This is a genomic window from Ruminococcus sp. MCC718 (assembly GCF_018783905.1).
GTDB lineage: Bacteria > Bacillota > Clostridia > Lachnospirales > Lachnospiraceae > Hominisplanchenecus > Hominisplanchenecus faecis.
In genome coordinates this window covers 1-56,880 of the sequence record NZ_WQNP01000068.1, presented here as the reverse complement: position 1 = coordinate 56,880, position 56,880 = coordinate 1, and the positions used below count along the sequence as shown (strand labels likewise).

General features: G+C 44.9%; 40 protein-coding genes and 2 pseudogenes. 3 read left to right on the top strand and 39 right to left on the bottom strand.

Annotated features, from left to right (window positions below; all coding sequences use genetic code 11):
* The 8 genes and pseudogenes from GPK60_RS07775 to GPK60_RS07740 all read right to left on the bottom strand — a co-directional run.
* Nucleotides 1-146 (bottom strand): helix-turn-helix domain-containing protein (locus GPK60_RS07775; protein WP_215659218.1); only part of this gene is annotated, 146 nt, incomplete at its 3' end.
* An 18-nt stretch (nucleotides 147-164) separates the two neighbouring features.
* Nucleotides 165-479: pseudogene (locus GPK60_RS07770) on the bottom strand (transposase).
* Between the two features lie 295 nt (nucleotides 480-774).
* Nucleotides 775-3,021 (bottom strand): ATP-binding protein, encoded by a 2,247-nt coding sequence (locus GPK60_RS07765; RefSeq protein WP_346727735.1) that lies wholly within the window; start codon nucleotides 3,019-3,021, stop codon nucleotides 775-777.
* Between the two features lie 58 nt (nucleotides 3,022-3,079).
* Nucleotides 3,080-4,852, bottom strand: coding sequence for an extracellular solute-binding protein (locus tag GPK60_RS07760; protein ID WP_215659213.1), 1,773 nt, complete (start codon nucleotides 4,850-4,852; stop codon nucleotides 3,080-3,082).
* Between the two features lie 76 nt (nucleotides 4,853-4,928).
* Nucleotides 4,929-7,904, bottom strand: coding sequence for a response regulator (locus GPK60_RS07755; RefSeq protein ID WP_215659212.1), 2,976 nt, complete (start codon nucleotides 7,902-7,904; stop codon nucleotides 4,929-4,931).
* Between the two features lie 5 nt (nucleotides 7,905-7,909).
* Nucleotides 7,910-9,760: an ABC transporter substrate-binding protein gene (locus GPK60_RS07750; RefSeq protein WP_215659211.1), complete on the bottom strand. Its 1,851-nt coding sequence runs from the start codon at nucleotides 9,758-9,760 to the stop codon at nucleotides 7,910-7,912.
* A gap of 29 nt (nucleotides 9,761-9,789) precedes the next feature.
* A complete protein-coding gene (locus tag GPK60_RS07745; RefSeq protein WP_173866633.1) occupies nucleotides 9,790-11,952 on the bottom strand; it encodes an ATP-binding protein in 2,163 nt (720 codons plus the stop codon).
* A complete protein-coding gene (locus GPK60_RS07740; protein WP_173866632.1) occupies nucleotides 11,936-12,751 on the bottom strand; it encodes an ABC transporter substrate-binding protein in 816 nt (271 codons plus the stop codon). The genes GPK60_RS07745 and GPK60_RS07740 overlap by 17 nt, the downstream gene beginning before the upstream one ends.
* A gap of 257 nt (nucleotides 12,752-13,008) precedes the next feature.
* Between GPK60_RS07740 and GPK60_RS07735 the strand changes: the two genes are divergently transcribed.
* Nucleotides 13,009-13,629, top strand: a complete 621-nt coding sequence (locus tag GPK60_RS07735) for a DUF3786 domain-containing protein (RefSeq protein WP_252191330.1) — start codon at nucleotides 13,009-13,011, stop codon at nucleotides 13,627-13,629.
* 175 nt (nucleotides 13,630-13,804) lie between these two features.
* Here the strand turns inward: GPK60_RS07735 and GPK60_RS07730 are convergent, their stop codons facing one another.
* From GPK60_RS07730 to GPK60_RS07685, 10 genes are all read right to left on the bottom strand, one after another.
* Nucleotides 13,805-14,536 carry a response regulator transcription factor gene (locus GPK60_RS07730; RefSeq protein ID WP_147631000.1) on the bottom strand — a complete coding sequence of 244 codons (732 nt, stop codon included), beginning with the start codon at nucleotides 14,534-14,536 and terminating at the stop codon, nucleotides 13,805-13,807.
* Nucleotides 14,502-16,292, bottom strand: a complete 1,791-nt coding sequence (locus tag GPK60_RS07725) for an ATP-binding protein (RefSeq protein WP_252191329.1) — start codon at nucleotides 16,290-16,292, stop codon at nucleotides 14,502-14,504. Before GPK60_RS07725 ends, GPK60_RS07730 begins: the two co-directional genes overlap by 35 nt.
* Nucleotides 16,293-16,311: 19 nt before the next feature.
* Nucleotides 16,312-16,959 carry a TrkA family potassium uptake protein gene (locus GPK60_RS07720; RefSeq protein ID WP_215659214.1) on the bottom strand — a complete coding sequence of 216 codons (648 nt, stop codon included), beginning with the start codon at nucleotides 16,957-16,959 and terminating at the stop codon, nucleotides 16,312-16,314.
* 108 nt (nucleotides 16,960-17,067) lie between these two features.
* Nucleotides 17,068-18,405 carry a TrkH family potassium uptake protein gene (locus tag GPK60_RS07715; RefSeq protein ID WP_215659210.1) on the bottom strand — a complete coding sequence of 446 codons (1,338 nt, stop codon included), beginning with the start codon at nucleotides 18,403-18,405 and terminating at the stop codon, nucleotides 17,068-17,070.
* A 143-nt stretch (nucleotides 18,406-18,548) separates the two neighbouring features.
* Nucleotides 18,549-19,379, bottom strand: coding sequence for a TPM domain-containing protein (locus GPK60_RS07710; protein WP_215659209.1), 831 nt, complete (start codon nucleotides 19,377-19,379; stop codon nucleotides 18,549-18,551).
* 12 nt (nucleotides 19,380-19,391) lie between these two features.
* Complete coding sequence (locus GPK60_RS07705; protein WP_215659208.1) at nucleotides 19,392-20,462, bottom strand: hypothetical protein; 1,071 nt, start codon at nucleotides 20,460-20,462, stop codon at nucleotides 19,392-19,394.
* Between the two features lie 12 nt (nucleotides 20,463-20,474).
* Entirely contained in the window at nucleotides 20,475-21,827 is a 1,353-nt protein-coding gene (locus GPK60_RS07700; protein ID WP_173898180.1) for an SPFH domain-containing protein, read from the bottom strand.
* 47 nt (nucleotides 21,828-21,874) lie between these two features.
* Nucleotides 21,875-27,166: an NPCBM/NEW2 domain-containing protein gene (locus GPK60_RS07695; RefSeq protein ID WP_215659207.1), complete on the bottom strand. Its 5,292-nt coding sequence runs from the start codon at nucleotides 27,164-27,166 to the stop codon at nucleotides 21,875-21,877.
* A 400-nt stretch (nucleotides 27,167-27,566) separates the two neighbouring features.
* Nucleotides 27,567-28,580, bottom strand: a complete 1,014-nt coding sequence (locus tag GPK60_RS07690; protein WP_022118292.1) for a DnaJ C-terminal domain-containing protein — start codon at nucleotides 28,578-28,580, stop codon at nucleotides 27,567-27,569.
* Nucleotides 28,581-28,991: 411 nt separating this feature from the next.
* Nucleotides 28,992-29,654, bottom strand: a complete 663-nt coding sequence (locus GPK60_RS07685; RefSeq protein WP_215659206.1) for a GDSL-type esterase/lipase family protein — start codon at nucleotides 29,652-29,654, stop codon at nucleotides 28,992-28,994.
* A gap of 345 nt (nucleotides 29,655-29,999) precedes the next feature.
* Here GPK60_RS07685 and GPK60_RS07680 point away from each other — a divergent pair, with 345 nt between their 5' ends.
* Nucleotides 30,000-31,379, top strand: coding sequence for an aldehyde dehydrogenase (locus GPK60_RS07680; RefSeq protein ID WP_215659205.1), 1,380 nt, complete (start codon nucleotides 30,000-30,002; stop codon nucleotides 31,377-31,379).
* Between the two features lie 147 nt (nucleotides 31,380-31,526).
* On the opposite strand, the gene tnpB is transcribed toward GPK60_RS07680, so the two are convergent.
* From tnpB to GPK60_RS07600, 16 genes and pseudogenes are all read right to left on the bottom strand, one after another.
* Nucleotides 31,527-32,624 (bottom strand): IS200/IS605 family element RNA-guided endonuclease TnpB, encoded by a 1,098-nt coding sequence (gene tnpB / locus GPK60_RS07675; protein WP_215659204.1) that lies wholly within the window; start codon nucleotides 32,622-32,624, stop codon nucleotides 31,527-31,529.
* Nucleotides 32,624-33,045, bottom strand: a pseudogene (gene tnpA, locus GPK60_RS07670) (IS200/IS605 family transposase). Before tnpA ends, tnpB begins: the two are co-directional and overlap by 1 nt.
* 134 nt (nucleotides 33,046-33,179) lie before the next feature.
* Nucleotides 33,180-33,407, bottom strand: a complete 228-nt coding sequence (locus GPK60_RS07665; protein ID WP_022118934.1) for a phosphopantetheine-binding protein — start codon at nucleotides 33,405-33,407, stop codon at nucleotides 33,180-33,182.
* A gap of 53 nt (nucleotides 33,408-33,460) precedes the next feature.
* Nucleotides 33,461-35,032, bottom strand: coding sequence for a class I adenylate-forming enzyme family protein (locus tag GPK60_RS07660; protein WP_215659203.1), 1,572 nt, complete (start codon nucleotides 35,030-35,032; stop codon nucleotides 33,461-33,463).
* A gap of 115 nt (nucleotides 35,033-35,147) precedes the next feature.
* A complete protein-coding gene (locus tag GPK60_RS07655; protein ID WP_215659202.1) occupies nucleotides 35,148-36,242 on the bottom strand; it encodes a hypothetical protein in 1,095 nt (364 codons plus the stop codon).
* A gap of 15 nt (nucleotides 36,243-36,257) precedes the next feature.
* Nucleotides 36,258-37,850 carry an MBOAT family O-acyltransferase gene (locus GPK60_RS07650; protein ID WP_215659201.1) on the bottom strand — a complete coding sequence of 531 codons (1,593 nt, stop codon included), beginning with the start codon at nucleotides 37,848-37,850 and terminating at the stop codon, nucleotides 36,258-36,260.
* A gap of 13 nt (nucleotides 37,851-37,863) precedes the next feature.
* Nucleotides 37,864-38,658, bottom strand: coding sequence for an ABC transporter ATP-binding protein (locus GPK60_RS07645; RefSeq protein ID WP_252191328.1), 795 nt, complete (start codon nucleotides 38,656-38,658; stop codon nucleotides 37,864-37,866).
* The gene (locus GPK60_RS07640; protein WP_252191327.1) at nucleotides 38,640-39,407 is read right to left on the bottom strand and encodes an ABC transporter permease subunit; all 768 of its coding nucleotides are present in this window, start codon (nucleotides 39,405-39,407) and stop codon (nucleotides 38,640-38,642) included. The genes GPK60_RS07645 and GPK60_RS07640 overlap by 19 nt, the downstream gene beginning before the upstream one ends.
* A 35-nt stretch (nucleotides 39,408-39,442) precedes the next feature.
* Nucleotides 39,443-40,426, bottom strand: a complete 984-nt coding sequence (locus GPK60_RS07635) for an ABC transporter substrate-binding protein (protein WP_215659200.1) — start codon at nucleotides 40,424-40,426, stop codon at nucleotides 39,443-39,445.
* 215 nt (nucleotides 40,427-40,641) lie between these two features.
* Nucleotides 40,642-42,738 carry an MMPL family transporter gene (locus GPK60_RS07630; RefSeq protein WP_215659199.1) on the bottom strand — a complete coding sequence of 699 codons (2,097 nt, stop codon included), beginning with the start codon at nucleotides 42,736-42,738 and terminating at the stop codon, nucleotides 40,642-40,644.
* 73 nt (nucleotides 42,739-42,811) lie between these two features.
* Nucleotides 42,812-43,234, bottom strand: a complete 423-nt coding sequence (locus GPK60_RS07625) for a hypothetical protein (RefSeq protein WP_022118926.1) — start codon at nucleotides 43,232-43,234, stop codon at nucleotides 42,812-42,814.
* Nucleotides 43,235-43,339: 105 nt separating this feature from the next.
* Nucleotides 43,340-43,894, bottom strand: a complete 555-nt coding sequence (locus GPK60_RS07620) for a TetR/AcrR family transcriptional regulator (RefSeq protein ID WP_022118925.1) — start codon at nucleotides 43,892-43,894, stop codon at nucleotides 43,340-43,342.
* A 198-nt stretch (nucleotides 43,895-44,092) separates the two neighbouring features.
* On the bottom strand, nucleotides 44,093-45,508 hold the full coding sequence (locus GPK60_RS07615) for a cell wall hydrolase (RefSeq protein ID WP_215659198.1): 1,416 nt from the start codon (nucleotides 45,506-45,508) through the stop codon (nucleotides 44,093-44,095).
* 210 nt (nucleotides 45,509-45,718) lie between these two features.
* Nucleotides 45,719-46,441 carry a CvpA family protein gene (locus GPK60_RS07610; RefSeq protein WP_215659197.1) on the bottom strand — a complete coding sequence of 241 codons (723 nt, stop codon included), beginning with the start codon at nucleotides 46,439-46,441 and terminating at the stop codon, nucleotides 45,719-45,721.
* Nucleotides 46,442-46,454: 13 nt separating this feature from the next.
* Entirely contained in the window at nucleotides 46,455-47,726 is a 1,272-nt protein-coding gene (locus tag GPK60_RS07605; protein WP_022118922.1) for a DUF5711 family protein, read from the bottom strand.
* Nucleotides 47,727-47,866: 140 nt separating this feature from the next.
* Entirely contained in the window at nucleotides 47,867-49,174 is a 1,308-nt protein-coding gene (locus GPK60_RS07600) for a LysM domain-containing protein (protein ID WP_173866681.1), read from the bottom strand.
* A gap of 250 nt (nucleotides 49,175-49,424) precedes the next feature.
* Between GPK60_RS07600 and yyaC the strand changes: the two genes are divergently transcribed.
* Entirely contained in the window at nucleotides 49,425-50,018 is a 594-nt protein-coding gene (gene yyaC / locus GPK60_RS07595; protein WP_215659196.1) for a spore protease YyaC, read from the top strand.
* A 36-nt stretch (nucleotides 50,019-50,054) separates the two neighbouring features.
* On the opposite strand, the gene recR is transcribed toward yyaC, so the two are convergent.
* The 5 genes from recR to GPK60_RS07570 form a co-directional block, all read right to left on the bottom strand.
* A complete protein-coding gene (recR, locus tag GPK60_RS07590; protein ID WP_215659195.1) occupies nucleotides 50,055-50,651 on the bottom strand; it encodes a recombination mediator RecR in 597 nt (198 codons plus the stop codon).
* On the bottom strand, nucleotides 50,651-51,007 hold the full coding sequence (locus GPK60_RS07585) for a YbaB/EbfC family nucleoid-associated protein (RefSeq protein ID WP_022118918.1): 357 nt from the start codon (nucleotides 51,005-51,007) through the stop codon (nucleotides 50,651-50,653). Before GPK60_RS07585 ends, recR begins: the two co-directional genes overlap by 1 nt.
* Nucleotides 51,008-51,175: 168 nt before the next feature.
* Complete coding sequence (gene dnaX, locus GPK60_RS07580) at nucleotides 51,176-52,825, bottom strand: DNA polymerase III subunit gamma/tau (RefSeq protein ID WP_215659194.1); 1,650 nt, start codon at nucleotides 52,823-52,825, stop codon at nucleotides 51,176-51,178.
* A gap of 98 nt (nucleotides 52,826-52,923) precedes the next feature.
* The gene (locus GPK60_RS07575; protein ID WP_173866678.1) at nucleotides 52,924-53,997 is read right to left on the bottom strand and encodes an ATP-dependent 6-phosphofructokinase; all 1,074 of its coding nucleotides are present in this window, start codon (nucleotides 53,995-53,997) and stop codon (nucleotides 52,924-52,926) included.
* Nucleotides 53,998-54,211: 214 nt separating this feature from the next.
* Nucleotides 54,212-56,761 (bottom strand): FAD-dependent oxidoreductase, encoded by a 2,550-nt coding sequence (locus tag GPK60_RS07570; RefSeq protein WP_215659193.1) that lies wholly within the window; start codon nucleotides 56,759-56,761, stop codon nucleotides 54,212-54,214.
* Nucleotides 56,762-56,880: the final 119 nt, after the last annotated feature.

Below are 56,880 nucleotides of genomic sequence, written 5' to 3'. Positions count from 1 at the left end.
CTAACTGATTTTTTCTCTTTCTCATATACTTCTTTCCGGTATGCCAGTGTCTGATTATATACAAAACGGCAACAGCCAAACGTTTTTGCGATCTGTATTTTCTGCTCATTATTTGGATATATTCTATATTTATATGCCTTTAACATTCACTGTCACCTTCTTTCTCAACCTTGATTTTCTATATATCTTTTCAGCATTTCTTCCGATACATTTCCTACACTACATGCAAAATATCCATCTGTCCAAAAGGTATGTTCTTTCCAAAATTGTTTTCGTAAATATTGGGGATAACTTTTTCATTCTGTCTCTATCATGTAATGAATATGGTCTTTATCTGTTTCCATATATCTGATAATAACACTGTGCCTTTGACATATCTCATATGAAAACTGCTTTATATCATCTGATATCTGTCTCGAAACCAGTAATTTCTTCCTATATTTACAGACAAAAATAATGTGATATTGTAATAAGTAGATGCCAGGGTCAAAAGCCTGAAACCACGATGTGCTTGCACAAAAGTGGTTTTATGGCTTAATGACCCGCCCCGATATGAGCATAAAAGTGGAGCGTAAGCTTCACGATATGCGAATATTGGGTAGAATTGTGGAAGTACGAAGTACGGAACAATTCGTATGGCATCTTTTGACCCCAACATCATAAGTATTTATGTCTGTTTTTAGATTTCCAGGTTCCCATGCCATGAGTATACTATAATTTCTGATTTTTGGCTACCTTAACCCACCGTCTAAAGCCAGTGGGATTGCGGTAGCCTTATTTCAATTTATTACTGTTCCATGACCTGCGTTTCGGTACACCCCCCCCGGATTTTATGCTTCTTACCGTCTTTTCCAGCGTCTTCATATCAACCGGTTTTGAAATATGGGCATTCATTCCGGCTGCCAGCGAATGCTGGATATCTTCTGAGAATGCATTGGCTGTCATGGCAATGATCGGAATCTTCTTTGCCAGTTCATGGGAACTGCTACGGATCGCTTTTGCTGCCTCATAACCATTCATAACAGGCATCTGCACATCCATCAGGATCATGTCATAGTCACCCGGGACAGACTGTTCAAATGCCTCCAGGATTTTTTCGCCATTTTCACAGATGGTACACTCTGCACCCTCAATCTTTAACAGTTCCATCAGAATTTCCGCATTCAGCTCATTATCCTCTGCACACAGGAAATGCATTCCCTGCAAAATATTGTCATCCGGCTCATCTGTTTCTGCCTGTGATGACAAAGAAACAGATCTGTCCCCGGCAATTTTCAGATCAATAAGAACCTCAAAACAGCTTCCCTGTCCCGGTTCACTCTCCACATCAATGGTGCCTCCCATGGCTTCAACCAGATTTCTGGTAATAGCCATTCCAAGCCCGGTCCCCTGTATCTTACTTGTCAGAGAATTTTCGGCACGGGTAAACGGATCAAAGATGGTATCTTTGAAATCGGCCGACATTCCCATACCATTATCGCTGACTAAAAAGCGGTACTTTGCATAAACAGATGAATTTGATCCACATTCCTCTGCCAGAAGCAGGATTTCTCCACCTTCCTGTGTATATTTTATTGCATTGGACAACAGGTTGCTGAAAATCTGCATCAGATGAACCCGATCCCCATTCACCCACTCATGCCGGATGTTTTCTTTTGTAATTGTAAAAGTCTGCTTTTTTTCAGATATCTGAGAATGAAATATCGTGTCGAGTTCCTGTATAAAATCCAGAAGAGAAAAATCAGAATACTTGAAAACCGTTTTTCCGGCTTCAATCTTGCTCATGTCTAGAACATCATTGATAATCCCTAACAGATGCTGTGAGGAAGTGTCGATTTTATCCGCATACTCTATTACCTTGCCTTTATTGCCGGCGTCATATCGGATTAATGACGTAATACCAATGATCGCATTCATCGGAGTACGGATATCGTGGGACATATTGGCAAGGAAACTGCTCTTTGACCTGCTCGCTTCCTGTGCCACCTGAAAAGCTTCCTCTGCCGCCTGTTTTGCCTGCCGCAGCTTTGTATTCACTGTTTCCAGCTTCGCATTATTTTCCTGTTCCACACGGATCGCTTCCTGCTGGTTTCTGTGCATAACAAAGGAAATCCCCAGTATAACGCAGGCTGCTACGATAACCGTAAAGATAACGATAAATATCGTGACAAAATTGACAAGTTTTAAGGTATTCGCAGCAACATATTCTGCCGGAACCAGAAAGATCAGGGTCCATTCGGCATTTTCCATTCTTTTTAACCCGTAAAAATATTCTGTTCCATCCAGAACTGCATTCGAATAACTACATCCTTTTTCTTCCAGTTCCGCCTTTGTTTTGTCAAAAGAAGAATTGTGAAGATACTTCATGTTCTGCAAAACAGAAAATACATTATGCCCCTTGATCAGTTCCACCTGATTGCTGTTGAACAGTTTAAATCCATTGTCATCCAGCACATACACACTGTTGTTCCCATCATATGCATCGCAGTTAAAATAAGGATTCAGCTGTTCCATATCCTGGGCAATTCCAAAATAACGGATTGTCGTTTTCTTTTCTCCATTCTGAAGCTCTATTGGCTCTGGCAGATGATTCAGAAATACCATCTCTGACTGGTTATCCGTCATGGAATCAAAAACAAAACTGATCCGTTCGGGATTGTCTTCAAAATAATCCAGCTCACGGAAAAGTCCTCTGTTTCCGGATTCTGTATAATATCCGCCTTCTGAATCCACTGCCATCAACGTGATCTTATGATCTGCATATGCTGATAATTCATATTTCTTTTCCATATATCTGCAGAGTTCGTCTGTAGTCTGTATGTTTGCATTTCTCAGATAATTACATTCTTCCGTCACCCGGTCCCAGTGGGAATCGATCACATCTTCCAGATTTTGAAACATCTGACGGGTAATTTCTTCCATCTGGTTTAACCGTTCCTCATAGATAATATCCTGGATATAAGTATAATACAGGAAGAAGAATGCAAAAAGCATCGCTATACCAGTTATACAACACCCCAATATTAAATTCCGGTAATTATTTCTCTTCTGCATTCTTCTCCCTCGATTATTTCCATTATTATTTCCATTCAGCGTCCGCTTCACTTAAAGTCTCAAATTGTCCAAAAAACTCTTTTGCCGCATCCATACCTACAATTCCGCTGTCTGTCACTTCCGCTTCTGATGCCAGTTTTTCACTGATTCCAGAAATTGCAACCTGATAAGTCTTCTCATCTTCCAGCTCCATCGGACTTACCAGTACATAAGGATAATTGTTTCCTGTACCGACTGCATCGTATCCTTCTTTATATAAATCCTGAATCTGTTTTCCTGTTAATCGGACCGTCTGGATTGTCTGTGACCAGCCTGTCGGAAGAATGGTACAGATGTCATAGTCTGTAATATTCTTTGCATACAGTTTTCCGCTCACGCCACCATTGTTCTGGTTTGTGCCATTTCCACTGATCCATGTTCCAAGGGATATAAGCGCAATGTCACTTCCGGTCGCCTCGGCAAAACATCTGCCCACCAGCTTTGCACAGCTTTCCTGTGAGATTTCCTCTGTAGCTGTTGTGAACACTTCCGGCTGATTATTTACCACGCTGTCCTGATCCTCATCCAGCTGATCTGCCACATCCTTTATGGATGCCTTATCCTGCATAAATTCCAACATTTTAGTTCCGGTATTTACGATCGTATTTTCCCATCCAGAATAAATAAACGGTGTCGTATTCCCTGCATTGATAAAATCCGAAATATCTGCATAGTAGGTGTCATCCGCCTTTGCATCTTTGAAAGGAAGTAGTCCTGCTTTTAATGTGCTGTCCGGATACAGGGCACTGGTTCCTTCTACCGTAGACAGCACCCTCATAACTTTTAATGCATCTTCAAGTTTCTCTGGATGATTCTCCAGCTTTTTATTCAATCCGTAAAAACGGTTTACATTTACAATAAATACATTCTTGCTTCCATCTTCAGACAGGTATGGCATCAGACCAAATTTGTCCGTTCTATCTTCTGAGTCCATAATGCCATTCTGTGGTCCCAATAGAAACAATGTGTTTCCCTTTATAAAAGCTTCTCTTGTTTTACCATCATCTGTCGGATCACTGTTGCTGCTGTCAAACATACCGATGTCTTTCCATTTTTGGATATATTCCATGCTGTCCATCATGCCTTCCGTGTCACTGACATTTGCCTTTCCTGACAGGTAATCTTTCTGCCACTGCTTTCCAGACAAGGTACCAAGGAATCCCGCATCCGCAATATTACATATATACTGGAAGGCAGAACCCGGATACTGAATCTGTGCCATACATAACGTAACTCCTGCTTCTTTTGCTTTGCCTGCAAGTTCTTCAAGCTCTGTAAAAGATGTCGGCAGCTTCCAGCCATGTTGCTCAAGCAGTGTTTTATTGTAAGTGATTCCATAACAGTTGTACAAAGATGGAAGCATATAAAGTGCACCATCGTCGGATACCTCTTTCAGACGTGATTCCACATAATTATCTGTAAAATCGTATCCGGAGAGATCAATCATCTTATCACTGACATCCACCACATCCGGCTTATAAAAAGTCTGTGTGCAGATATCCGGAAGATCATCTGCCTCTAGCATATTCTGCAGATAGGTTGTTGTATTTGACCCACTATACGTGATTACTTCAAGATTAACCTCCGGATATGTTTTATGCACCTCTTCTATAAAGCTGTCCACCTCCAGATAAGGAGCCATAAACGTAATTGCTTCGTGTTTCTTTGATGTTTCATCTGTTTTCCCACATCCTGTAAGTCCTGTTGCTGCTATGCATGCCAAAATAAGACCTGCACTTTTTGCTTTTTTGATCTTCATATTTTTCTCCCGCTAAAATCATGATAGTTACGTTTATGAAAGAACCTTATCCCGCCAAACTTTTTATATTCGCTTTTTAAACGGTAGTTCTCTCTGCAAGATGACATTTCAGATTATTTTGCAATGCACAGATCAGTTCCTCAATCACGATTGGTTTGGATAAGAAGCTGTCCATACCGCATTCCAGTGCTTTCTTTCTGTCCTCATCAAAAGCATTGGCTGTCATGGCAAGGATCGTAATTCCTGCCAGTGCCGGATCTGGCAGGGCACGGATCTGTCTGGTAGCCTCATATCCGTTCATTACCGGCATCTGCACATCCATCAGCACCAGATCATAATCCCCTGGCGTTGCATTTTTAACTTTTTCCACTGCTTCTGCTCCATTTTCTGCCGTATCAACTACAAAACCATATTCATTAAGGATCTCCACCATAATTTCACTGTTCAGTTCATTGTCTTCCACAAGCAGTACAGACCTGCCTCTGAAATCCAGATCTGCTGCCGGAAAAATCGAAGTCTCTATTTCAGCCTTCTTCTGACCGATGGCAGTCAGCAACGTCTCTCTGATGTCTGACATAAAGAGAGGTTTCGCACAGAATGCCGTTACCCCTGCTGCCCTGGCTTCTGTTTCGATATCTGACCAGTCATAGGCCGTCAGGATAATGATCGGCGTATCATCACCAAGACTGCGAATCTGACGTGTAACCTCAATGCCATTCATATCCGGCAGACGCCAGTCAATGATATAAGCATGGAATGCATCTCCAAGTTCCAGAGACTGCCGTGCACGCAGAACAGCCTCCTTACCGGAAAGTGTCCATTCTGAACGCATCCCAACCTTCACAAGCATCTTCGTCACACTGTCACAGGTGTTAAAATCATCATCGACAACCAATGCCTTCAGACCTTCCAGCTCTGCGATTTTCTCTGTGCGGCGGTGCTCAGGCTGAATTCTCAATGCCAGGCGGACAATAAATTCGGTGCCTTTGCCCTGTTCTGTCTGAACTTCAATCGTTCCTCCCATCATATCCACAATGTTCTTAGTAATGGCCATACCAAGGCCTGTCCCCTGAGTCCTGCTGACGGTGGAAGTCCGCTCCCGTTCAAAAGGAGAAAAAATCTTCTGTACAAATTTCGGACTCATGCCGATTCCACTGTCTTTTACACGGATCTCATACAGACCACTGTCTTTTGTTTTTCCCGGGAACTGTTTCAGCCGAACGGAAACGGTTCCGCCTGCAGGCGTAAATTTGACCGCATTGGACAAAAGATTCAGCAGTACCTGATTCAGACGCGTCTTATCGCAATAGACGTCCTCATTCGTCACATCCATAGCATCCATATAAAGCTCCTGCTGCTTCGCATGGATCTGTCCACTGATAATGGTTTTCAGATCATGGAGCATTTCTGACAGACTGACCGCCGTTTCTTCCAGATGGATCTTTCCACTCTCGATACGGCTCATATCCAGTATATCATTGATCAGTGAAAGCAGATGATTGCTGGATGAAAGAATCTTGCCCAGATAATCCCTGACCTTTTTTTTATTATCAATATTGCTTACAGCCAGGGTCGTAAAACCAATGATTGCATTCATCGGAGTCCGGATATCGTGAGACATATTGGAAAGAAATGTACTCTTTGCCTTGTTGGCATTTTCCGCAGCATGGACCGCCTCATAGAGTGCCTGATTCATCTTTTTATCAGAGGTACGGTCAGACATAACCAGGATGTATTTCTTTTTCCCGTTTACCTCACTGCACATTGCAATATTATGAAACCATCGTTGTTCCCCTGTTTTCTGATGAACACATTCAAAATCCCCTTCCTTCTGTTCATCAACCTGGATCTTCTCCAGATAATTTTTCTTAGGATCTTCCGATTTTTGAGGATGCAGTTTCCCCAGAACACAAATATCTTTGCGGATCTGTTCTATGGTAATTCCCAGCAGCTTTTCCACATTCGGACTGACATAATCTGTCTTATATGTTTTCGCATCCAGCATCAGGAAAACATCATCCACATTCATGGAAAGCTTCTGAAACAGCTCTTCCCTGTACAGGATCTCCGTATCTTTTTTCTTGAGCCTTACTCTGCTTTTCCTTAGTATCAGCCAGATAAAAAGACCGGCAACACTCAACGCTACTATACCTACAAGCATCATGGTACTGCGCTGCAGAACATTCATGCTGGCATTAACAATCTCAGCCTTTACAAGTCCCAGAAATACCCAGTCCTGAATTTCTGATTTTTCATAGACCAGATAATAGTTCTTTCCATCCAGGTTTACCAGCATCGCATCGGTATCTCCTGCTTTAAACTTCCCTGAAAGTTCAAGGATCTCTTTTTCCGGGATATTGGAATGCTCTCTGAGAATGCCAAAGAAATTATATGCATTTCCCCATTCCTTAAAAGAATGATCCACGACAACACGGCCATCTGGATGAACAACATAGCTCTTTGCATTTCCATGAAAAGCAGAAATATCCAGTACATTTACAATGTCAGAATTTTCATAGGCAATCGCGATCGCATCGTATCCAAATCCCTGATAGTTTCCATGAGCCCTGGGACTGGCAAAAACAAGCATCTGGGATTTTCCTGGAACTACTGCATTCGTTACGATATCATTCCCGTTTTGGATCTCATCTTCAAAATTTTCCTGTAAATCAAGATATCCCGTTTCTCCGGTCAGCATTTTGTAGTTACCGTCCGTTGACAGAAAATAAAAATTTAAAAATCCGGCGTCTTTTTGTGCGTTCTCTATATAATCACGAATTTTATCTTCATCGGAAGTCTCCTGCAGATACGCCCCCCACATATGAAGATAGGTCAGATTCTTATCTGTCAGTTCCCTTAACATATTATCAGACTGGTGAAAAACCTCCGTCAGGTGGGAAACACTTTCTTCATAAACTGTTTTCGACACAAGCTTGAAATATCGAAAAACAGTCAAAACAATTCCCGCAAAAAGAAGAAGAAAGACCGCTGTCCTGAACCGTTTTTTCATGACACGTTTTTCTCTGTTTGTATTATGGTTTTTAGCTTTCATTCTTCTCACCTCAAAGTCAGGTAGTCTTCAGGCTCTGCAAGGACTGTATTCCCATCAGAAAGATTTTCAATCCAGGTGTCTTTCACAGAGAACTCCCCAACATCAAATGCCATATTTTTGCCTGTCGGATAAGCTTCCATGTGTTGTGGTGTCGCCAGACAGGTTACCATAAAAGTATCCGTATCACGGATTTCTTTTCCATCCTTTGCAACTTTACTCAATGTATAACCATCCTCTGTTTCCCTGATTTCCACAGAAATACCACTGAAGACTGGAAGCGATCCACGGTTAAACGTAAGGAAGCCTCCCGGATAGCCTTCTGTAAAATTTCTGACCGTCTCTTTCAGTTGTGCTCCGTCCATCTTGCAGCTGTAAGCCAAAAGACCATTTGGCATGATCATGTTTCCCGCCATTTTTTCTGTATACCCTGCTTTCAGCACATTTCCAGTAAAGCTGTTTCCTGCTGCGATCAGCACATCCGCCCCATAAATACCACGCAGAGTGTTTGCCATAACGGAATATGCCGCATTCCCTCCACTGCTGTGAAAGCGGTTGGAATAGGATTTCTGTGAATCCAGCACGATATCCTCCGAAGTGGATTTTTCCTCAAGAAGCTGAGAATTAAATGAGCGGTATGCCTGCCCTGCATCGTATTCTCCTGAGATCATCTTCGAAACTACGTCTTTGGAAACAGAGAAAAAGTCATTTGACGCAATTCGGATATACATATGGTTTTCTTCGATCACCGGTTTCACATCTTTTAGATATTCCGTAAGATGAAGATCCACATCCTGGCTGTAGCTTAACAGATCCTGTCCATCATAAATAATCCTGTTCTGTGCATCCTCGGAAAGCATTGTGTCCAGTACCTTCATCGCTTTCTGCCGACGTGTTTCATTCTGCGTCAGATCACGGTTCAGTGCCACCTGGAAATATGGTGTGGTCATCAGCCACTTTTCTCCATTCTCCTGAAAGAACGGCAGAAATGTTGTGTTAATCCCCTGATCCTGAAACATTTTTACACCGGAAGAGCTGCCAAAATACATGGCAAGCCTGCCGCTTTGATACATCTCAACCACAGAATCATAGTTCATATCCAGATCATCCAGACCCAGCCCTGTATCCTTTATGAACTGTTCCAGACGTTCAAAAGCCTCCGGCCAGACTGTACTGTCCAGATCTTCTTTCTCTGTATTATCCGGGTCACTGTAGGCGGTACGCCACTTACGTCCCGCCGCAGAAGACAGCTCTGACGCAGACAGCCCCTGCAGTGTTTCCATACACGTATAATCATAAGAATAGTCTGCACTAAACCCACGGATCCCCACCTTGTCAAATGCCTGGCAGGCAGAAACGAAGCTTTCATAATCGGTTGGAAGAGGGATATCGTACTTCTCAAAAAGGTCTTTGTTGACTACAAAACCATGTGCATCCGCACACACCGGAAGCCAGTTTACGCTTCCATCCTCATTCTTGAAATTGTTGAGATATGTATCATAGACAGCACCTGCCGCATTGGTTGTGGAAAGATCCATCAGACTGTCTTTCAGCGGACTTGCATCATGCAGTGAAAAACGACAGCAGGTTATAATATCCGGCAGTCCACCGTTTTCATTCAAAAATCTGTAGAAATCCAGATCATTATTCCCTACCACAAATTCAATATTAATATCCGGAAGCTGTTCCTGGATATATGGTGCATATTTTTCATACAGATTTGTACTCCATAAATACACCGTGATCGTTTCTTCATCTTCTTTTTCTGCACTCTTTTTGCTACAGCCTGACAGAAGTGACATGACTGCCATCATCACAAAAAGTACAGAAAATAATCGGTTCCATCTTTTCTTTTTCAATATAATTCCCTTTCTGAGATTGTTTTCCACTAATCCACTGATTCATAAATCACCTTTACCAATAATTCCGGATCCACAGGTTTTGCGATATGTTCATCCATTCCTGCTTCTTTTGCTTTCAGCCTGTCCTCCGTGAATGCATTTGCCGTCATTGCAATAATCGGTATTGTCTTTGCATCCTCCCGCTCCAGAGACCGGATCATCTTCGTGGCTTCATAACCATTCATGACCGGCATCATGATATCCATAAGGATGACATCAAATTCATCCGGTTCGCTCTTTCTGAATATCTCAACAGCTTCCCGTCCATTCCATGCTTTTGTCACGTCAGCTCCTTCATTCTGAAGCATAAATTTCGCAATTTCCATATTCAGCTCATTATCTTCTGCCAGAAGAATATGCAGTCCCTTTATAGAAACTTCTGGTTTTTCTTCCGTTTCAGCTCTGCCGCTCCTGCCTGTATCGATCCGGAACGGAACCCGGATCACAAATGTAGTCCCTGTGCCTTCTTCACTTTCAAAGGTAATAGTTCCTCCCATTTTTTCGATCAGCTTCTTTGTGATCGCCATTCCAAGTCCTGTTCCGGCATATTTTGTGCGGCTTCCTGTATGTTCCTGTGCAAATGGTTCAAAAATATGTTTCTGAAAGGTCTCTGTCATTCCGATTCCGGTATCCCGGCAGACAAATTCTATCGTTGTCCATTCCGACTGTTCTGATGGGATTTCACGGCAGCTGATATAGATCTGTCCGTTTGCCCTGTTATATTTCACCGCATTTGACAGGATATTCATCATCACCCGTTTCACATGCCCCGGGCTTCCGATAAGATTCCAGTGTGTGACTTCTTTTTTCTCCCATACAATCTGGATATTCTGTTCGGCAGCCATCTGATCGATCACAACAAATACTTCCCTTGAAATACGGATCAGATTGAATGGAATTTCTTCGAGCAGCACTTCATCCGACTCAAGCTTACTCATGTCCAGCACTTCATTTACCAGTTCCAGCAGCAGATGAGATGCTTCTTTAACCTTTGCCCTGCATTCCGTCTGTTTCTCCATATCATCTGCATAATGGTCTGCCATATTGACCATGCCGCAGATCCCATTGATCGGAGTCCGGATATCATGGCTCATCCGCTGGAGGAACTCGGTTTTTGCCTCGTTGGCAGCTTCTGCCTTTTTTGCGGCTGACAGAAGTTCTGCTTTATATTTTTCATCTTTTTCCTGTTCCAGCTTCTGGTGTGCCAGATTGGTCCTGTATGACCAGAACCAGAACATCGTGAATATCAGAAAATAAAGAAAAATGACACCGGTCACACTTAATGGAAGGTTATGGAATACTTCCGTATCCGGAAGATATGCATAAATATAATAATCCCGCTGCTTCAGCATGATTCCGTAACATCCGTTTCCTTCATTCTTCACATGAAAAATGTGTTGACTGTCTGTATGCTTTTTCATGGCCTGAACAACCTCGTTGTCGGCTGTATCTTCTCCCAGCAGACACTCATCGTTGCTGGCAACAACTTTCCCATTGTCTGCAACAATAATCGTTCCATCACTCTGGACACTGTAACCATTTAAAAGCCCCTGTATCGTCAGGGTATAGTTCCTGGCAAATTCAGGAGATGTGTAATAGTAGATCGCAACAATGCCTGGTGCATCTTTTCTGGCACAGGCCGCAATGTCGATATGTGCCCCGTCTTCCCTTTCAAACCGTTCCGAATACGTTCTTTCTTCATATCCGGTAAAATCCATGATAATGTCTTTTTGCAGATAGTCCGTGATCTCACCTGCCAGAGTCTCATCCTCACTGTATTCGCAGTCCGTCTTTCCTTCCTGATCCAGCACAATGATGCCATCCACCCAGAGAGTCTGCAGATTTTCTTTCAGAAACTCCCGGCTTAGCTGACCGCCGTTTTCTGTCTCCATGTTAATATTCGTGCTCATCTGTCTGGCACTTTCGATCGCACGGAGAAGACTTTTGGATTCCGAAGATTCATTATAGTGAGTGTAGGTTGAGCACTGCACTTTGACATAGTTTACGATCTCCACCATCCTTTTCTCTGCTTCCGCTTTTTCCGCATGGAAAAAATAAAACAACGAGACTGCAGCCACACAGATTCCAAGCAAAATCCCGACTATTTTTATCCCTTTTTCTTTTGTTCTTTCCTTAATATCCAAGATCATCCACCTCCAGGTACTTCTTTGGATCATCCAGATATTTTTCGATGATTTTCAGAGATGTGCCATCCTTGCGCATCTCTTCCAGGGTCTGGTTCATCTGCTCACAGATCCCCCGCTCATCCTCTTTTGCAAAAGCAACTCCTATCCCCACGATCATCAGAGGTTCTTCCAGGATACGGAAGTTTGTATCATAATCTTTCATATACTGGACGATGGATTCCTCATGTGCGGCAACTGCATCCACATATCCTTTTCCCAGAAACGTATAGATCAGTTCCCTGTGCCCGAGGCTGATCAGATTTCCCAGTTTTGGGATCCTCTCATCCGTCCGGTTCAGGAAGATGCCTTCCGGTTTGGTTGTAGACTGAACCGCCAGGTTCTTTCCCTCCAGGTCACTCAGTTTATAGATATCACTGTTCTCATTTACAGCAACCACCTGGCGGCTTGCTATGTACGGTCCTGCCCATCGGTAATCGTCAAGGCGTCCTTCCATGGAAAAACAGCCCATGATACAATCGATCTCCCCGCTCTCCACCAGCTCCTTTTTCTTCTCCCAGTTGATCTGGACAACGTCCACCTGATACCCCATTCTTTTAAAAGCTTCCGTAGCCAGTTCTACATCAATCCCTGTCGGGATTCCGTCTTCATTCAGATAATTGTATGGCGGATAATTGTCACTGCCCAGGGTGATGACCGGTTTTTCTGTTTCTTTTTTACTGATATCCTCATTTTTGCATCCTGCCAGGGTGGCTGCTAAAATTCCCACAAGCAGAATAGCTGCAATCACTCTTTTTCCTTTCATATTTCTTCTATACCTGCTCTGTTGTATTTTCAGATTTAAAAATCTTTTATATTTTACACTAGTATCTCCTGTTCATGCAAGAAAAACGTTATCTCCTCCCATGGAAAAAATCTGTTTTTGCTATAAGAAATCCATTTCTTTCTCTGTCTGTGGAAGAAACGGCCGGACCATGTTACAATGAATGATATGAGCAAGCTCATGTGGATTTAGACCTTTTGACCCTGGCATCATGATTTTCATTCGAAAAGGAGGAATTTATGATTTCAAACTATGAAAAGCAGGTGGATATCGGCAAAGCTCATTTCCTGAAATATGATCAGGAAGCCATCTCTGCCAAATTTCACCTGGATCTTGATAAAGATTATATTTATCTTACTTATCTGAATACGCCCTGCAAGATTGATCGCCCAAGCGGAACTGTTTTCGAAAAAACATCGGATGGTTTTGCAGAATGTCGCTCTTATGAAACAGTCATGACCATCTACGATATGCTCTGTCACGGTCAAGAAACGGAACTGCCCCCTCTTGGCGGCAAATGGACTCCAATCGCAAATTTTGCTGCTGCCGGTGCAAGCCCAAGTGCCGAAATTTTTTCACAGAAATATGCAGATTTCTTTTCCGGCAAAGTGGATGCCGTCAAAAAGGCATGTGTTTCCATCGGCGGGATTTTAAAGCCAGCTCTTGCCGGTGCTGATATCACTGCAGAAATCCCGGCATTTTCTTTCTTCCCGGTTCTGCTTCAGTTCTGGGAAAGCGACGAGGAATTCCCGCCGCAGATTAAAATCCTGTGGGATGATCAGACGATGCGTTATCTGAATTTTGAGACTACCTACTATCTGCAGGGCGATCTGCTGAAGCGTTTACAGGAAATTCTGTAGAATAGAAAAAGCGAATATTCGCAATCCACTTTGCTGCTTGATTTGGTTAAAAAAACAGTATGCCGGGATGATCTCCCTGCATACTGTTTTCTTTTCCATTGTACTTGCCATCTCCCACCTTAGAGGTCGGAGTCTTCTTGCTGGAAGAGGATAAAAGAGACTCCATCCTGATGTTTTAATATTCACCCTTTTTATTTTCTGATGATTCTTCAAATTTCATCATACGGTATCCGACGCCGACATGCGTCTGGATATACTGAAGAGACTGTGGGTTTTTTTCCAGTTTCCGCCTCAGTGTCGCCATAAATACCCGAAGCGAAGCAATGTCCTTTTCCCAGTTACTGCCCCATATATTTTCCATGATAAAGGTATGGGTCAGGACTCTTCCTGCGTTCTGTGCCAGCAGACACAGCAATTTATACTCGATCGGTGTCAGATGAAGCTCTTCTTCCCCAAGATACACACAGCCCGCCGCATAATCAATGCGAAGATCTCCGTTTACAAAAACTGCACTCTGATTCAGTGCGTCACTTTTCATCATCTGCAGTCTGCGTCTGGTCACACGAAGCCTTGCAAGCAATTCTTCTACTGAAAATGGTTTCGTCAGATAATCATCTGCTCCCGCATCGAGTGCTTCGATCTTGTCAACATCTTCGCTTCTGGCACTGATCACGATGATCGGCATCTGCGACCATGTCCGCACTCTTTTTATCACTTCAATTCCGTCTATGTCCGGAAGTCCAAGATCCAGCAGCATGATCTCCGGGTTGTGGCTCGCTGCTTCCAGGATCGCCACTTCTCCATTCTCCGCCGTCAGAAAATGATAATCATGTGCTTTCAAAGTTGTTGTGATCAGATTTTTCACCGAATTATCATCTTCCACAACCAGTATCCGTGGTTTGTTCATACAAATATACCTCCCCTGCCGGTAATGTAAACTGAAAAACTGCTCCATGTGGATGTGCATCTGAAACTTTGATTTCTCCTCCATGGACATTTACGATGGATTTGCAGAGTGCAAGTCCAAGTCCAAGACTTCTCCTGCTGTCTGCAATCTTATTCGTCCCGGTATAAAAAGTTTCAAAAATATGTTCTTTCATTTCATCGGAAATTCCAGGTCCGTCATCTGCAACTGAGATTATGGCATTTTTCCCTTCTCTTCCTGTCCTGATATCAATATGGGATCCCTTCTGCGTATATTTGATCGCATTATCCACCAGATTGATGACCATCTGCACGATCAGCCTGGAATCCATTCTGGCCAGAAGCAATTCGTCCTCATGCTCAACCGTGATCGTGTGTTCATCTTTTTTCCGGTCTACATGGCGAAGTGCCTCCTGGATCACATCATCCACCAGTTCTACTGATATGTTCAGATTCATCCGACCTTCCTCCAGTCTGGTCACGGACAGCATATTTTCAATCAGATTGATCAGCCACATAGAGTCATCATAAATATCCAGATACAGCTGCTTTTTCGTCTCTTTGTCAAAATAATCTGCATTGGAAAGCAGATTGCTCGCATTTCCGGAAATCGAGGTCAGCGGTGTCCGCAGATCATGTGAAATCGCCCGCAGAAGGTTTGAGCGAAGCTGTTCATTTTTTGCCAGAATTGCCGCTTTTTCTTTTTCAATGGTAATCTGTTCATTCTCCAGTGCCAGTGCACACTCGCCGATAATCGCCTGAAGGATACTTTTTTCAAAACTTTCCAGCTGCTTCTTTTCTATGCTGATCCCCAGTACTCCATAAACTGTTTCATTTACACCGACCGTCAGATAAAGGCATTCTGCACCCGGGAAATTCCCTGTGCCTGCACCTGCACGTTTCCGGTGTTTTAAAACCCATTCTGCCACATACTTTTCTTTTTTCAGCTTCTGCTGTTCTGACCACTCCCTGTCTTCCATCATAAACACTTTGCTTTTTTCCAGTTCATGATCTTTTACACTGTAAAAAATCACATTTCTTCCAAGGAGTTTCCGAAGCTGCTGTCCCGTTTTACTGATGATTTCTTCCCTTCCTCTGGCACACTGCAGAATCTGGTTTGTATCAAACAAAATCTTTGTGCGGAAAGCCACCATTTCTGACTGTTTTGCCTGATTTTTTAACTTCAGTGCCAGCGTTCCGGTCAAAAATGCAATACCGAACATGATCAGAAAGGTAACCGGATATCCCTCTCCGTAAGCATGAAATGTATACCGCGGTGTCGTAAACAGAAAATTAAAAATAAGTACACTCAGCACGGCGGCGATCATACTGTAGGTCCTGTGATTTGTAAGCACTGCGATCAGCTGTACTGCAAACACAAACACTGTCATGATATTGGCATTTGCAAAACCCAGACTGTTGAAAAAATATCCCATCACACTGGCTGCCAGTAAGATCAGAATACTGGTATACAGATCACGGAAGTTCTGTATTTTCTTTTCTCTCTGAAATGCAGCGAGCAGTTTTTCCAGGCGGCCGTTCCGTTCTGCGGAAACAGAAGAGGAAAGGCAGTCATCCATCACCTGTTCTGCACTTTCCTCTTTTTCTTCCGGTACCGCATCCTCCTCCAGCCAGAGATTCTGTCTGTTTGCATCACAAAATGCATCAAATTTTTTCAGCATTTCATACATAAATATAAAAATGCCTCCCACTGCCGGCAATAAAAGAAATTCTTTCATATTACCATCTTCTTTCGTTTCAGATATGGAACTGTTTCTGGATGTTTTTAATATTTCCCAGTACCAGCATGGTCTGGTCATCTCCAAGCAGAGTTTCCGACGCAATATTCATATCCAGCACGCCGTTGCACCGCAGTGCCATGATATTTACATTATATTTCTTTCGGATGTCCAGTTCTCCAACCGTTTTTCCGATCCAGGCATCCGGAATGGAAATTTCAAAAATGCCATGTTCTTCATCTAGCTCCACATAATCAAAAATGTGATCTGCACTGTAACGGATCGCCGTCCAGGATGCCAGCTGTTTCTCCGGATATACAACCTCATCTGCTCCGTTTCTTAAAAGGAACTTCGCATGTACATCTCTTGCTGCTCTGGAGACTACCATCTTTGCTCCCAGCTCTTTTAACAGAGACGTTGTTTCCAGAGAACTCTGGAAATTATCTCCGATCGCCACAATGCAGACATCGAAATTGCACACGCCGAGTGAACGGATAAAATCCTCATTGGTCGCATCCCCGATCTGTGCGTTACGCACATACGGCAGAACTGCCTCTACTCTGCTCTCATTGTTGTCTACTGCCATAACCTGATGATTCAGTTCATCCAGTTTTATCGCAATATGCCTTCCAAATCTTCCAAGCCCGATCAGTAAGATTGATTTCATGTCTTCTTTTCCTCCATCTATAGCTTTTTTCATTTTTCATCTTGATCGCATCATAAATATCCTGCTTTTTCCTGCAAATCAAGCACACTCTGTATCTGGTGGATACTCCTATCCTACGTTAATCTTTTCCTGCGGATATTTATACTCCGTCCGCTTCCCGGAAACGGTCGCAAAGATCAGCGTCAGTCCCCCGACTCTTCCAAAGAACATCAGACAGATCAGTACCAGTCTCGAAGCCAGACAAAGTGTCGGCGTCAGTCCAAGAGAAAGTCCTACCGTTCCGATTGCCGATCCGGTCTCAAAAAATGCCGTCACAAGCGGTACTTTTTCCAGATAGCTGATGAACATCGCACTTCCTGTAAACAGCATCATATATAAAACAAAAATTGTAGCGGCATTTCGCTGCGTCTCTTCTGCAATTCTTCTGTTATAAAGATGTGCCTGCTCATTCTTTCGAAATACGGAAATCGCCATGGCAAACAGAACCGCTGCGGTTGTTGTTTTCATCCCGCCTGCTGTAGATCCCGGAGATCCTCCAATCACCATCAGAAGCACCATTCCCATCTTTCCGGAATCTGTCATTTTATCGAGATCAGCAGTATTAAATCCAGCTGTTCTTGTTGTCACAGACTGGAAAAAAGAACTCCAGATCCGTTCTCCCAGCGGCATATGCTGAAATTCCAAAAAAAAGAACATGATCGCCGGAACCAGGATCAGAAAGGCACTGACTGCAAGAACTACTTTGCTCTGCAGCCGGTATTTTTTAATATGCCATTTATTCTCCTTGATATCCAGCCAGGTAAAAAATCCAATACCGCCAACCACGATCAGTGTCATGATCACAAGATTCACAACCGGGTTTGCCGCAAAAGAAGTCAGGGATGAAAATTTTCCTGTTACTCCCATCAGATCAAATCCGGCATTGCAGAATGCAGATATCGCATGAAATACAGCGTACCAGATTCCTTTGCCAAGTCCAAATTCTCTGTAAAAAACCGGAAACAGAAGAACTGCCCCGATCAGTTCGATCAAAAACGAGGTTTTTAAGATAAAAGTAGTCATCCTCACAATCCCGCCCATTTTCGGAGCTGCGATTGCTTCCTGCATGGTACTTCTCTGCATCAGTCCGATCTTCCTGCCGGCGATCGTTGCGATCGATACTGCCACAGTCACAACGCCGAGACCGCCAATCTGGATCAGCAGCAAAATAATAACCTGACCAAATTCAGACCAGTAAGTTGCTGTATCCTGCACAACCAGCCCTGTTACACAGACTGCTGATGTTGCAGTAAATAACGTATCAGAAAAGGAACTCCATCTTCCGCTTCTGGATGCCCACGGAAGCATCAGCAGCAAACTCCCTGCCAGGATCACTCCCATAAATCCTAGTATAATGATCTGAAACGATGTCATATGCCGGTGTCCGGCTTTTTTCTTTATCTTCATGATTCTTTTTGTCTCCCAGTTCTGTTTCATGACTATCATAACACCATGTACCTAAAAATAGTATTAACAATTTTTTATCCACATTAAAATTATATAAAGATACCTGCAAAAATGTATCACACTTTCGCAGGTATACTCACTCTTTAGAATTTTCCGCTGTGACCTCCGTGTACTTCACCGGATGAGCTGACATGCGTGCTGCTTCCGCCGCCTCCACTGTGTGAATCATTATCATTTTTTGGAACCGGACGGCTTGTAACCACTTTATTAATAAAGCGATCCTGTTTCACGGTAAGATTCAGACTACCTTTTTTCATATATTCTTCTGCTGTGGTCCGCTTCACAACGGAAGTCAGTTTGGAACGTTTGATCGATGCCGTGATCAGTGCAATCACAAATCCGATTGCCAGGCACACAACCAGCCAGAATGCATAGGCAAATGGCTCTTGCGGCATATTATTTACATCATATGGCTCGCCTGTCTCTGCCTGTGTCAGGAAACGGTCGCACTGTTCTGCAAAACAATTAAATGCTTCTGCGTACTCACCATCACCAAGGTAGGATACCAACTTTTCTTCTATATAACTAAGTCCGGCATCCGTAAATGCCGTGATCGCATAACCATGTGTGCTTGTTGCCCAGTTGCGGTCGCCCATATCCACCAGGAAAAGTATCCCCGCTTTGTCTTCGCCAAGTCCATAGCCATCGTAATCAAATGCATCATCGGCGTATTCGGTTGCCGTTTTTCCCTCCAGGGAATTAACGGTCATTACCACTGCATCACAATGATGCAATTCACTGACTTCATCAAGTTTTGCCTGGATCTGCTGCTGTTCTTCTGCCGTGAGCAGCTCTGCCTGGTCAACAAGTCTTGCCGGATGATTCGATGCTGCCTGAATATTCAGAAATGGTACGAATAAAAATAATACCATACTAAGCAGCAGAGACATGATTTTCATTTTTGTTTTCTTCATCTCGCCACCTCCTTACAGCAACACCATGAAAACCCAGAGCAGTGCATAAAGGACAAGTCCGATCCCTGCTCCCCACATGGCAATAAATCTCCAGAATGCTCCATTGTCTGCCGGAAGATCACCGACAATCTTTCCGGTCTGACCGTTCATGGCAAAAATATATTTTTTACCTTTCCAGGTCGTATTTAAGATCCATACCGGATAGAGAGCATACTTTGCCTGGTCTTTGATCTCCATATTTGCTTTTTCCTGATCGATCACATGATAACCTTTAACGGTATTTCGGAATTCACGCTCTGTGCTTCTCCGGATACGTTTTTTCGCACGCCTGATGCACTCCTCTTTCGGCACATCGTAGCGGTCTGCCAGATAGCCTGCCATATACGCCATGCGAAACGGCACTGCTTCCTTAAAATCATATGGTTCCACCGATTCCATCAGCGTATCATCCATCTTTTTTGATCCGTCTGCCGGAACTTTTTCAAACTCTACCGTTCCTGCTCTTTTTACTTCAAAATTCTCATGCTCTGTGTACTCAATATCATTTGACACCCATACACGCGTCTTTTCCGCATGATAGGAGAAATCTGCCTTTGCTTTCAGATCAAATATCCAAAACGGAACATAAACACCTTTGATCTCGTCGATATGGTTCTGCTGTTTGAAAACACCCGGCAAAAACTTTTTGCCTTCGAGATGTTTCCGGTATGCTTCTTTTGCCTGTTTTTTGTCTTTTTTAAATGGAATGATATAATCCGGTCTTAAGGCACCGTCAAACTGCCCTTTCATAACAACTTTGTTGCCGCAGTACGGACAGCTCGTGGCACCGGTCGTTTTATCTGCCAGGATTTCACCACCGCAGGATTCGCACACGTAGAGCATCATTGCTCCTTCTTCTGCTGCTTCCTGTGTTTCTCCCTGTTCTGCCCCTTCTTTGGAAGCTGTTTTCTCCGACTGCGTTTCTTCAAAGTCGGACAGATCTGCAACCGTATCACAGTAAGGGCATTTCATTTTCTGAGTTTTGCTGTCAAATTCCATTGCTCCGCCACAAGCAGGGCATTTGTATTCTCTGATATCTGCCATAGATTCATCCCCTTACTGTACAATATCACCATCGTTGAACGGATCTCCGCATTCCGGACAGAAACGCGGCGGATTTGTCGGATCTTCCGGCTCCCATCCACATTTATCACAGCGGTATTTTTTTGCTGCTGCCGGTCTCGGACTGCCGCATTCACTGCAGAATTTACCTTTGTTCAGTGCCCCGCAGCTGCATCTCCAGCCCTCTTCCGGCTTTGCTGTTCCGCATTCCATGCAGAATTTGCCGGTATTTACAGCTCCGCAGCTGCACTGCCAGCTTCCTGCCTGTGCGGACGGACGCATCGGCTGTGCCTGTTTTTCTTCCGGTATATACTGCTGCTGTCTTTGTGCCTGCTGTCTCTGATTTCCCATCTGGAGAAGATCCTGGATATTGGCACTTCCGGCTCCTCCTGCCATATTCAGTCCCATAAAGCCCATCATCGCACCGTTTGGATTGGATGCGGCTGCTTTCATGGCTTCTGCCTGTGCACTGCCAAGCGTTGCCGCCATCATCGTCGGATCTCTCAGAACAGCAGCATCCTGGATTTCCTGGATCTTCTTGAGGTCTTCCTCTTTGAGCGTGATCGGGTTCATCGCTACGGATACCACGGAAATACCGCGTTTTTCCGCCCACTTTTTGGTGAGTGCTTCGTTCATCGCCTCTTCGAGATCTCCCGCATGTGCCGGGATATCACTTGGCAGAAGCTCCAGTTTTGACAGCTGTGCAAATGCCGGCTGCAGTGCGGAGATAAACTCTGTCTTTAACTGTCCGTCGATCTCTTCTCTGTCGTAAGTCATCTCTACGTTTCCGCAGACATTCTTATAGAAAAGGATCGGGTCGGTGATACGGTAAGAATAGATACCGTTGCATCTTACCTGTACGTCACGGCTCAGTCCGGTATTGTGATCCACTACATGGAACAAAAACGGATTTGCCGTGCCAAATTTGTTATCCATGATCTCTTTTGTATTGATATAATACACTCTCTGGTCTTTTCCGGTATCTCCGCCGTAGGTAAAACGCTTTCCGAAGGTAGCAAAGGTCTTTTTCAGACCTTCGCCCAGTTTTCCGGTAAAAATGCTTGGTTCTGTAGAACTGTCGTAAGTAAACTGTCCCGGCTCCGCACATACTTCCACAATCTTGCCCTGCTCAACGATCAACATACACTGACCGTCGGCAACTGCAATACCGGAACCGTTTGAGATGATATTCTCACTGCCCTTGGTGTTTGAGGACCGCTTTCCCACCTGCTTCTGTCCTTTCACAACCAGGGTATCTGCATCCATCGCCTCACAATAGAAAAATTCCCTCCACTGATCTGCCATTGTTCCGCCGACTGCTCCGACGGCTGCTCTGATAAGTCCCATAATATTTTACCCCTTTCTTTCCTTTTGTTTCTGTTACTTTCCCTTTACTATTTTATCTTTACCTTTTTGGAAAGTTTCGCTTTGTTCAAAAGTTTTGCATACTTTTTCTTCTGTGCTTTCGGCACTTTGACCGTTGCTTTTTTATTTATATTTTTAAACGCATTCTTTCCAATGGTATTAATCTTTTTACTCTTAATAATAACTTTTTTCAGCTTTCTGCAATTTGCAAAGGCATTCTTTCCAATCTTTCTGACATTTTTTCCAATTGTCAGACTTTCTATCTTCTTGTTGCCCTTTAATGCATTTGCTGCCACACTGGTTACTTTCCATGTTTTTCCGGATGCCTTGATCTTATCAAAGATCTTCACACTCTTCTTTGCTTTGCCTTTTGCAGTGATAGATTTTACCTCTACCGTGTCTTTTCCGGTTACTTTATAAGTAAACACTCCATACTGACCTTCTGCTTTGATCACCTGACCAACTTTCACCGTACCATCGTTTGGAGTTTCCGGTGTCTGTGGATTTGTAGATGGTGTTTCCTTTTCCGTAGACGGTGTTTCCTTTTCCGTAGATGGTGTTTCTTTCTTAAGTGCAGAGGCTGCATTGCGAAGAGCTGTTAAAATCTGCTGCATCTCTTCTTCGGTTGCTGTTTTTTGCTCTACGGCTTCTTTCGCTGCATTCAGTGCTTTTTCATAAACTTTCCAGGTTTCTTCTGTATAGTCACTTTCTTTCCTGCCTTCTGCTGCTGCGATTTCATTTTTCACTTCATTCACCAGTTCTTCCGGTGCCGGAACTGGTACATTTGGAATCTCCACAGTCACTTCACAGGCTGCTGTTTTCTCTCCATCTTCGGTCGTTACGGTGATGGTTGCTTTTCCATTTGCTACTGCGGTCACTTTTCCGTTTCCGTCTACAGTTACTACTTTTTCATTACTCGTTTCAAATATCACATTTTTATTTGTTGCATTTTCCGGTGCTACTGTTGCAGTAAGATCTACTGTCTGACCTTTTTCTGTCAGTTTCGCTGTGCTCTTATCCAGTGTAACTCCGGTTACGGCTATCGTTTCCGGAGTAGTGTCATCTGCCAGCTCTGTGATGAATTTTGCGTCTGCAAAATCTGCGTGATCATTGCTGTCGCTGCCATTCTGATCCACGTTCAATCTGAGGATTTTGACACCTTCCACAGAAATATCCAATTTTGCCATCTCAGATGCTCTCGTAACAGCTTCACCTGTGTAAACCTGTTTATTATCCGTATAAACATTGAATTTTACATTTCCATCCTGGTTTGCTTCACGGTCAACGCCCATATAAGATGTAAATTTCTTAAAGCCCATACCTTCGATATTGTAATAGAGATTTGCGGTCGCATGAATACCCATACCTTTCTCAAAGGTTTTTTCCTGGCTTCCGTCATAAAGTGTCAGTGTCTTTCCGTCTACAGATTTGTCTTTCATGATGGAACCCCATCCAGTTGCAGAATTGCTCTCGTAACTTAAATCAGAAAGGTAAACTTCGCTCTTGCCTTCGACTCTCCAGATATAGGTTTCGGTTCTGCTCTTGTCTGCGGATTCCACTGTAACCAGTAACTGGTTGTTTCCTTTTTTCATCGTTACAGAAGTCTCTACGCTTCCCGTTCCGGTTGCGGCAGTTACATTGTTGCATTTTACAGTAATTTTTGCATTTGCTTCCTGTGCGGTAAACGTTACCCTGGAAGTTCTTGTCATGGTTGATGCCGTATACTCTTTGAGATTGGCATTAAAGTTTCCATTGCTCTGGATGGTACTGCCAAACTGTACTTTTTCCAGTTTGGCATTGCTGTCAGATGGTACACGCAGACTCAGGCTATAGTGCTCTGTTACGCCGCCGTCTGGTGTGATTGCAATACCAACGGTCATGTTATCGCCTGAAACAGGAATGCTCTCTTGCGGGTTATATGTTTTTCCATTTACATTCAAAACTGCTTTTGCACCTTCGCCAAGATCTTTCAGAGCAATTTTGACTTCGGTCTGTCCCTTTGTCAGAGATGCACTGTAGGATTTTTCAGAAGCATCAAAACCTGCCACTTCTTTGTTATCTACGCTGATGCCGCCGATGGACGCATCCTGTGCTCCGGTACGTGTAACCAGGAAACGATAAATTTCCTGTGTTGTTCCGTCTTCTGCGATTACTCTTGCTGTAATGATATTTAAGCCTGCCACAAGTGCAACTTCCTGCTCTGTAATCTGGTTTTTGCCGTTTTCTGCGGATACGATCTCATTGACATTTTTCAGTCCGACACCATTACCGACACCGTTTCGGCAGATTTCGATTTTTGCATTTTCATCTTTTGCTTTCAGAGAAATCTTTACACTCTTTACATTCTTATCGGCAGTTGTCACATAGCTCTTTGTCTCAGATGAGAATGTCGGGAAGGATACACCGGATACAGATGCACTCTCCAGAATCGCATTTCCTGATTTTACTTTTGCAAGATTTTCAATATTTCCGCTCTCTCCTCCGGTTGCTGCATCTTCGGTCAGTGCTACTGCTTTGCCATTGACCTCCAGGTCTGAGAAGGTAAATGCGGTTCCTTTTGTGCTGTTTCCGGTACCGGCAACCAGTGCCACGCCAAAGGAATTGCCGATTTTATCGTTTGTGATGCTGTTTCCTACTTTTGTCCAATTTTCTTTATCAACACTGCAATATCCGGTAAAGGTATTTCCGGATTTCTCCAGTTTCAGCCAGATTTCCTCTGCATTCGGATTTTCTGTGTTCTGGTCTTCATTTGCACTTCCGTTTGCTTCGGTCACGACATGGACCTTCGGACTGTTCGTGCCATGTTTTCTCTCGACTGCCACATAGTTGTCATCATCTTTGTAGATAAACAGACCTGCTTCGTCCCAGTTGTTGACGGTCTTGCCGCTCATTTTGACGATGGCTGTGAAGGTTCCGTCACCGCGGTTTACATTTTCACCGCTTACGATCACGTTATTGGCTGTCTGGGTTGCCCAGAGTCCCTGTCCCATTGCTTTGATGGTCACGCTGTCACCGCTGACACTGTAGCCGCCGTCGCTTGGATTTTTCACGGTCAGATCTTTTGCAAGCACTTTCACTGCTGTCACGGTTCCGGTGCTCTGATCTGTCACCGTAAAGGTCACAGGATCTGCCTGGAATTTACGTCCGCCGACCAGCTCATAAGCTGTCACGGTTGCTGTTCCCTTTTTCAGACCTGTCACATGACCGGTGCCATCCACACGTACAACTTCCGGATCGCTGCTGACATAGATCATTTCGCTTGCCGGCTGTGTGCCACTGCCGATGCTTACGCCTTCGTTTTCACCGATCTTCACTTCACTGTTCTGCATATTCGTGATATCGACTCTGCGTGTCACACCTTTATCAGAAATATTATCAGAAATATTTACGTTGCGGCATCCGTTGAAAGTAAATGCATTGATATTTGCACCTTCCACAGCTGAAACATTCATAGCAACGCTCTCGCCGATCGCCAGTGTGGTTTTTGCAGGGTTTGCCTTTTCATTTACAGAGAAACGCAAAACTTTGTTTCCGGTAAAGGTCAGTCCGTTTACGCTCTTTGCATTAATAATATTGCGGGTTCCGTTTGTAAAATAGAATGTATTGTCTTTGATCCTTACATTTTTATGTACCGGTGAAGCTGCCCCGTTGTTGGTCGGATCAAACTGGATAAATGCACTGTAAGAATTCTGGTTGACACCACAGCGTCTGAATACATTGCCTTCGATTAGAACATCTTCATCATGTCCTGACTCGTACCAGCTGTTTACGTCATCGGAAATGTAAACGGCTGCACCGGCTACGTTGTCAAATTCGTTGTTGCGGATCACGACCGGTTTTCTGGTTGTCACCAGAATACCACGTACCGGCATCTCACGGAATACGTTGTTCTCAATCTCAACACTCGGTGTATAAGTAACATTTTCCAGAGCTGCTGCATTTGCAGACACGGAAGACGGCATATTTGTATCCAGTGTTACAATGATTGTATCCAGATCCGTTTTGGAAGCATCGGCTTTGTCACCATTTCCGGCAACCATGGTTCCGCCATGTCCGTCCGGACCTACCACTCCGGTTACTTTTGCTTTTGCCCCGTCGATTGGAAGCAGTGTTCCCTTAGAAACAAACTCTACTTCATCTCCCACATAATAGTTCGGAAAACCGGAAGTTTCGTGATGCTGATAGTGAACTTTGAACTTATTATCAGAGATTCGTTCTGTTACCTGTAAGAATGTTCCATGGATGTTGATCGGGTCATCCTGCGGATCTTCAAATGTGCTGTTCACAATGCGGATTGTTCCGCCGCAGCCGGACATCTGCACAAAGTCAGCAGAACCAACGCCGGTTCTTCCGCTTCCTTCATAGTTGCGGAAATTTACATCATCCAGTGTAATGTTTTTGGAAAGCTGTCCTACCACACCAAATGCATGCAGAAAATGCAGTTCGACATGCTGCATCGTCACACCATCACTCTCCCAGAAAAAGGCTGCGGAATGATCACGTGTAGTCCTTCTCATCTGCTGACCATATCCTGCCTTGAAGGATGGTGCAGAATTGTAAGTCACCTTCAGACGATGTCCGTCCAGTTTTTCCATGCTCTGTACATTGTTGAAAAATTTATCGCCGGAAGTAGTCAGGGTAGCGGTTGTCATATCAAATCCCTGTACATGTCCGACATTGTTCGTATAGCTCCAGTATGCCTGTCCGGTGTATGGGCTGACATCGCTGCTCCAGGTAACGGTTGTTCCGCTTACGGAATAATTATAACATTCCGGAACATATAAAATCGCTGTATTGCCTTCTACTTTTTCTGCTGTTACACTGACTACCGACGGTACCTGGAAATCGGTGTCAAAATTCTGGATTCTGATGTTTTTACATCCGATCGTGGAAAACATCATCATCTTGCCATGGAAGATCAGACTGGACTGATTTCCTTCCAGTGTCACATTTTCCATATTTTCCAGCAGAATACCGATATTTTTCATTTTGTACGTGCCACGGTCACCGTTATTACGGCTTAAAGTATTTGAAATATACAGTTCCCGTTTCTGTGCATGATCCGGGTAAATCTGATATTCCCCTTTCGGGAAATCCAACACAACCGGTCCGTTCACTTCTTTTGCTGCCTCGATAGCTGCCTGTATGCCCTCGGCACTGTCTTTTACTCCGGTCGGGTCAGCCCCATACTGTGTGACATCAATAACTGTTACCTTATCAGAAGCTGAGGCTGCATTTGACACCCCCCCACTACTGGGAAACACCAGTGACAGCAGCATACAGATCACCAGCATGACTGAAAATGTTTTTCTTGTTTTCATGTTATTCTCCTTTTCTTTGCTCACCTCTTATTTGCAGTATTTCAAAAAATATCAGGCAGAATGACTGAAATAGGAAGCACAAAATCATTCATATGACATCTTTATTTTAATACCTACTAAAAAAATACTATATTTTCGTCATTTTGTCCAGTTAATCTCAACATCATTTCCTGATAAATCCACAAAATATCTAAATTTAACAGCCCGGATACAGATTTATTATCTTTTTCCTATTGACATAAAAATGCAGCATACTCTTCTTCCTTTTTGTATGCTGCACTTTCTATTTTTTTTATACAATTACAAGGTTTCCTTATGTCTTTACAATCTCTCCGTTATCCGCTCTGATATTAGCATATCGTAAAACTTACGGTCGCTTTTATACTTTTTATTTTCATATTTATCCTGCATAACTGTTTCTGATACCGCATGCCTGCTCAAACTCACGCAGTTTGCGTCTGGCTTCCGGAGTAATGTTCCGCGGCACCTGTACCTGGACGGTCACATAATGATCGCCGTGTACCTGCGGGTTCTTCATGGAAACAATACCTTTGCCTCGCAGACGAATCTTGCTTCCGGACTGTGTGCCTTCCCTTACTTTGCAGATCACATCGCCGTAGAGCGTATGGACTTTCGCTTCGCCGCCAAGGACTGCCGTGGAAAACGGAACATTGACGGTCGTGTAAACATCCATGCCTTTTCGTTCAAAGCCCGGTTTCTCTGCGATTTTAACTTTCAGAAGCAGATCTCCTGCCTGACCGTTTCTGCCCATCTGACCTTTGCCTCTTAAACGGATGCTCTGACCGTCATCAATACCTGCCGGGATATGCACCTGAAGCGACTGTGTCCTGCCCGGTGCAGAAGGATCCGACAGATTGATCACCTTGTCACCGCCAAGTGCTGCTTCATCGAAGCTGACGGTGATATCGGCGTGAAGGTCACTGCCCCTGCCGCCAAAGCTACTGCCTGTACCGGAAAATCCATCGCCGAAACCACTGTTTCCGCCTGAGAATCCGTCTCCAAATCCGCCGCCGAAATGATAAGATCTGCTTCCGCCGCCTGCTCCGGCACTGCGGCCGGAGAATCCGCCGCCAAAGATATTTTTCAGGATATCATCCATGTCACCGCCATCAAAATGGAACTCCTGGTATCCGCCATTTGCTCCGCCAAACGGTCCCTGACCGCCCTGGTAATCGGCACTGCCGAACTGGTCATACATTTTCTTTTTCTCCGGATCACTGAGCACCGAGTAGGCTTCTGTGATCTGTTTGAACTTCTCGGCTGCCTGTGCATTTCCGGCATTGGTATCCGGATGATATTTCTTTGCCAGTTTACGGTATGCTTTTTTGATTGTATTTTCATCTGCGTTTTTATCTATTCCAAGGATTTTATAATAATCTTTTCTTTCTTCCATTTCTGATTCCTCCTCTGATCATGTCAAATCTTATATCCATAACGTTTCTTTTGAAATGCCATGTCTGTCATCTCAGGGTCTTCATTCACCAGAATATTCTATCTGATCTGATTTTACAGAAATATCCGAAAGCTTTTTTATTCAATATGATATGATGATGCCAGGGTCAAAAGGTCTAAATCCACATGAGCTTGCTCATAGATGGATGAAAGACCTTGGGACCCGCCCCGATATGAGCATAAAAGTGGGATGATAATCCCACGATATGCGAATACTGGGGAGGATTGTGGGAGTGCAACGCACGGAACAATCCGTAGGCATCATAGTTAGGGACTTTTGACACCCACATCATATGATCGGATATTTTTGTTCTATCAGAACTATAACACCCGATTCTCAATCTGTCAATACTTATGCACAAAAAACATGGCCGATCAGCCTGGAATCTTCTTTCTCCAGCAGAATTTTCCTTACTTTTTCAAAAACTGCCTCTGCCAGTGCTGCATGTCCTTCTCTTGTCATATGCTCCTGATCCTTTTCCCCCGGCAGTGCCACATCCGATGCCGCCAAAAATGCAATCCCTCTTCTTTTTGCGATCTGTTCATAGACTCTTTTCAGACCTTTTGACACTTCTACGGAACGGCGGTCAAATTCCCGGTCGTATTTCTCCACGTCTGCTCCAAGATGGATCGGTGAGATCAAAAGCACCGGAAGATCCTCTCTTTCCCTCCGGATCTGATCCAGAAGACGCTCAATGCCCACGCCGATCTTCTCCGGTGTCGTCTCATAAGCCGTTTTGCAGTCGTTTGTCCCGAGCATAAGAACCACCAGTTCCAGTGGGCGGTGCGTCTCCAGGATGGCCGGCAGCATATCGATCCCACTTCTTCCGGGACGGTAAGCATCTGCAAACATAGTCGTTCTGCCGCACAGTCCCTCCTCGGCAACCCGATAGCCGTAAAACTGCAATTTCTCATCTAAAATGCTCGTCCATCGCGTTCCCCAGCTGTAACGGTTCGCTGTTCCCGGGATCAATCCGTATGTGTTTGAATCACCAAAGCATAAAATCTGTCTCATATCCATATCCTTCTTTCTGTTTTGCTGTTTTGCTTTTCTGCTTTGCTGCTTTGCTTTTTTTCGTTTGTTTATTTCTTTTTGACCTATTTCTTATTTTCGCTTTTTGCTTCGTTTTATATTCCTAGTAATTTGATATGTTTACTATATATTATTCTTTTCCATTTGTCAAGTACAGGCTTGCACAGAATTAAAAAACATGCTATGGTCAGAGTACTTGATGCCAGGGGCAGCGAAAGTTACTCTGTAACAAAGCAATTCGCAGGCATCCTTTAACTATCGATAAATTCGCAGGCATCCTCTGACTGCTAATATTTGACTGTTATTATCATATAGAAGGGATTCATTATGGAAAACACAGAAATGAAAAAAATCATCGACCGCCAGCGTACTTTCTTTCAGACTGGAACGACACTGGATGTCTCTTTTCGCATCGCCGCACTGAAACGGCTGCAGTATATGATCCGCCGCCACGAAAAAGAGATCGAGGCAGCTCTTCTGCTCGATCTGAAAAAGAGTTCTTTTGAAAGTTATATGTGCGAGACGGGTCTTGTTCTAGATGAGATCCACTATATGCTCCGCCATATCCGCTCATTTGCAAAAGAGCAGGATGTCAGAACACCGCTGGCACAGTTCTGCTCCAGAAGCTACCAGAAACCTTCTCCTTACGGTGTCACGCTGATCGTAAGTCCCTGGAATTATCCGATCCTGCTGACTCTTGATCCGCTTATTGATGCCATTGCAGCCGGAAATACGGTGATCTTAAAGCCAAGTGCCTACTCTCCTGCCTGCAGCGATCTGCTTGCAAAACTGATCCATCGCTATTTTCCAGCAAAATACCTGACGGTGATCACCGGAGGACGCTCTGAAAATACCGCCCTGCTTCAGCAGCATTTTGACTATATCTTTTTCACCGGAAGCAAAACGGTCGGAAGGGAAGTGATGCGGCAGGCTTCTTCGCACCTGACTCCTGTAACACTGGAACTTGGCGGCAAAAGCCCGTGTCTGGTCGATGAAAGTGCCGATCTTGCACTCGCCGCCAGACGCATCGTATTCGGGAAATTTTTAAACTGCGGACAGACCTGCGTTGCCCCGGATTATGTTTACTGTGATGAAAAAAGAAAAGAGGCTCTGATCTGCGAACTGAAACGTCAGATCACGAAACAGTTCGGCAGTGAGCCTCTGAAAAATCCTTCCTACGGAAAGATCATAAACCAAAAACATTTTGAACGCATCCGAAGACTGCTCAATCCTGAAAAAGTAATCTTTGGCGGAAATGTCAATCCGGATACTCTCCAGATCGCTCCGACCCTTCTTGACCACGTGACCTTTGAAGATGCTATCATGCAGGAAGAGATCTTCGGACCGCTCCTGCCGGTCATCACTTACCGCACACTGGATGAAGCAATCGCCAGGATCAACGCCATGGAATGTCCGCTTGCCCTCTATCTTTTCAGCAAAAAGAAAGAAAATATAGAGAAAGTGACCGCAAAATGTCAGTTCGGCGGCGGCTGTGTCAACGATACCATCATCCACCTCGCCACCCCTTACATGGGATTTGGCGGTTGCGGCGAAAGCGGCATGGGAAGCTACCACGGAAAAGCCGGGTTTGAAACCTTCTCACATACCAAAAGCATCGTCGATAAAAAAACATGGATCGATTTTCCGGTGCGATATCAGCCTTATCGTCCGGTCAAAAAGTGGCTTTTGAAAAAAGTGCTTGGATAGTTTACACTCCCCACAGCTAAAGCAGGGGGATTCTTGTTTCAACCACTACTGCATTAGAGAATACCTTACGCTATCGAAATGTCTTACACAGTGTCCACAAGCTAGATTATACTGTTCCCGTATGCCCTACGGTGCAGTTTTGTATATCTATGCCGACTGCATTTGCAGTCCTTTATTCAAAATATTTATACTTGCATTGCCATCTCTGTCATGTACGGTATGACAGTCCGGGCACTCCCATACACGGACCGCCAGATTTTTTACCAGTGGATTTTTATACCCACAGCTGGAACATGTCTGACTGCTTGGGTACATGGTCGGCACTTTGACCACATCATTCCCATACCAGGCAGACTTGTATGTAAGCATATCAAAAAACTTACCCCATGCCGCAGAACCGATGTGCTGTGCCAGTTTATGATTACGCATCATGTTCTTCACTTTCAAGTCCTCTATGCAGATTGTTTGGTTTTCACGGATCAGCATAGTGGACTGCTTCTGTAAGAAGTCATTTCTCTGGTTGGTAATCTTTTCATGGACCAGGGCAACCTTAACACGCTGTTTCCTGCGGTTACCAGAGCCTTTCTGTTTTTTTGACAGCCTACGCTGTTCACGAATGAGTTTACACATTGTTTTTTCAAGATATTTCGGATTTGCCACACTCTTTCCGTTACTGTCTGTATAGAACTCTTTAATGCCTACATCAATGCCTATACAGCCTCCATTGTTTTGTCTTGGCTGCGGCTCAAATTCCACGTTAAGGCCCACAAAATACTTATCTGTAGGAGTATGTTCAATCGTTACATGATTGATTTTTCCCACTTCCATAGACTGGCGTATCCTGACAAATCCAAGTTTTGGCAGTTTTATGTATCTTCCTGCAATACGGATATTATCCCTCTGGTTTATGGTTCTATAGGACTGGTGTCGATTGTGTTTACTTTTGAATGTCGGATGTGCTGCACGTTTCTGAAAAAAGTTCACAAAACCTCTGTCGAGGTCACGCAAAGACTGTTGCAGGGCAATGGAATCCACCGCTTTTAGAAAAGCAAAATCATCACTCTTTTTCAGTTCCGTCAGCATTGCAGAAGTCTGGGAATATCCGATCTTACTTCCATTCTCAAAGGCTTCCTTACGCATGGCAAGTCCTCTGTTGTAGACCAGTCTGCAGCAGCCAAGTGTCTGATTAATTAAATTTTGCTGTTCCCTGTTCGGATAGATCCTGAATTTGACCCCTTTTTGCATTATCCCATCTTATCCTTCTGTCTTTGCGATGTTTTCTGGTTTTCGATATACTGTTTCACTGCTTCCATTGGAGCTCCGCCCACAGTAGATATAAAATAGCTGTTTGTCCAGAGGGTCGCATTTTCGTTTTGAGATATGGAAATTCCTGTCTTAAAATTCTGGACGTATAGCCTTTAAAAGATTTTACCGTTTTGTGGATGCCAAACTGAGGATCTACTTCCAGCAGCATATGAACATGATCCGGCATGATCTCCATTTCCAGAATGTCTACAGAAAGATTTGCAGCATACTCCGTGAGTAATTCCTTCAGTCGTACATCCACACCATTCGTTAATATTTTTCGTCTATATTTTGGGCACCATACTACATGATATTTGCAGGAATAGACGATATTGTGATTTGATTTATATATTGTGTTCATATTTGTATTATATTATACTTTTAAAATTAATACAATTGTTATTTTGTCCATTTCAATTACTTGCGTAAATTCAATGGACGCATCTTATATCCCCATAGCTAAAGCAAGGGGTTTTACGATGCATTGGATAAATTTTATTCTTCTTCCAGTCTCTGGATCATTTCATAGATTGCCTTTGCAGAATTGAAGTTTTCCGGTTCCATTTCTTCGGATGGAATCTCGATATCATATGCATCGGTGATCTCTGAGATGATCGTTACAACGTCCATGGAGTCGATCACTCCGTCATCTACGAGGTCTTCTCCGTTTTCCCAGTCTACTTTCGGCATTGCTTCTTTTAAGATGTCTAATAATTCGTTCATGGTTTTTGTCTCCTTTGATTTTGTATTATTTTTTTAATATAACAGTCCGGTTTTTACTCTGTCTTTTCTTTCTCGGCTTCGATCAGTTTTTTACGCTGCAATTTTCCGTTATAGGTTCTCGGGATCTTGTCGATCTGCTCGATGAGTTTTGGCACTTTATATGCCTCCAGTTTGCCTTGCAGATACTCATAAATGCCCTGCTCATCAAATGCGGCACCGTTTTCCATCTCCACAAAGAGCTTTGGCTCTGCCCCAAGGAGCGGATGTGGCACCGGAATGCAGGCACAGTCGGCTATTCCTTCAAATCCCCCGGCGATCTCTTCAATCTCATCCGGAGCGACTTTGTTGCCGCCGGTTATGATGACATCATCTTTTCTGCCCAGCATATAGATCAGTCCGTCCTCGCCCACATAAGCAAGATCTTTGGTGCAGATATAGTCATCACGCATGATTTCCTGATTGAGCTGCGGTTCATGATAATAACCCTTCATATTCATGGTTCCGCGGCAGGCGAGAAAGCCCGGTGTCTCTTCGGTCGCATCGATTGCATTGCCCTGCTCATCAAAAAAGACAAATTCTGCATGGCAGGACGGTTTTCCGATGCAGTTTTTCTTATCCGGCATTGCATTGAAATCCAGGATACAGGAGCATCCGGACTCTGTTGTTCCGTAAAAATTATAGAGGCGTGTGTTCGGAAGAAGCTCTCGCAGATGCTCCTTGTCGTGGTTCGGGATCGGTGCGGAACCAAGCTGCACATAATCGAGCTGGTCTGCATATTCACCGAGTTTGTCTCCGCTTAACTTGAACAGTGCCGCCAGTGCTGCCGGTACAAGGTCTATCGCTGTCACATGATATTTTTCGATCGCTCCGAAAAATTTCTTTGTAAAGATCACGCCGTCGATGATCACCACGCTGCCGCCATTTAAAATATTGGAATAATAACGGCGAAGTCCGTGCGAATGGCTCAGGGGTACCGGGATCAGTTCGACACTGTCTTTTTTCATTTCGACGGAACCAATCACATTTTCAGAAACGGCGATCACACTCTCATAAGTAAGCTCAATGCCCTTGGATTTTCCGGTTGTTCCGGTTGTAAAGAGAACTTCTGCGGTTTCTTCAGGCTCAGGAAAGCGAAAACTGTCTCCATTTTCATCATCGCTTTCGGATATTCGCATTTCTGCGGCATCGTCCATTTTATACGATAATACATCTTTTATCGTTTCCCATTTGCAGGAAAACTCACCCTGCTTCGCTGCCAGATATAATTTTGCCTCCACTGCCCCGATGATCTCTGCGATGCGGTCATCTGCCGCATTCTTCTCGATCGGCACAAAGACTGCTCCGACAAGCTGGATCGCCAGCTGACTGATCACCAGCTGGGCATTCTGTGAGTTTCGCACAACGACATGGTCTCCTCTTCGGATGCCAAGTTCTCTTAAATGCACGGCATAACCGTACACACATTTCCAGGCATCCAGATAAGTCAATTCCACTTTTCCATCTGCCAGAAACAGTTTGTCCGGCTGCACTTTTGCATATTCTGCCAGTGCTTCCACGATGGATCTTACCATATGCTCCCCTTCTTTCTTTTGATCTGATCTTTCTGCTTTCGCTTTAAACTTCATAATTCAAGTCGAACGCACGTGAGACTTGGTGCGTGATTCTGGTCAGCGAAAGCTGACATATTCTTCTCAGAATCACTGCACATTCTACACTTCTTTTCTTGCACCTTCGGCTGTACTACTGCTGCTCTGTCTGATCAGCCTTTGCTGCTTTGATTGCTTTTACTGCCTTTTTCAGTATCTTTTCGGCTGCCTTCTCATATTCTTTTTCTTCTTTTTCGGCCGCCTTATCCCAGCTTGCCGCCACCTCTTTGCCGTGGTCGGTCTTAATATCATAATGTTCCCTGATATAATTGCCCAGGTATGTGGTAAATTTCGCTGCACCGATCGCATTGGTATGCTTTGGATTGTAAAAATCCACGTTATATTCCAGCCCCATTTCTTCTGCATAGTAATTGCCGTCCAGGAACCGGAAGCCTGCTTCTTCCACAATGCGTTTGATGTAGTTGTCTTTCTGATGTTCTTCCTCTGTCACCTGCCATGGTGTTGCCACAAAAAGTACCTGAAGATTTTCTTTTTTACATTTTTCTATAATTTCCCGCAGTTCTTTTTCAGATTTTTCTGTGATCGGAATTTCTCCGGTAATGTCTTTCACATCCAGATAACTTATGATCTTATGACGGCTGTTGACCGACCATCCTTTCAGCGGATGTTCTTTTGCATTAAACAGATATTCCCAGGATTCTTCTGTCAGATTTTCCCAGTTTCCATGGTATTTTATCAGGTCAAAACCATAGCTGAGCCGATCTTCAAATCCTTCGGTCAGTTCTGTGACCATCTTAAAACGGTTCCAGGAAACTTTCATATTATCTGCGATCTGGCGAAGACGATTTTCTTTGATCACTTCATTGTCTGTATCTGTAAAACGTCTGGTTTCTATAATATACAACTGCGGTGACTGTGTTTTTTCCACTTCATCGATCAGTGACGGTATCACATAGACCGGCTGGGCTGCCGTGGCGATCCCATAGGATGTGATGCCCTGCTGTTTCCAGAGCAGCGGACTGTTCAGATAGCGGTAAAGTGCACTGCTCCCAAAGCCTACCACATCCAGACTGTCCCTGTCTTCTGCATAAAATCCAGCTACTCTCGCCCTGAAAAAATCTTTGTCCGTCGGACGCATCACATAAGTGGTCAGCGTCAGCAGAACTGCTGCGATTGCAAGAAATACAGCGGTTCCGAAAATGTATTTGATCTGCTTTTTTATCTTCATCTGCCACGCCTCCCCTTAAAACTTCTCATAGATAAATGCGGAAGGATCATACCCAGGGCCGTACATGCCAAAGATAACAACCGCAAGCAGAAGTGCATAGATCAGTACCCAGCGAAAGACCAGATTCTGTTTTTTCAGTGCTTCCAGGACATCCATCTTTTCCTGCAGGATACTGACGGTCAGAAGTACCAGCATTGCAACGATCACAACGGTCATGTTCGCCTTGTTTAAGCCATAATTGTAGATTTTGCCGTTTGCCAGGCGGTACCATCCGATGCCGGTGCAGGCTCTCTTTAAGATGCCGATCGCACTTGCGAAATCATCTGCCCGGAAGAAAACTCGTCCGAGACAGCAAAGCAGGAAGGTCCTTCCCATCTGGAAAAGACGGAAACTGAAACATTCTGTTTTGATGTGTAATTTCTGCACCAGTTTTTCGTTGTATGGTGTGAAGATCATGCTCAGCATGATCAGGATACCGTGAAACAGTCCCCAGGTCACATATTTCCAGTCCGGTCCGTGCCAGATTCCGGTCAGGAGCCAGACCGCCAGGATCGGAATCGCCGAGGAGACGATTCTTCCAAATTCATTGCCGAAACGTTTTCTCGCCTTTTTATTTAAATCCAGTGAAAATTTGGAGATCGAGATCGGATAGAATACATAGTCTTTAAACCAGTTTCCAAGCGTCACATGCCAGCGTCTCCAGAACTCCGGCATCGTCTTTGAAAAATACGGACGCAAAAAGTTCGGTGCCAGGCGGATGCCAAACAATCTTGCCGTTCCGGTCGCGATATCCATACATCCCGAGAAATCAGCGTAGATCTGGATAGAAAAAGCTGCCGTTGCCACAAAGAAAAAGAGCATACCGGTGTACTGCGTATAATTTCCATAGATCTGATCTACAAACGTACCGAGACGTTCTGCAAGGATCAGCTTCTTTGCAAATCCCCAGAGGATCAGAAGTGCTCCGTCCCTGAGGTTATCATACTCAAAACGATGCTCTTCGTACAGCTGTGTGCCAAGATCTGCATAACGCGGGATCGGTCCCTGAACGACACTTGGGAAGAAAGAAATATAAAGCAGATATTTCAGAAAATTCTTCTGTGCCTTTACTTTCCCCTTGTAAACATCGATCAGATAGGACAGAATCTGAAATGTGAAAAAGGAAATGCCAAGCGGCATGATCAGTTTAAACAGGTCATCTCCGTGTCCGATCCCGAAAAGATTGAGAATAGAATAACCGGTCTTCAGTAAAAAATTCGTGTATTTGAACACGACCAGGATCCCGATATTGAGCACCAGCCCCCAGATCAGGATCCGTTTTCGCTGTTTTTTGTTGTTTGCCTTCATCCGCTTGATCTGTTTGCGGTCAAGGCCTTCTTCCTGTTTCTGTTTTTCAAGTTTTTCATGCAATTTCCCCATCTTGCATGCCACAACATAAGATACTGCGGTTGCCAGAAGCAGCACCAAAAACTGGTCAAAGCCTGCTGCCAGATAGAAGATCACATTTGCGACAAGCAGCACATACATACGGTGCCGGGGTCTTATGATATAATAAATACAGAATACTGCCACAAGAAAGAGCAGATATGTTGATGATGTGTACGACATGATTTTCCCCTTATTAGCCTTCCTGATGCAGTGCTTTGTTAAACATATCCCACATCTGTCCATAGCCTTCCGATGCCGGTGTGACCGGTTTCGGAATCGTATTTGGCACATCCATCTTGATACCGCCCTGCTTTGCCATGACCAGGATCCTTGTTCCCAGGCAGACTGCCTCCTGGATATTGTGCGTGATAAAGACAACGGTTACTTTTTCTTTCTGGTGCAGCTTCATCAGCTCTTCCTGCAGATGATTTCGCGTCATGGCATCCAGACTGGCGAACGGCTCATCCATCAGAATGATCTGCGGCTTGAGTGCCAGTGCTTTGGCGATCGCCACTCTCTGTTTCATACCGCCGGAAAGCTGATGCGGATAGAGTGTTCTTGAAGAAAGCAAATCGACTTTCTCAAGTGCCGCATCGGAAATCTCCCGCAATTTTGTTTTATCTTTTAAACCCTGTATTTTCAGAGGGTACTGCACATTTTTTTCTACTGTTTTCCACGGAAGCAGCTGATTAAAGTCCTGAAAAACCATGATGCGGTCCGTCCCCGGCTCGCTTACCTCTTTTCCGTTTACTTTGACCGTTCCGTCAAAGGTTTCAAAACCGCCGATGCAGCGAAGAAACGTAGTCTTTCCACATCCGGACGGTCCCAGGATGCAGACAAATTCGCCCTCATTCATCGTAAAGTTTACGTTTTTGAGGACTTCATTTCCGTCCCCTTTTCCACCATTGTCATAGATTTTTGTCAGGTTCTGCACATCCAAAACGGGAGTTTTCCCCTTCTGCTCCTGTGTCATCTGCTCATCCCCCATTTCTTAAGTGTCATTTTTTCTATGGTGTGGAAAACTCCGTATTCTACTACAATTCCGATTACAATGATCACCAGAAGTGCTGCAAAAACACCGGCGATATCCACATTGGTACGCTTCATGAAAATAAACCATCCGATACCGGCTCCGGAACTGGTCGTTCCGAAGATCATCTCCGCACTGATCAGACCTCTCCACGCTCTCGCCCATCCGGTGCGGATACCGGAAAGAATATAGGAGAACGATGCCGGAATATAGATGCCGGTCACAAGTCCGAGTTTTCCAAGTCCCATATTTTCCCCGGATTCTATGTAGATCTGCGGCACCGCCCGAAATCCGTCCATAATGCTTCTGGACATTGGCCAGATGATCGAATGTACCACGATCAGGATGATCGTCCCTTCCCCGATCCCCATCCACAGGATTGCCAGCGGCAGCAGTGCCACACCAGGTATCAGGTCACACAGGGAAACGACCATATGGTAAATGGAATAAAACGTCTTGCTGACGATGGACAGTCCGGAGAGGATAAATGCCAGCACGATTCCGATCAGCAGCCCTTTTGCGATCAGGCTTAAGGAATAAAGCGTCATCGCTCCCAGCCCGTCCTGCGAAAATCCTTTGATCAGCGACTGAAATATCTTTCCAAGTGACGGAAACATCAGTTCTGGAAAGGAACCCATCTGATAGACGACCTGCCATACCACCAGAACAGCAACAATAAAAACAATCTGATTTCTTAAATTTTTCATCGTTCTCATCCTTATTCTTTCTTTTCTGACAGATCTTATCTTGCCGACTCTGTTGTGATTGCTTCAAAGGATTCCGGTGCACTGTCCACGAAATCATTCTCCGCCATAAAGTTTGCCATATCCATGACGCCCGGAAGTTTCATATCATAGACACATCCCGGATCCTGTAACCATTCCTGCATCGTTTCTGCCGTGACATCCTCTTTCTTGCAGAGAATATTTGCTGCTTCTTCCTGGTTGTTGTTGATGTAATCCATCGCTTCCTGCGTTGCACCCACAACTGCCTGATAGATTTCTGGCTGATTTTCATACAGGTCATCGGATACCAGACCAACGATAAATGCATTGCCTTCCGGCCATACCGAATCCAGGCTTTCTGCCTCTTTGATGTTGTCCTGTTCTTTTGCCTTGAAAATATAAGGTGCGGTTGTGAGCTGGCAGGCTACACTTCCGGACATCAGGGCAGTCATGCCATCCGGATGGGACATGGTCACCAGATTGTTGTCCAGTGCATGGGCATCGCCAAGCTCCTGCTTTGCGAGCATTGCCAGCAGAATATGCTGAATACTTCCGACGTTTACAACGGAAATCTTTTTATCATCTGTGATATCTTTTAACGAATGGATCGTATCCTCGTTTGTCAGCAGCTCGTTTGGCTGTGCTGCGATCGTTCCGTACATTTTGTAAGGAATCCCTGCCGTTACACCGGTAATGAACGGTGCGATCCCCATACATGCCACATCAATATCCCCGGATGCCATCCCTTCATTGATCGCCGATCCGGAATTTAAGCTGACCCACTCAACCTCGATATCTCCATCGTAGTTTTTCTCGATCAGTCCCTGTTCCTGCATAATGGTCAGCGGTGCATAAGCCAGTCCGTACTGATAAGCAATCTTTACTTTTGCTGTGTCCCCACTATCCTGCGTACTTTTCTGACTTTTTCCGCATCCGCTTACCCCTAAAACCATGGATACCGCCAGAAGTATTGCTGTTATTTTCCTCACCCTTTTTTTCATCGTCTTTTCCTTTCTTTTGAGCACCCGGTCTGCTGCCTGGTGCATTTTTCATCAGCTTATTCTATAATTGTGATATAATTATGACATTTTCATTACATACAGCACTGTTTTCGTCATTTTTTCATAAACTTCCTGGTCAGGAATCTGGACAAACCGGCATCGGAAGGCAAAAAAATCCCCCGGAAATTGCTCTCCGGAGGATTGTATGTTCTGTTTTATGCTCTGGCTGCCGCCTTTGCCTTCGCTTTCTCACCCAGGAAATCAATGGATGTCTTGCAGATCACCTTATCAAAGATAATGAACATCGCCGGCAGGATGAAGATTACGCATGCCATACTGATCAGGGCACCTCTTGATAACAGTGTACAGATTGCACCGATCATATCAACTTTGGAATACCATGCCACACCGAACGTTGCTGCGAAGAAACTGAAACCACTTGTCATGATAGACAGTGCACATGCTTTGTGTGCATTCATGACGGCTTCTTTCTTGCCAAATCCTTTTCTTCTTTCCTTCTGGTAACGGCTCGTCATAAGGATCGCATAGTCTACGGTTGCACCAAGCTGAATGGTTCCGACTACGATACTTGCAACGAATGGAAGTTCGATTCCCTGGAAAAACGGGATTGCCATGTTGACGTTGATGGCAAATTCAATAACCGCAACCAGAATGATCGGAACGGAAATGGATTTGAATACCAGCATAATGATGATAAAAATAGCTGCTACGGAAGCAACGTTTACATTTACCAGGTCGATGTCCGTTACATCCTGCAGATCTTTCATCAGCGGAGCTTCACCGATCACCATACCGTTTGAATCGTATTTCTTTACAAGATCGTTGATCGCTGCAATCTGACTGTTGGATTCGTCTGTTGCGGAGCTGTACTTTGAGCAGACAAATACCAGTTCCTGTTCATCACTTTGCAGCATATCTTTGACATCTTTCGGGATCATGGAAGCCGGCACGTTTGCACCGAATACGCTGTTCAGTCCAAATGCCCATTTCACACCGTCCACCTTTTCGATGTCTTTCATCAGCGTAGTCTTGTTTGCATTGGAAATGTTTTTATCCATCATGATGATGTGCATGGTGCTCATGTCGAAGGTATCTTCCAGTTTTTTGTTTGCCACATTTGAATCCAATGTTGACGGAAGCGATTTATCAATATTGTAGTAAATCTTGGTGTGGTTGTTTCCGTATACTGCCGGAAGCAGTCCGATGCAGAAAACGGCCAGCCAGATTTTATAATGCCTGATGATAAAACCGGACAGTCTGTTCGTATTCTTGATCAGCGGTTTATGTTTTGTCTTTTCGATCAGCGGATCAAAGATCAGGATGATCGCCGGAAGCAGGGTTACACAGCAGATAACACCGATGATAACACCTTTTGCCATTACGATACCAAGGTTTTTACCAAGTGCGAATGTCATCAGACACAGGGCTGCGAAACCGGCTACCGTTGTGATGGAACTGGATACGATGGATTTGAAGGTATTGGATATTGCATGACCCATCGCTCTGTTCTTGTCGCCAGGGAATCGTTTTTTATTCTCCTCGAAACTGTCCAGCAGGAAGATCGAGTAATCCATCGTAACACCAAGCTGAAGGATCGCTACCAGTGCCTGTGTCAGATACGAAATCTCACCCAGGAAAAGATTCGTTCCCATGTTATACAGGATCGAGATTCCGATACAGAGCAGGAACAGGATCGGCACCACAAAGGATGTTCCGGTAATCTCCAGCACGATGAAAGAAAACAGTGCTGCGATCGCCACGTAGATCGGCAGTTCCTGCAGACACAGATTCTTGATATCGGTTACGACACCGGACATACCGCTGATAAAGCACTGCTTATCTGCAATGGCACGCATGTTTGTGACAGCTTCCATCGCCTCGTCTGAAGATGTGGTGTTATCAAAAAGTACCAGCATCATTGTAGAATCGTCCGCAAAGAAGATATTCTTTAAATCTTTTGGCATCATGCTTGTCGGAACGCTGATATCAGCGATGTCATCATACCAGAGTACCTTTTTGACATGTTCGATCTCTTCGAACTTGTTTTTCAGTTTCTGCACATCTTTAAGCGGCATATCCTCGACGACGACCATCGAGAATGCACCTGTGCCGAATTCATCCACCATAACATCCTGACCTTTTACCGTTTCCAGAGATTCCGGAAGGTAACTTAAGATATCATAGTTGATTCTTGTTTTTATGGTTCCAATAACAGATGGAATGAGAAGCAAAATTCCGATCAGTACGATCAGGATACGGTGTTTTGCTATCCATTTTCCAGTCTTGACCATTGTTGTCATCTCCTATCTTTCCTTAATATTTATGATACCGGGGAGCAAAGATTTTATTCCCCTGACATCCCGTTTACGGATTCTGTGTCGGCTGATCATTCTGTGCATGGATTGCCTCCAGTGACATCAGCAGTGCATAATTTGATGCCTGCATCGCAAAGTCCAGAAAGTACTCTGCCAGCAGTATCTTATTCTCAGCTGAGAGTTCTTTTGTCGTTTCCTCCGTAAAACTAATCCCAAGCTGCTCCTGTGCAATCTGGATCACCTGGTCGACTTTGTCGTAAGCTTCTGCTATCCGTCCTACCAGTTTCGCCTTGCTGTACTTCATTTTATTGTGGAGCATTTCACGGTTTTCTCTGCATTCTCTGCGGAGTTCCTGGATATCTTTTTCTACCTGTTCCGGACAGTCCATCTCGCCCTGCTCAATGCGGCTGTGCATCTGTCCGATCGCCTTATCCAGCTCATATAGCTTTACAGAAAGTATATCATGTGTCATACGCACACCCCTTTCCTTTCTTTCTCACACCATTTTAGCAAAAATCTGCTTCGCTGATATAGACAAAATATCCGCAGTGTAAAAGAACTTTACACTGCGGATATTTTATAAATCGTTATTCTCATCTGAAACAAGGACTGCTTTGCCCATTAACAGAAGATAAATCTGATGTACTATATAACTGATGTTTTCGGTGTCCTGCTTCGTCCACTCGCGGAGCAGTCCCATAACCGCCTGACAGTGGTAATGCAGGATAAACTCCCGGTCTTTGTCTGAATAACCCTCGTACCAGTGCTGCATCTCCGTCACTTTCTCAAACAGATCATAAAAAACCTGCTCCAGCATACGTCCGATCTCGTCACCATAGTTGGACTGCATACCGCGGATTGCATAAGGCTGAAGCTGAATCGCAATCTCAAAAAAATGGCGAAGCCCCTTCTCAAGATCCTGCTGGGCAATACATTCTTCCAGGACAACTTCTGTCTCCTGATATAAAACCCAGTGAATCAGATCCGGAATATCCTCAAAATGATAGTAAAATGCCTGCCTTGTGATGTGGCACTCTTCTACAATATCCTTTACCGTCAGTTTCTTTACTTTTTTCTCAAACAGAAGGTTGCTGGCAGCTTCTGCAATTGTTTTTTTCATATCAATAGCCATTTTACCTACTCCTATTTCACTCAAAAAACCGCTTTGTTGCTTATGCTACCGTACATTTTTTCTTCTGTCAAGTAAATTAATTCTAAACTGTTCCTGAGGCTAACGATGTGCAAAATGAACAAATTCCCCAAGAAGACACTTTTACGTGCCCTTCGGGGAATTCGTTCATTTGCACATTCAGAAAATCTCCGCATCTTCCTAATAAAACTGATGTGCTCCGATCTTCACTCCGGTTCCGGATCCTGTATTAAAGTACAGTGCTCCTCCTACCGGATTCTCTCCGTTCAGTGCTGCCTGAGCTGCTTCTACGCAGTCACTCGGTACACCGCTTGCCAGTGCACTTGCCAGTGCTCCGCTGTACGCCGGTGTGAACTGTCCTGCCTGGTAAACAACCTCGGAAATGCTGTTCGGGAAGGAAGCACTTGCCACACGGTTGAGAACAACGGCACCGACTGCCACTTTACCTTCGCGGCTCTGGTTGCCTGCCTCGCAGTAGATGATCGCTGCCAGAAGGTTCAGATCACTGGAATCTGCTGTGGTAACAGTCTCTTCGCTTCCGGTTGACGCTGCAGAATCGTAAGTGTCGTCTGCGGTATCATAGGAAACATCTGCTGTCGTATCTTCGCTGTAGCTGTTGTCGGTATAAGAACCGTCTGTGCCGTATGTACTGTCGGACTCATAAGTTTCACCGGCATAAGTACCGTCTGTATAAGAATCGCCTGTATTATAAGCATCACCGGTATAAGTACTATCTGCATTGTAGCTGTTGTCTGCATAAATGCTGTCCGCAGAAGTATCATCATAAGCACCATCTGCACTGTAGCTGTTGTCGGTATAAGTATCATCTGTACTATAGCTGTCATCGCCATAGCTGCTGTCTGCATATGCATCCTCAGTATAGATGTCATCGTTGTAAGTGCTGTCTGTATCTGCCGTGCCATAGCCTGCTGCATTCCAGCCCCAGCCGTTCGGATCATAATAGCCCTGTGCCACGCTGTCCGTTGTGTCTGTATTGGCATCTGCATCACTGACGTTGACATCCGCAGTTGAGATTGCAACGGCACGGTCTGTGATGATCGTCTCTTCGGCATCCTCTGCCGGAACGTATGCAACCGTAACGTCATCCATCTGTACCTGATACCAGTCACCATCCTCGGAAATCAGGCTGTACTCGCTTCCGTTGTCTGCACTGTCCAGAATGTCTGCTGCTGCATCCGGTGAAGAGAACAGGTTTACACCATCCCAGTTGACCTTGACGCCCTGTGTACCATAGACATTTGCCAGATATTCTGCATCTTCTCCGTATGCCAGATAATCATTCTTGATATATCCTTCCACGCCGTTTGAAATGATGTGTGACCATTTCTCGCCCTTTTCGATCAGGTCTGCAGATGCTCCCTTTGGAAGATAGCCGACGATCTCACTTTTGGTGGATGCATTTGCACGGATGTTGACCTGTGTATCTACATCTGCCACTGCACGATAAGACCACACGCTGTCTTCTATATTATTACTGTCTGTAGACGGTGCTGCAAAAACAACTGTGGAAGATAATACTGTAAATGCAAATACCGTCGCACTGCCGCAAAGTACCGTTTTCATTCTTGCTTTCATGTAAAAAAACCTCCTGAACTCCTATAACTTCACGCTTTTTTGGCATTTTTGTTATATTTGTTACAAATGTATTAACTTTTGTTACGTTTGCATCATATAACAGTTACAGTATTTTGTCAACCTTTTTTTATCTTCGTCAAGTGATGAGAAGCAAAGGATTGCACTCCCACTAAGATAGCCTCCGGCGGATTGCAGAGGCATTCTTGAATTTTAAAGTTTGAGGATATACCGCAAAAAAACATTGCTCTCATAAAGAAAGGTGAGAATCGGACTTTCTTTTATCATCGAAAGCAGCTGGCTTCCGATCTCTGTGTTGGAGCAGATCGCCACTACCAGAAAGAACAGCCAGACGATGCAGATCCCTTTTACAAATCCGAGTGCTCCTCCGCACATCCGGTTGACGCCACGCAGGATCGGCAGCCTTGTCATGATCCGCAGTGCCCGTGCAACGGCGTGCAGGGCGATACTTACCAGGTTAAAAGAAATAAAATAGGTCAGCATGTTCAGGATCATATCCGCCAGATAGGTGGAAATATATTCCGAAAAGGTCTGAACCGCCATATTTGCATACGTGTAACTGTTGTTATTATCAAGAAGCTGCATCTGCAATTCTTTCGGGATCGGCAGTGATTTGATGATCTTGTTCTGATCTTTTCGCGGCACATCGCTCTGCTGTGCAAATTTTTGTGTTTCTTTATCCAATTTGTCCATGATCGCATCTTCCACCAGCGTCTCGCATTTGCTCTCCACAAATGAGTAGACGGGTGTCTGCGTTTTCAGAAAATCATTGACATAGGGTGTCGAATAATAGACCAGTACACCGGAAAACACGAAAAAAAGCAGAGAGGTCAGCGTCCTCGCAAAACCTCTCATATAGCCATTGATCGCAAATACCAGCAGTACCAATAAGATAATGATCGTAAGTAAATTCATAATTTCCTTTCTGCTATCCAAGCCGGATCAGATCTGCACTGTCCTCGGTGATCACCATATATTTGCGGAATCCACGGATACTCAGCACATTCTGGATTGGCTTGCGGTATTTGCCCTGGAATGTTTTCTGACCGTTTAACTTATAAATGGCAAATTCTTTTTCATTGAACAGCACGATTTTGTCTTTCTGCAGGGTAATACTGTTGTACTGCAGATCAAAATATTTCTGCATGGTATTCTTACCGCCGGTATTGTAGACCTTCATCAGATATTTATGTCCAGAGTCGCCTCCGTCAAAGACAAAGCCGATGCGGTTGCCGTCATGGAAAGTACTGATGATCTCCTGATCAAACTTCACCGTTTTCTTTTCTTTCGGAGACTGGCTGCCGGAAAATACCGTAAACCCGTCGGTGCGGACGGCAACTGCCGTGCTGTTGTCACAGAAAAAAATCTGCGGAGCCAGCACGTCGTCCACATTTAGCTCACCGACCTGATTGTTCAGCTCCATCTGACCTGCACTTCCGAAGTTATAAAACGCAATATGTGTACTGATCTTGTTTCCATTGACCCGCATATAGGACACTGCCATCTTGATCCCGTCCGGAGAAAGTGCCATATCCAGCGGATAACCAAAATCGTCGATCGTCGTGCGATTCTCGGCGATCAGTGTCCCGGATGCATCGTAAAAATTGACCCAGGTCACATCATCATCTGCTAGGATCACCGCCACAACACCCTGCGTTGCCACTCTTGCCTTCTGGATCGGCAGTTTTGTCTGGAACTGTCCTTTCAGTCCCTCTTCATCAAATACATAGACCTGCATCCCCTGCTGATCTGCGATCACAGCAGTCGTACCGCAGACATCCACGAACGGTGCCTGCATACTGTAGGTCGTACTCCATTTTGTATTCGATTTGCTGTCCACACAGGCTACCCCGTCGGAGCTGTATTTCAGGAAATAATCTCCAAACTCCAGATACTGCGTACTGCTCACATCATTTCTCTCAATGCGGTCTGAGGTAAGATAGGTGCTTCCGGTGTGGAAGAATAAAAATGTCCCAAGCCCGAACAGCAGGATAAACAGAAGTCCCATGGTGATCGCATTGCGGTTATGTACAAACTTCTGATGTTTTTTAATCTTATCCCACAGTTCTTCTTTTGCCTGTGGATCTTCCGTCATCTCATATGTCTCGATGCGGATATCCGGATCGTTGAGCTCTTCGTCCAGATCCAAATCCAGATCATCCTCTTTTTTTCTGAATAATTCTTTTAATTTTATTTTCATCCTCATTTCGTCCTTACTGTGCCAATTCTGAAATTTTCCTGATGCTCTGCAAAAGTTCTTCTTAAGTACCCTGCAATGTTGTTATTATAGTTTAAAAGGCATGGGATAGTCAACCATGCCTTTTACGTTCCTTATTCTTTTTACGGCAGCACGATCTTCTGTCCCGGAAGGATCGTGTTTGGATCGGTAATGCCGTTCAGATCACAGATTTCCTGAAGCTTGTCCAGATTTCCGTAGTACATCCGGCAGACGATCGCCAGCGTATCGCCGTCCCGCACCGTGTATTCTGCCTGATACTTCGTCACATCCGAAGAGGATGCCGCACGGTTATTTGCAGAGGAACTGCCGGATGTGGTGCTATCCTGCCTACCGGAAGTTCCTGCACCTCCTGTTCCATCGGTTGCTGTGCTGCTTCCTGCTGTTCCTGTGCTGCCTGTTGTTCCCATATTGTCTGTGGAATCGCCTGTTGTCGTCGTATTGCTCTCTGTACTGCTCTCTTTTAAGATCCAGGTCTTTTCGGTCTCATCCTTTGCGGCACTCTCCTTTGCGGCACTCTCCTTTGCAATTTCTCCTTCTGCCTGTGCCGAAGCTGCCAGAGCATCCGTTTCTTTCTGTTTTTCGGTTCCTTTTGACAGGCCACTGCTCTGCCCGTCACTCCCAAGTGCCATCTCCTGAAGCGTCACTTCCATATCTTTCATGCGATTATAGTTGTTGACCATCGTCGCCCCGATCACCAGGATCGTCAGCACCAGAAACATACTTGCACCATATAAAAAACGCACCATCGTCGGAGTTTTGCTTTTCTGCTCCTGCTCCACGTTCTGTGCGTCCTGTTGTTTTTTTGCGATCCGTCTGCGGAAGTTCTGGATGGCTCCATCCTGATTCTTTGATTCCGCCTCCACGGACTGCCCTTCATTTTCTTTTACCATATAGCTCTGCATCTGCTCGTTTTTTTCGTAGTAGATGTAATAGCCGCTCTGCTTTCGGATCCCAGTGTTCTCCGTCAGGAAAACGCTGGCATTTTCTTCGCTGTCATACAGAAACAACAGCCTGTCCTCACCCGGAAACTGTTCCCGATGCAGATCAAAGAGCTTCTCATCCGGTTCTTCTTCCGGCTCCTCCATCTTTTTCGCCCAGCCGATCACTTCTCTTCCCGGAAAATACTGTTTCATTTCCCGGTAGATTTTCTCCCACATATCATCGTTTGGTTCACCCTCTGCGATCTCTACGGCTCCGTCCGCAAACAGACACTTCATGTTTTCGTTCTGCCAGACTTCACCGAGCAGCACCGCACAGCCTGTCTTTTCCAGAAATGTGATCACATAATCTTCTATATAAACCCTTTTATCTGATCCTGCATCTCCGATCTGCCGGATATTTTTCGGCAGGCCTGTCCGTTCCTTTCCCTTTCCGTCCTTTGAGGTTCCCCTGTAAACCATTTCGATCATACTCCCAATCCTCCTTTATACTACTTCCAGCTGATGCCCCTATCGTAGCACAAAGAATCTGCAAATTTTAGCAATCCGTGGGATACTTTTCAAGAACTTTCCGACATGTTTTTCATCGGATTGATGCGAATAAACCTTCCTTTTTTCGGATACACTGTAAAAGCCTTTAACACGGCAAATTTCACATCTGTCGATTTGAACGTAGCGAAGCGGATTGTGAATGTCCGCTTTACAAATTTTTAAGAGAGGGATGACAATCATGTTTTCTTCCGATACGATCTGCTATTTTAATGCAGGCTCTTCCGATACCGCAGAGCTTCTCGGAAATTATCTTTCTAAAATTCTGATTAAAAACGGTTTTTCAGATATCGCACCTGTCCTTCTATGCATCGGAAGTGACCGTGTGACCGGTGACAGCTTAGGTCCGATGGTCGGCAGTGCCCTGGAAGAACGGTACAAAAAAAGCATCCCCGTGTTTGGTACACTGAAGATGCCTGTTCATGCCCTCAATCTTGAGGAAACCATCGATGCGATCCATCTACATTTTCCGGATCATCCGCTGATCGCTGTCGATGCTTCCTTTGGAACAAAAGAACATCTTGGCTGCATTACGGCCGGCAAAGGAAGTCTCACTCCCGGTGCCGGCGTCGACAAAAATCTGATTGCAGTCGGTGACTTTTTTGTGACCGGAATCGTAGCATCCTTTTCTCCGTTTTCACATCTGGTACTGCAGTCAACACGGCTGTCTGCCGTGATGCCGCTCGCCTCGCAGATTTCCCGCGGGATCGCTCATGCCATTGACGAAATTGCTCCCGGCTATAACCTTTCTTCGCAGATACTTTGAAACTGCATGACTGATCTTACATGCATTTTGTCCTCATTATAGCTCCACGCGGCCTTCCAGGGCACGCAGCAGAGTAACTTCATCAATATATTCCAGATCTCCGCCCACCGGTACCCCGCTGGCAATCCGGCTGACTTTGATACCGGTTGGCTTGATCAGCTTGCTGATGTACATCGCCGTTGTCTCACCTTCCAGGCTGGAATTGGTAGCAATGATCACTTCATTGACATCGCCCTGAAGTCTTGTCATCAGCTCTTTTAATTTTATGTCCCCCGGTCCGATGCCGAGCATCGGTGAGATTGCCCCGTGCAGAACATGGTAGACACCGTCATACTTGCCGGTCTTCTCGTACGCCGCCAGATCTCTTGTATTTTCCACGACCATGATTGTCTTGTGGTCTCTTGCATCGTTCTTGCAGATCGGGCAGAGCTCATCGTCTGTCAGCGTAAAACATTCTTTACAGTATCTGACCTTCTTCCTTGCATCGATGATCGTATCCGAGAGCCGCTGCACTTCCTCGATCGGACGGTTAATAATATGAAACGCCAGGCGTTGGGCTGATTTCGCCCCCACACCCGGCAGTTTGGACAGTTCTTCGATCAGTTTTGTGATATGACTGCTATAATAATCCATCAGAACGGAAATCCTCCACCCATACCAGTAAGTCCGCCTGTCAGTTTTGACATGACTGCGTTGGTCTCTTCCTCTACTTTTCTCAGAGCTTCGTTGGTAGCTGCCATAATCAGATCTTCGAGCATCTCGATATCATCCGGATCTACGACTTCTTCTTTGAGCGAAACTTTGGTCACTTCTTTCTTACCGGAGATCGTCACTTCTACCACGCCGCCGCCTGCTGCTGCCGTAAACTCTTTCTCTTCCAGTGCTTTCTGGTTTTCTTCCATCTGACGCTGCATTTTCTGTGCCTGTTTCATCAGATTGTTCATATTGCCCGGAATACCTCCGCCCGGAAATCCTCCACGTTTTGCCATTTTCTAATCCTCCTGAATAATCTTTCTATTAATCATCTTCGCAACTGCTCAATACTTCGCAGTTACGATGCAAAAATCCATTAAAAATTGCTTTGCAATAAGATTTTTGCACACCTGAATCATATTCTTACGGTCTTCGCAGCAAGTGCTCCGACCTGTGCCGAATCATTAGTCATCTTCTATTTCTATATCTGCATGAACCAGATTTTCAAGTGCCTCCTCGACCTGCACTTTGGAAAGTCTGGTATTTACCACATGCTCATCTGCCTGCAGGATCATCTTGACTTTGACCTGCCTGCCTGTTTTCGCTGCAATGATCTGCTCGAGTACTTCTGCTTTCTTCGGATCATTGACATAAGTCTCTCCCAGAAAATCAGAAAATACGATATAAAGCGTACCATCTTCTTTTTCTGTATTAAATTTCGGAATGGCACTTGCCAGAACCACACGGAAACGCCCTGAAGTCTGTGCCAGGATCGTCCGCCACATACCGACGATCTTCTGCAGATCTTCCGGTGCTGCCTGCTGAAGCTTTGCCGGGTCTGTGCTGCCTGCTGTTCCATCCGGATCTATGCCTCCCGGAGCCGCCACATTTACCGGATTTTGATAGTCAAAATTGCCCTCCGGTGTGTAACCACCGGTGTCCTGCTGTCTTACCACCACGCCCGATGCCAGCTGCTTTTCCAGTCTCCGCACGCGTTCCAGTACGGAGAGCTGATCCTGCTCCATCTGCGGACGGCACAGTTTGATCAGTGCCACCTCCAGCATCACTCGCTTGGATCCTGCATATTTGATTTGATTCTGCAATTCTGAAAAAATGCGGATATAACGCATCAGCGTATCATCCCGCACCATCGCTGCTTCTTCTTTCAGCTGCTCCAGATTCTCTGCGGAGACATCCAGCACATCTTCCATATTATCGGAACTTTTAAGCAGAAGCAGGTTTCGCAGATACCAGGTAAAATCGTTTACAAGCTGCGTCAGATCACGTCCCTGCATGATCATATTTTCCAGATGCAGGATCACCTGCGTAACATCCCCGTCCAACACTTCCCGCAGCAGTTTGCTGAACTCATCGGTATCCACCGCACCGAGTACATCCAGGACATGCTCATACGTCAGCTTTTCTCCTAAATAAAAGGCAATACACTGATCCAGAAGACTTAACGCATCTCGCATGGAACCGTCGCCTTTTTTGGCGATATAACGCAGAGCCTTATCTTCGACTTCGACCTGCTCCTCATCCATCAGCTCTCGCAGACGGTCCACGATCGTCGTGCGGGCGATCCGTTTGAAATCATAACGCTGACATCTGGAGAGAATCGTGATCGGGATCTTGTGTGCCTCCGTCGTCGCCAGAATAAAAATGACATAGGAAGGCGGTTCTTCCAGTGTCTTAAGCAGTGCATTAAACGCACCTATAGACAGCATATGGACCTCGTCGATGATGTAGACCTTGTACTTGCCGCTGGTCGGTGAGTAGGCAACCTCTTCCCGGATCTCACGGATGTTGTCCACACCGTTGTTGGAAGCTGCGTCAATCTCAATCACATTCATGGAATTTCCAGCGGCGATCGCCTTGCAGGTCTCACACTCGTTGCAGGGATTTCCATCAATGGGATGCTCACAGTTTACCGCTTTTGCAAGGATCTTTGCCACCGTCGTTTTACCTGTTCCTCTGGTACCGCAGAACAGATAGGCATGTCCGATACGCTGTGCCCTGATCTGATTTTTTAATGTCCGCACAATTGCGTCCTGGCCCTTCACATCTTGGAAGGAGTCAGGACGGAATTTACGGTATAAAGCAGTATAGCTCATGCTTTCCCTCTGTTTCTAAATACTTCAAAAATGTCTGTGGCAGACTCTCTGCCCTTACATCAGATGTGAAGTGACTCCCATCCGATACCGTCTCGGTTTTATACACCAAAGCTGATGCCGATGCATTTTGCTTCTTTGATCAGCTGATCATCCGGAGATACCATCTTCAGCTTGCCGGCTACATCACCAAGCGGTACTTTCTTGACTTTGCCGTTGATGATACCTACCATGTAACCATATTCCTTTTTCATGATCAGAGTTGCTGCTTCTGCACCCAGTCTGGTTGACAGTACACGGTCATACGGACAAGGGCTTCCTCCTCGCTGTGTATGTCCCGGAACGGTAATACGCACTTCGATACCGGTCTTCTGGAAAATCTGCTCTGCCAGTTCGTAGGATACGGATGGATGTTTTCTCTTTTTGATCTTTTCTTTTAATTCTTTTTTCGGAAGAGCTGCATCTTCTTTGGAGATTGCACCCTCTGCAACTGCCAGAATGGTAAAACCATGTCCGGATGCCGCTCTCTTGTGGATCGCTTCGATGATCTTATCGATATCGTAAGGGATCTCCGGAAGCAGAATGATATCCGCACCGCCGGCGATTCCTGCATGAAGTGTCAGCCAGCCGACTTTGTGTCCCATAACTTCAACTAAGAATACACGGTTGTGGGATGCTGCGGTTGTGTGGATACGGTCGATTGCATCGGTCGCAATGTCAACCGCACTCTGGAAACCGAATGTCATATCCGTTCCATAAATATCATTGTCGATGGTCTTTGGCAGATGGATGATGTTCAGTCCCTCTTCACGCAGCAGATTTGCTGTTTTCTGTGTTCCGTTTCCCCCGAGGATCACCAGGCAGTCCAGACGCAGTTTGTAGTAATTCTGCTTCATGGCCTCTACCTTGTCCAGTCCGTGCTCATCCGGTGTACGCATCAGCTTGAACGGCTGTCTGGATGTTCCAAGGATCGTTCCGCCCTTTGTCAGGATTCCAGAAAAATCTTTTGCAGAAAGCATACGGTAATTGCCGTAGATCAGACCTTTGTATCCATCATAAAATCCATAAACTTCGAGTTCCTGCACATTTGCACTGAGACCTTTGACTACTCCTCGCATTGTTGCATTGAGTGCCTGACAGTCACCGCCGCTTGTCAGCATACCAATTCTTAACATTTGCTACCACGCTCCTCTTTTTTAATACCTTCTTACGCAGATGTCGAGGCAAAAAAACTTTCGGTCTTTTCACTTCAACGGATGCCTGCGAATTGCTTCGTTACAAAGTAACGCTCGCAATTCTGTAAACATTTAATATAAGGCAGGTGGTCCCTGCCTTCGACACCACCTGCCTTGATTATATAATATTTTTCTTCCCACTACAACGGTAAAATCAATAACTTTCTGTTTCCTTATCCAGGATCACTTCCGCAAATGTTGCTTTCCTCTCCATCAGTTTTGTCAGTTTTGCCATTTTTGATACATTTCCGATCAAGATCACACCGCAGAGCTTTCCGTTCAGGAAATACAGTTTCTCATACTGCTTCTTGCTCCTGTCACAGATCTCCAGTGTTTTATAGAGAAGATTTTTGTTTCTGCCGTTATCTCCGATCGCATACAGGGAAGTATTCATACCGTTAAAGGAGAGCGGCATCTGTACTTTCTGATATTCCACGCACTCCCCGGCTGCATTGGCTCCTGCGACTTTTCCCTGCTCACTTGCCTCGGCCCAGAGTGCTGCATTTTCCCCTTCAAATTCCACGCAGTCTCCGCACGCATAGATATCTTTTTCACTGGTCTGCATTTTTTCATTTACAGCAATTGCCCTGTTTACCTTCAGTCCCATCTGTTCTGCAAGTTCTGTATTTGCACGCACACCGCAGGAAATCAGCACCAGATTGGCTGCGATTTCTTCCCCATCTGCAAGACGAACGGCCGTTACACGCTCCTGCCCTTCGATCCGATCGATCTTTACTCCGGTGCGGACCTTGATACCGACACGCTCTGCAATGCTTCCAAGCATCGCTGCCGCACCTTCATCCAGTTGTCTTCCCATCAGAACCGGAGCTGCCTCGAGAACTGTCACCTGACATCCTGCCTTTTTCAGCTCCCAGGCTGCCTCAAGTCCAAGCACACCGCCGCCGATCACGACTGTCTGTCCGTTCTTTGGGATCATCTGCCCGATTTTTTCTGCATCTTCCAGAGTACGGATCACTGCCACCTGCTCTTTTTCGCTTCCCGGGATCGGAGGGACGAAGCTTTTTGCTCCCAGTGCATAGATCAGTTTCGTGTATTTCAGACGCATGCCATCTTCAAGTGTCACTTCTTTTTCCGTTTTGTCCACTGAAATAATCTTTTTGCCGAGGATCTGATAAACCTGATTTTCCTCATACCAGCTCTCCGGTTCCACCTGGATCTGACTGATCTCAAGTCCGGCATTTAAGGCTTTTGTCAGCATCGGACGGTTATAGGTCGGATATTTTTCCTCCGAGATCATAAGAATCGAAGATGTCTTATCCCGCTCCCGGACTGCTTTCGCCGCATTCAGTCCTGCTGTACCGTTTCCAAGGATCACATAAAATTCATCGCCGTCTTTTCGGTAAGTAGTTTCTTTTTCTTCCACCGGCACAAAATTTTCACGTCCGACACCGCAGACCGGACATACTTCCAGGGAAGAATCAAAAATTTCTCCGCACACCAGACATTTCACAAGCTTTCGACTGCCTTTTGTCGTTTTCTCCGCCTTTTTATCCTGCAAAAGAGAACCGAAATGATAGCCGTATTCGAAAGCCTCTACAAGCTCCGTATCTCCCGGACGGAAACGGATGCGAAGTCCGTCCACTGTATTCATGCGAAGCTGTTTCAGACGCTCCATGATATGCGGCACGCCTTCTCCGCTCCAGCCGTAGCTGCCGAATGCACTTGCCAGTTTCCCGCCATGTGTTCCCGCAAAAATGGATGTTGTCAGATCCCAGATCGGCTTTAATGCTTCCCCAACGATCGTCGGTGTTCCAAATAAAATACCATCAGCAAATCCAATCTCTTCCAGTACCTGTGCCTGATCTGCTGTCACCATATCGTAGCTTCGCACATCAATATCACCGCTTGCTTTGATGCCTTCTTCAATCTTTTCCGCGATCTGCTTTGTATAACCATAGGCACTTACATAAGGAATGACTACCGTTTTTTTCTTATTCGGATTAACTACGGTGCACCATCTTTCGTAAGTCTCCTCTATAAAATCAATCCCGGAATCCAGCACCGGTCCATGTCCCGGGCAGATCATCGAAACATCAAGCTCTCTTACACGTTCCAGAGCCTTCAGCATAAATGGCTTGAACGGTCCGATGATGCAGTCAAAATAATATTTCGTTGCCCGCATATAGCCTTCCCGGTCTGTCACCTTGCTGACCAGCACATCCTGAAATCCATAGTGGGAGCCGAAGGAATCACAGGTCACAAGCACCTGTTCTTCTTCAATAAAGGTGTACATCGTATCCGGCCAGTGCAGATTCGGAACCAGCAGAAAACGCAGCGTTTTGTCCCCGATCTTCATCGTCTCGTTGTCATGCACGATCAGATTGCAGAATTCTCCGTTCACAATTTCCTTTAAAAACCCGGCCGCACAGGCTGTGGAAATGATCTTCAGCTGCGGACTTAATTTCAACAGACGCTGCACACTGCCCGCATGATCCGGTTCCGTATGATTGACCACCAGATAATCGATCTTTGTCACGTCGATCACTTCGCCGAGTTTTGCCATCCACTCCTCAAAAAAGGCTTCTTTTACCGTTTCAAATAATACGACCTTCCCGCCGCTTTTGAGCACATAAGAATTGTAGGTTGTGCCAAATTCCGTGTACATGATAATATCAAAAACTCTGAGCGTGTCATCCACGATTCCCGCCCAGTAAAAATCATCTCTAAGCTTTAATGTTTTCATAGCATACCGTTACTGAAAACTTATAAAAAGTTATAAACTTTTATGTTTCATTCCTACTTCAATGAGTATGCTTTTGTACTGTCGAAACAGATACTACTCACAAGTTCTTGTACTCTCCA

Bases quoted from the DNA above. Each gene is read 5' to 3' on its own strand.
- GPK60_RS07655 (WP_215659202.1), bottom strand. From the start codon at position 36,242: ATGAAGATAAAAAAGCAGATCAAATACATTTTCGGAACCGCTGTATTT.
- GPK60_RS07585 (WP_022118918.1), bottom strand. From the start codon at position 51,007: ATGGCAAAACGTGGAGGATTTCCGGGCGGAGGTATTCCGGGCAATATG.
- recR (WP_215659195.1), bottom strand. From the start codon at position 50,651: ATGGATTATTATAGCAGTCATATCACAAAACTGATCGAAGAACTGTCC.
- GPK60_RS07650 (WP_215659201.1), bottom strand. From the start codon at position 37,850: ATGTCGTACACATCATCAACATATCTGCTCTTTCTTGTGGCAGTATTC.
- GPK60_RS07605 (WP_022118922.1), bottom strand. From the start codon at position 47,726: ATGAAAATAAAATTAAAAGAATTATTCAGAAAAAAAGAGGATGATCTG.
- GPK60_RS07680 (WP_215659205.1), top strand. From the start codon at position 30,000: ATGGAAAACACAGAAATGAAAAAAATCATCGACCGCCAGCGTACTTTC.
- GPK60_RS07600 (WP_173866681.1), bottom strand. From the start codon at position 49,174: ATGATCGAAATGGTTTACAGGGGAACCTCAAAGGACGGAAAGGGAAAG.
- GPK60_RS07575 (WP_173866678.1), bottom strand. From the start codon at position 53,997: ATGTTAAGAATTGGTATGCTGACAAGCGGCGGTGACTGTCAGGCACTC.
- GPK60_RS07715 (WP_215659210.1), bottom strand. From the start codon at position 18,405: ATGAAGATAAAGAAAAAAGCCGGACACCGGCATATGACATCGTTTCAG.
- GPK60_RS07685 (WP_215659206.1), bottom strand. From the start codon at position 29,654: ATGAGACAGATTTTATGCTTTGGTGATTCAAACACATACGGATTGATC.
- GPK60_RS07725 (WP_252191329.1), bottom strand. From the start codon at position 16,292: ATGAAAGAATTTCTTTTATTGCCGGCAGTGGGAGGCATTTTTATATTT.
- GPK60_RS07625 (WP_022118926.1), bottom strand. From the start codon at position 43,234: ATGACACATGATATACTTTCTGTAAAGCTATATGAGCTGGATAAGGCG.
- GPK60_RS07745 (WP_173866633.1), bottom strand. From the start codon at position 11,952: ATGATCTTGGATATTAAGGAAAGAACAAAAGAAAAAGGGATAAAAATA.
- GPK60_RS07735 (WP_252191330.1), top strand. From the start codon at position 13,009: ATGATTTCAAACTATGAAAAGCAGGTGGATATCGGCAAAGCTCATTTC.
- GPK60_RS07705 (WP_215659208.1), bottom strand. From the start codon at position 20,462: ATGGCAGATATCAGAGAATACAAATGCCCTGCTTGTGGCGGAGCAATG.
- GPK60_RS07730 (WP_147631000.1), bottom strand. From the start codon at position 14,536: ATGAACAAACCACGGATACTGGTTGTGGAAGATGATAATTCGGTGAAA.
- GPK60_RS07695 (WP_215659207.1), bottom strand. From the start codon at position 27,166: ATGAAAACAAGAAAAACATTTTCAGTCATGCTGGTGATCTGTATGCTG.
- GPK60_RS07755 (WP_215659212.1), bottom strand. From the start codon at position 7,904: ATGAAAGCTAAAAACCATAATACAAACAGAGAAAAACGTGTCATGAAA.
- GPK60_RS07645 (WP_252191328.1), bottom strand. From the start codon at position 38,658: ATGGGGGATGAGCAGATGACACAGGAGCAGAAGGGGAAAACTCCCGTT.
- GPK60_RS07740 (WP_173866632.1), bottom strand. From the start codon at position 12,751: ATGAAAGGAAAAAGAGTGATTGCAGCTATTCTGCTTGTGGGAATTTTA.
- GPK60_RS07665 (WP_022118934.1), bottom strand. From the start codon at position 33,407: ATGAACGAATTATTAGACATCTTAAAAGAAGCAATGCCGAAAGTAGAC.
- dnaX (WP_215659194.1), bottom strand. From the start codon at position 52,825: ATGAGCTATACTGCTTTATACCGTAAATTCCGTCCTGACTCCTTCCAA.
- GPK60_RS07690 (WP_022118292.1), bottom strand. From the start codon at position 28,580: ATGGAAGAAAGAAAAGATTATTATAAAATCCTTGGAATAGATAAAAAC.
- GPK60_RS07720 (WP_215659214.1), bottom strand. From the start codon at position 16,959: ATGAAATCAATCTTACTGATCGGGCTTGGAAGATTTGGAAGGCATATT.
- GPK60_RS07615 (WP_215659198.1), bottom strand. From the start codon at position 45,508: ATGAAAGCAAGAATGAAAACGGTACTTTGCGGCAGTGCGACGGTATTT.
- yyaC (WP_215659196.1), top strand. From the start codon at position 49,425: ATGACAATCATGTTTTCTTCCGATACGATCTGCTATTTTAATGCAGGC.
- GPK60_RS07610 (WP_215659197.1), bottom strand. From the start codon at position 46,441: ATGAATTTACTTACGATCATTATCTTATTGGTACTGCTGGTATTTGCG.
- GPK60_RS07630 (WP_215659199.1), bottom strand. From the start codon at position 42,738: ATGGTCAAGACTGGAAAATGGATAGCAAAACACCGTATCCTGATCGTA.
- GPK60_RS07620 (WP_022118925.1), bottom strand. From the start codon at position 43,894: ATGGCTATTGATATGAAAAAAACAATTGCAGAAGCTGCCAGCAACCTT.
- GPK60_RS07640 (WP_252191327.1), bottom strand. From the start codon at position 39,407: ATGAAAAATTTAAGAAATCAGATTGTTTTTATTGTTGCTGTTCTGGTG.
- GPK60_RS07570 (WP_215659193.1), bottom strand. From the start codon at position 56,761: ATGAAAACATTAAAGCTTAGAGATGATTTTTACTGGGCGGGAATCGTG.
- GPK60_RS07700 (WP_173898180.1), bottom strand. From the start codon at position 21,827: ATGGGACTTATCAGAGCAGCCGTCGGAGCAGTCGGCGGAACAATGGCA.
- GPK60_RS07635 (WP_215659200.1), bottom strand. From the start codon at position 40,426: ATGAAAAAAAGGGTGAGGAAAATAACAGCAATACTTCTGGCGGTATCC.
- GPK60_RS07760 (WP_215659213.1), bottom strand. From the start codon at position 4,852: ATGAAGATCAAAAAAGCAAAAAGTGCAGGTCTTATTTTGGCATGCATA.
- GPK60_RS07710 (WP_215659209.1), bottom strand. From the start codon at position 19,379: ATGAAGAAAACAAAAATGAAAATCATGTCTCTGCTGCTTAGTATGGTA.
- tnpB (WP_215659204.1), bottom strand. From the start codon at position 32,624: ATGCAAAAAGGGGTCAAATTCAGGATCTATCCGAACAGGGAACAGCAA.
- GPK60_RS07660 (WP_215659203.1), bottom strand. From the start codon at position 35,032: ATGAAGTTTAAAGCGAAAGCAGAAAGATCAGATCAAAAGAAAGAAGGG.